Origin of the sequence: Micromonospora sp. NPDC085948, assembly GCF_040686315.1 — a bacterium.
Classification (GTDB): domain Bacteria; phylum Actinomycetota; class Actinomycetes; order Mycobacteriales; family Micromonosporaceae; genus Micromonospora.
The window spans coordinates 1-54,725 of the sequence record NZ_JBFBJW010000018.1 but is presented as its reverse complement, the minus strand read 5'-3'; the positions used below and the strand labels follow the sequence as shown (position 1 = coordinate 54,725).

Genomic DNA, 54,725 nt, shown 5'->3' with positions numbered 1-54,725 from the left:
GCCGACGCCGATCCGGCCCACGGTAACCCGTCGGCCCTGGACACCGCGGCGTTCTTCGACCTGCCGCAGATGACGCAGCTACTGCGCGCCGGCTGACAGCGACGCCGAACGGCCGGTATACAGGGTCGGTGGAAGATCCTCTAGCCGAGCAGATGCGCGCGGCCGGCACCGCGCTGCTGGCCGCGCTCGACCCCGCCGCCCAGGACAGCGCCGTGCACCCGTTCGACGACGAGTCGGCCCGACGGTGGCTGGAATACCGGCCCCGACCCCGACCCGGCGTCTGCCTCGCCGCGCTCGACGTCGCCGGTCGCAAGGCCGCGCACCGGCTGCTGGCCACCGCGCTCAGCCCCTCGGCGTACGCGCAGGCGATGGCGATCTTCGCGCTGGAGGAGGTGCTGGACCGGGCCGAGGACTGGCGGCGCGGGCGGCACAGCGCTGACTACTGGGTGGCCGTCTTCGGCGATCCGGCGCGCGACGACCGGTGGGCGTGGCGGCTGGAAGGCCACCACCTGTCGGTCACCATGACAGTGGTGGACGACCAGGTCTCCCCCGCGCCGATCTTTTTCGGCGCCAACCCGGCCACGGTCCGGTACGCCGGCCGCCCGGTCTCCCGGCCCCTGGGCGTCGAGGAGGACCTGGCCCGCGCCCTGCTCGACGCCCTGGGGCCGGCCGAGCGGGGCGCCGCGACCATCGCCGACGAGGCGCCGGCCGACATCATCAGCGCCACCCGCGGACGCGTCGACGGACCCCTCGAACCGCTCGGCGTGCCGGCGGACCGGCTGAGGCCGACCGGCCGCGCGTTGCTCGACCAGATCGTCGCGCTCTACCTGGATCGGCTGCCACCCGAGCTGGCCGTCCGAGAGGCGGCGCGCGTACACGGCGGTCAACTGCACTTCGCCTGGGCCGGCCCGACGAGGCCCGGCCAGCGGCACTACTACCGGGTGCAGGGCGACGACCTGCTGATCGAGTACGACAACACCAGCGCCGACGGCAACCACGCGCACACCGTGCTCCGCCGCCCCGCCAGCGACTTCGGCGCCGACATCCTGGCCACCCACCACCAGTCCCAACCCCACTAACACCCCCAGCTGGCGTCGATCATGGAGTTGTGGTGGGTGGCTTGCCCCGGTGCGCGACTTCTGTTCGGCACCACAACTCCATGATCGGCGGCGCTTGGGGGTCAGGGGCGGGTCGCTTCGACGAGGAAGCGCTGGGCGTGAGCCACGAAAGGGCCCTCGCGGGCGATGCGGTCGTGCAGGGCGCGCAGTTGGTCGCGGTAGCGGTCGACGGTAAACCCGGGCACCGTCCAGATCACCTTGCGCAGAAACCACACCACCGCCCCGATGTCGGAGAACGTCGCGCGCAGCGTGGCCCGACGCAGGTCGACGACCCGCAGGCCGGCGGCCTCGGCCGCGGCGATCGCCTGCTCGGGATGCCGCTGGCTCGGCGGCGGCAGTGGACCGAGGATCGCCTCGCTCAACTCCCGCATGGTGCCCGCCCCGATCTGCTGCGACAGGTACGTCCCACCCGGGCGCAACACCCGGGCCGTCTCTGCCCAGTCGGTGCGTACCGGGTGGCGACTGACCACCAGGTCGAAGGCATTGTCGCGGAACGGCAACGCCGAGTCGGGGGCGACCGCCACCACCGTCGCGCCAAGCGGGCGCAGGGTCCGCCTGGCGACCTCGACGTTCGGCGGCCAGCCCTCGGTGGCCGTCAGCACCTTCGGCGGGTGCGGGACCTCGGCGAGCACCTCGCCGCCCCCGGTGTCCACGTCCAGCGCCGCGTCGGCGCGCGCCATCCGGTCTGCGACCAGCTTGGCGTACCCCCAGGGTGGGCGTTCCTCGGTGGCCCGGCCGGCCAACCAATCGAAGCCCCAGCCGTCGACCGGCGCGGCGGCCGCCTCCGCGATCAGTTCCTCGACGTCACGTTCGGCGCTCATGACGGCCAGCCTTGCCGTCCAGCCGCGAGGCCGGCAACCCATTTGCCGCGGGGTCCGCAGGCCGCGTCGCCCGCCGCCGTCGACGGGCACTGTTGGAATCGTCGGACACCGCTTCGCCGGCGCTCGCCAGGCATGCGGCGTGGCGCTGGCCAGTGCGCCGTCCCTCCCGGGTGGCAGGATGCGAGGCATGGCTGAGGAAGATGCCGCGATACGGCGGCTTTACGAGGACTTGCTGAGCGCGTGGAACGACCGCGACGCGCGGCGGTACGCCTCCTTGTTCACTGACGACGCCTCGCTCATCGGTTTCGACGGCAGCCAAGTCGACGCGTCGGAGCTGGAGAAACACCTGGTCCCGATCTTCACGGACCACCCGACCGCCTCCTACGTGTGGAGAGTGCAGGAGGTACGTCCACTCGGTCCGGCGGTCGCGCTGCTGCGAGCGCGGGTCGGGATGGTCCCGCCGGGCCACACAGACGTGAACCCGGCGGTGAACGCGGTGCAGTCGCTGGTCGCGGTGCAGCACAACGGCACGTGGCGTGTCGCGTTGTTCCACAACACCCCGGCGCAGTACCACGGCCGGTCGGACCTCGCTGAGGAACACACGGCCGACATGCGTGCCGCCATTGTCGAGGCCAGCAGTCGCTCCTGACCCGCAACCACACCGACGACGGCAGCTGTCCGCCTGTCCGGCCGGACACCGGCGAGCGCATCCGCTCCCACGTCGGCAATCCCAGGACGGCCGCAGGGAGGCAGGAGCAAGCGCCGGTCGGTCGTCGAGTGCGGGCGGTGGCGGCTGGCAGCGACCGGCCTCAGCCGAGCCCCAGGTTGTGCTCTTCGAGGGCGGCCTGGAGGATGCCGAGCGCCTTCGGCCCCATGCCGTGCAGCTTGGCCAGGTCCGACCGGGGGACGCCGGCGAGTTGGCGCAGGGTGGTGTAGCCGGCGCCGTGCAGGGCACGCGTCGCGGGCGCACCGATCTTCGGAAGTGTGTCCAGCGGCGAGGTCATGCGCGGATGATAGAGAGCCGCTCCGACACCGGCCGGTCCGGCGCGGCCGATCAGGGGCGCGGGCGGGACATCTCCACCGGGGAGCCGGCGAGCGTCTCCAGGCCGCCGGCCTCCGCGCGGCCGGTGTCGAACTGGCGCATCAGCCGGGCGCCCAGGTGCACGCCGATCCCGCCGACAGCCAACGCGACAAGTTCGGTGACCAGGATCGCGGCGGACGCGCCACGCTCCGGGGACTGCGACCGGACCAGGCAGGTGAGGAGGAACATGGCGGCCATCGCGGTGTTCACCAGGTTGAAGGCGACCGCGGTGCGGCGGGTGCGGTCACCCGGCACGTCCCACAGGTCGACCATGCCGGCCACCGCGGTCAGCGCGGCGGCGACGAGGGCGGCGACGGTCGTCCAGTAGCCGACCTCACCCAGGAACGCCGGCCCGCCGAGGAGGTCGGTGAGGTCGAAGACGGCGACGCTCACGAAGAGCCCGAGCGGGAACGTCACGAGCATCGGTTGGATCGGGTGGCCCTGCACCCGCAGCCGGCTCTGCATGGATCCTCCCCCGGGTCGGCGCAGCGCACCTGACCCAGAGTGCTACCCGAGACCACTCGCCGTGAAACGATGCCGCCCGACTCCCCGCCAGCAGGGAGAACGGGCACCCGAGGGCGCCAGGCCGCGTGATCGCCTCGGGTTTCCGGGAAACCGGGCCGTCGGCAGGCCCCGGACACCCCGACGTCAGAAAACCCGAGTCGATCAGCCGAAAGCGGGCGGCGGTCGGCCGGTGGTCAGGTGTCGCGCTGGCGGGAGACCGTCCGGACCAGTCGCTCGGCCACCTCGCGGAGCGGGATGTCCAACGACGACGCGGCGGTACGCAGCACCTCCAGGGCCTCGACCGGTGGGCACCCGCGCTGGGTCATGATCACGCCGATGGCCTGGCCCACGACCCCGTCCTGCAGCAGCGCGGCGTCCCGTTCCCCGGCGAGAGCGGTTTGTCGGCCGCGGTCGCGGACGGCGGCCAGCAGCAGGCCGGCATGTTCGGCGAGCAGCATCGCGGTCAACTGGTGTTGGGGAGTGAGCACGTCGGGTGAGCCGGCGTACAGGTTGATCGCCCCGATCACCTGGTCGTCGATGTCGACCGGGGCCGAGATCACCCCGTGTACGCCGAGGTCGCGGGCACGCGCCGTCCAGACCGGCCAGCGCGGCTCACCGGCCAGGTCGGCGGCGAGGATCATCTCCCGGCGGCGGATCGCGCTCATCGCCGGCGAGTCCGGGCCGTGCCGCAGGTCGTCCAGGCCGGCCAGCCGCTCGTCGGAGGCAGCCACGCCTGCCGGTTCGCCGGCGCGCAGGGCGGTGAACCCGCACCAGCGCACCCCGGCCACCGCGTCGCGGGTGACCCGGACCAGCGCCAGCAACGCCTCATCGAAATCGGTCAGCGCGATCAGGCCGGCGGTCAGTTCCCGCAACAGTGCGGCTGTTTCCAGGACGCCGAGACTCTGCACCACCGGTTCCCGCGTGTCGAGGTTCACCGGTTCGCAGCCTCCGTACACCCTCGCGCCTGCCCGGCGGGCATCGTCACCTGTGTCATCGTCTGCTCTCTCCCGACTCAACCGAACAGTGCTACTACCCGCGATACCAGGGCCGAAACGGCGCAAATCGGAGCCCCTGCCACCCGGACGCGCGGTGACAGGGGCCCGACTGCGTGTATCAGCGCGAGGCTCCGCTGAGTCGTCGACCGATGGAGGCGATGAGCCGGTCGAGTTCCGAACCGAACGGGTTGTCGTGCACCAGGTACGTCCAGGTGGCGGTGGGCCGGACCAGGGTGCCGTCGTCGGGCTGCCAGTCCTCATCGAATTCGGTCTCGTTGAAGGTGGCGATGGTGCGGGCCTCGATCTCCGGGACGAGGTCGTTGAACGCCGGCACGGCGGCCCGGTGGAACTCGTCCAGCGGGTCGAGCCGGCCCAGTGCGCGCAGGTGCACGCCCTCACGGACCTCCGACAGCTCGGCCAGGTGCTCCGCCCAGAGCCGGTCCAGGTGGAAGAGCGCGACCGACCGGGCCACCCGGGCGAGCAGGTCCTCGTCCATCTCGCTGGCCTTCTCCGGTGCCTTCTCCAGCAGCATCACCGCGGCCACGTCGCTGGTCAACAGCCGCTCCCGGCGCGCGGCGAGGGCCTTGCGCTGCTGCTCGATCACCACGCTGTAGCGCCAGGTGTTGCGGTGGATCTCGTGGTTGACGCCCTCGGCGACCCGCTGGGCGTGCTCCACCGCGTAGTCCACCTGCTCGTCGGTGACCAGGCCGTCGGCGTTCATCCGGGGCGACGGCGGCACCGCGTCGGCGGCGTGCCGGACGACCAGGTCGTCCTCCAGGCTGACCAGGAAGACGGAACCTCCCGGGTCGCCCTGCCGGCCCGCCCGACCGCGCAGCTGGTCGTCCACCCGGCGGCTGTCGTGCCGGCCGCTGCCGATCACGTAGAGCCCGCCCAGCTCGGTGACCCGCTCCTGGTCGCTCTGGTCGCTGCCGCCGAGCCGGATGTCGACGCCCCGGCCGGCCATCTGGGTGGACACGGTCACCGCGCCGTACGCGCCGGCCTCGGCGATGATCGCCGCTTCCTCGTCGTCGTTCTTGGCGTTCAGCACCACGCAGGGCACCCCGGCCGCGTTGAGCCCGGCGGCCAGGCTCTCGGACTCCTTGACGTCGAGGGTGCCGACCAGCATCGGCCGTCCCTTGGCGTGCCAGCGCTGGATCTCGTCGATCAGCGCCTCGTCCCGCTCGGCCCGGGTGGCGTAGATGCGGTCCGGCTCGTCCTCGCGGATGCACGGGGTGTTCGGCGGGATCACCGCGACCTCGAGGTCGAAGAACTCCCGCAACTGGTCGCCGACCAGCACCGCCGTGGCGGTCATCCCGCAGACCTTCGGGTAGAGCGCGATGTACGCCTGCACGGCGATGGTGCCGAGCACCTCGCCCTCGGCGGTGGCGTCCAGGCCCTCCTTGGCCTCGACCGCCGCCTGGAGCCCGTCCGGCCAGCGGCGGCGCTGGGCCACCCGGCCGCGCATCTCGTCGACCAGCTCGACCGAACCGTCCCGGACGATGTAATCCACGTCACGGTTGAGCAGGGCGTGCGCGTGCAGCGCCACGTGGACCGCGGAGAGCTGGGTGACGTGCTCCTCGTCGTACAGGTCGATGCCGAGCTTGGCCTCGACGGCGGCCAGGCCGGCGGCGGTGAACGCCACGCTGCGCCCGTCCTCGGCGACGGTGTAGTGCTTGCCCTTGCGCAGCCCGCGGACCAGCGCCGCGGCGGCGTGCACCGGGTCCTGCTCGCCCGGCACCGCCCCGGCGAGGACCATCGGCACCCGAGCCTCGTCGATCATGATCGAGTCGGCCTCGTCGACGATCGCGGTGCTCAGCGGCGGCTGCACCCGGTCGTCGACGTCGGTGACGAGCTGGTCGCGCAGGTAGTCGAAGCCGGCCTCGCTGACCGAGACGTAGGTGACGTCGCAGGCGTACGCCTCGCGCCGCTCCTGCGGGGTGGAGGCCTCGTTGACCCAGCCCACGGTGAGGCCGAGCAGGGTGTAGACGGGCTCCATCCACTGGGCGTCGCGGCGGGCCAGGTAGTCGTTGATGGTGAGCACGTGCACCGGCCCGTTGCCGAGCCGGACATGCCCGTACGCGGCGATCGTGGCGGTCAGCGTCTTGCCCTCACCGGTGGCCATCTCGGCGACCTTGCCGGAGAGCAGCGACATCGCGCCGAGCAGCTGCACGTCGTACGGCCGCTGGTCGAGGCCCCGGCGGGCGGCCTCGCGGCCGACGGCGCAGATCTCCTCGTAGCCGACGGCGGCACCCGCGGCCTCGGTCAACTCGGCGTCGTCGAGCGCGGCCAGCTCGTCCGCACGCGCCTCGATCGCCGGCAGCAGCTTCTCCAGCGGAGCGAGATCCACGGTCGAGCCGGGCCGCTGGAGGAACCGCCGGAACTTGCTCTTGAACCGTTGCGACACACCCATGAGCGGCAACGGTACGCGATTCGAAGCGGCTTGCGCGGCCCGGCCGCCGGCAAGTTGAACCGGATCCGTCGGTGTCAGCCGACCAGCAGCTGATGGGCGGCGAGTTCCCGGTAGAGCGGGTCGGTGGCGGTCAGCTCGGCGTGGGTGCCGACGGCCACCACCCGACCGCCGTCGAGGACGACGATCTGGTCGGCGTCGACCACGGTGGCGAGCCGGTGGGCCACGATCAACAGGGTGCGGCGGACGGCCACCGCGTCGATGGCACGGCGCAGCGCGACCTCGTTGCGTGAGTCGAGGTTGCTCGTCGGCTCGTCCAGCAGCAGGACCGGCGGGCTGGCGAGCAACGCGCGGGCGATGGCCAGCCGCTGCCGCTCACCCCCGGAGAGCAGCACCCCGCCCTCGCCCACCTGGACGTCCAGCCCCTGGGCGGTGCGCTCGGCCAGGTGGCTCAGGTTGACCTCGTCGAGGACGCCGCGCAACCGGTCGTCGGTGGCATCGGGGGTGGTGATCAGGAGGTTCTCCCGCAGCGTGCCGGCCAGCACGGGGGCCTCCTGTTCCACGTAGCCGAGCCGGGCGCGCAGCGCGTCGCGGGGCAGGTCCCGCACGTCGCTGCCGTCGATCCGGACCGCCCCGGCGCTCACCTCGTAGAAGCGCTCGACCAGCGCGAGCAGCGTCGACTTCCCGGCGCCCGAGGGCCCGACCAACGCGGTACGGGTGCCGGCGGGCACCGCGAAGCTGACCTCGCGCAGCACCGGCTCGCCGCCCGGGTAGCCGAACCCCACCCGGTCGAACTCGATCATGGGGGCGGGCTCGCGCGGGGTCGCCGTCGCGCCGGCCGGCGCCGGCCGGTCCGCCGCGCCCTCCGCCGGCACGGCCAGGATCTCCTCGATCCGTTGCAGGGCGCCCAGGCCGGACTGCAACTGGGTGTACGCCCGCAGCACCTGGGCCAGCGGCAGGGCCAGGAAGAACAGGTACATGACGAACGCGACGAGGTCACCCACGGTGATCGCGCCGGCGGCCACCCGGGCCCCACCGATGGCGAGGACCAGCAGGAAGGCGCCCTGCACGGTCAGCGAGCCGATCGGCCCGACCACCGCCTGCACCCGGGCCACCCGCAGCCCCGCCGCGTACGCCTCCCGGGCGCTGCCGGTGACGGTCTCCGTCTCCCGGGTCTCGGCCCGGCTGGCCCGGATGGTGCGGGCCGCCGAGATGGCCCGCTCCACCGCCGAGGTCATCTCGCCGATCCGCTCCTGGGCGGTGCGGGCCAACGCCCGGACCCGCCGGGCGAAGGTGGCCGCGAACCCCAGCCCCAGCGCCACCCCGAGCAGGGTGACGCCGAACAGCAGTGGGTCGAGAAGCACCATGGCGGTGCCGGCGCCGACCACCATCACCGTCCCGGTGACCGTCTCGAAGAGCCCGGCGGTGACGACCGCGCGCAACAGGGTGGTGTCCGAGCCGACCCGGGAGAGCAGGTCACCGGTGCGCCGCCGGTCGTACTCGGCGATCGGCAACCGCAGCAGGTGCCCGGCCAGCCGCCGCCGGGTGCCCAGCACCAACCCCTCGGCGGTGCGTTGCAGGAGGTAGTCGCGCAGCCCGCCGATCGCCGCGGCGAGCACCACGAGGGCCACCAGCACCGCCACCAGGTCCGAGACCTGCTGGTCGGCGCTGATCCGGTCGAGCACCGACCGGGTGAGCAGCGGTTGGGCCAGCGACGCCGCCGCGCCGACAAGCGACAACACGCCCACCACGACCAGGGTGCCGCGGTGCTCCCGCAGATACGGCAGCAGTGCGCTCAGACCGACCGGCCGGCCGTGCGACGTGTCGCCGTCCGGCCGGCCTCGCGAGGTGCTCATTCCGCGAACGGTAGCCGGCCCGGTCACCCGGCGGGTCCGCTCCGGCACCTCAGGCGGACAGCACCACCTGTAGCTCCTGGCGGCGACGGTCGGCCAGGTCGGTGAGCAGGGTCGGCGCCTGGTCGAACGGCACCACGGCGGAGACGAGGTGCTTGCGGACCACGTCGCCATAGGTCCGGAGCAGGTCGACGGTCTCGGCGGAGAGCCGCTCCCGGTCCCAGGTGGGGGCGAGTCCGCGCGGCACCCGGCCGATCTGCGCGCAGCGCAGCGACAGGCCGTTGTGGTGGAACTCCTCGCCGAGCCGGACCGCGTCCGCCCCGCCCTGGTAGAAGGCGAGGTCGATGACGGTGCCCTGGGGCCGCAGCAGCCGCAGGGCGAGCTGCAACGCCCACGCCTGCCCCCGGCACTGGAACACCACGTCGGCGCCGCGGTCACCGGCGGTGTGCGCCCACCGGGTCTTGAGCACGACCGCCGGGTCGTCCGCGTCCGGGTCGAGGGTTTCCAGACCGAGCGCCTCGGCGACCTGCCGGCGGTGCGGGGTGGGATCGAGCACCACCACCGAGGCGGCGCCGTTTCGTCGGGCGAACAGCGCCGTCAGCAGCGCCACCACGCCCGCGCCGACCACGGCGACCCGTCGGCCGCGTACCCCGTCGCCGAGCGAGCGGACGTCGGCGCCGTGCAGGTCGGCGGCGGCGTGCAGCAGACCGTTGGCGCAGATCGGACCCATGTGCGCGACGTAGACACCGAGCAGCGGGTCCAGGTCGTCGGGCAGCGCCACGAACCGCTCGGCGACCGGGTCGGCGAGCCAGCCGGTGCGGTGCCCGTAGGTCATCGCGCCGACCGTGCCCACCGCGACGGCGGGGGTCTCGCTCTCCACCACCCGGCCGACCTGCATGTACCCCAGCCGGGTCACCGGGTACGGCGTGCTCGCCGCTCCCGGTTGGAACAGCCCCAGGTCGGCGTTCCAGGTGACGTTCAGGTAGGGGTTGGTGCCCTTGACGTAGCTCAGCTCGGTGCCGGCCGAGACGCCGCTAAACAGCGTCTCGACCCGGAACGTGCCGGGGCGCAGCGGGGCGGCGTCCTGCTCCACCAGCTCCACGCGGCCCGGACCGGTGACCACCACGACCGTGTCACGCATCGACGGTCACCCCCGTGTCGAGGACCGCCGGCAGGCTCGGGGTGGTCAGCCGCACGGTCGCGCCGGTGCGGGCCGAGTCGGCCACCGCGAGGGCCAGCCGTTGGGTCGCGAGGGCCTCGGCGTACGGGACGCGCACGTCGTCGCCGATGCCCCGTACGGCGTCGACGAAGGCGCGGTCCACCGCCACCCGGGCGGCGTCCGGGTCGGCCGGGACGTGTCGTTCCCCGTCGGCGTCGCGGATCGTCAGGCCGTCCTCGCTCAGCGCGAGTGCCAGCCCGTCGGCGAGGATCTCCAACCCGGCGCGGTGCTTCCAGCCCAGCACGCAGGCGGCGCTGAGCGTGCCGACCGCGCCGTCGGCGAAGCGCAGGGCGGCGGTGGTCACCGAGTCGATGTCGGCGCCGTCGACAGGTGGCGGCGTGCCGTTGCCGTACGCGGTGACCTCGGTCACCTCGCCGGCCAGCACGCGGATCAGGTCGAGCACGTGTGCGGCCTGCTCGACCACCGGGCCACCGGAGCGGTCCCGCCGCGACCACCACGCCACCGGGGGCACCTTGTCCAGCCAGGCGCCACTGACCATCCGCACCGGACGGTCGGCGAGCAACGCGCGGGCCTCGTCGAGCACCGTCAGGTAACGCCAGTGGTGGCCGACCGCGGTGCGCAGCCCGCTGCGGGCCACCAGGTCGGCGATCCGCTCGGCGGTACCCAGGTCGACCGATACGGGTTTCTCCACGAACATCGGCACGCCGGCCTCGATCACGGCTTCCTCCGCCGGACCGTGCGCGAACGGCGGCACACAGATGTAGACCGCGTCCGGGCCGGTGGCCAGCAGTTCGGCGACGTCGGCGCAGGCCCGCCCGCCGTGCTGCGCGACCAGCGCGGACGCCGCCTCCGGTGTGACGTCGGTGACCGCGACCAACTCCACGTCGTCGAATCCGGTCAGCACCCGCGCGTGGCGTTGTGCCACTCCACCGGCTCCGACCAGACCCACCCGGCTTACACGCATTCGACACCCCTTCGAAGACCTTTCATGTGCGGTGGGAGCAGTCCCCTGGGGTGTGCGCAATCAAACGTTCATCCCCTGGGAACGCGGTCATGTCACCGTTGTGATCAAGCTGTTGCCGGAAAAGCGGTTAGAGCGTGCTGGCGATTGGGAACAACCAATTTTGGTTTTTCCACGCACGAACGGAGGGGTGCCCGTGCGGGATACGACAACAAGCGTGTCACCGGTGGTGGAGGCGTGGGCCACGTACCGGACGACGTCGGCGGCCGACTGGCCGGCACGTCGGCTGCTGCGTGCCAAGGGAACGACGCGGGTCAGTGTGGTGCTGCCGGCCCGCAACGAGGAGGCCACCGTCGGCGCGATCGTGTCGACCATCCGGGAGCACCTGATGGATCGGGTCGCCCTGGTCGACGAGCTGATCGTGGTGGATTCCCGGTCCACCGACCGGACCGCGCAGGTGGCCCGCGCCGCCGGCGCCGAGGTGGTCAGCCAGGACGCGATGACCCGAGGGCTGCCCCGACTCACCGGCAAGGGCGACGCGCTCTGGGCCGGGTTGGCCGCCGCCGAAGGTGACGTGGTCGCATTCATCGACGCCGACCTGCGGGAGTTTCGCCCGCACTTCGTCAGCGGACTGCTCGGCCCGCTGCTGACCGACCCGTCGGTCGATTTCGTGAAGGGCTTCTATCACCGCCCACTGGTGGGCGCCGCAAACGTGGAGCAGGACGGCGGCGGCCGGGTGACCGAGCTGATGGCCCGGCCGCTGCTCAACCTGTTCTGGCCCGAGTTGGCCGGCTTCGTGCAGCCGCTCGCCGGCGAGTACGCGGGCCGCCGGGACGTGCTGTCCCAGGTGCCGTTCGTCTCCGGGTACGGGGTGGAGACGGCCATGATGATCGACCTGCTCGACCTGGTGGGCCTGGACGCGATGGCGCAGGTCGACCTCGGTGAGCGTAAGCACCGGCACCAGGACACGGCGGCCCTCGGCCGGATGTCCGCCCAGATCATGTTGACCGCCTGGTCCCGGTTGCAGCGGCGCGGCTGGGCGACTCCCGGGCTGGTGCCGGAGTCGTTGCTGACCCAGTTCCGTCGCGGCGGCTCCGACACGCTGCCCAACCTCGACCGCGAGATCGTGGTCAGCGACGTGTCCATCGAGGAGCGCCCCCCACTGGCCGAGCTACGCCACCGGGTGCCCCGCCGCCGGGTGGCCGCCGCGTGAGCGCGAGGAGTGAGCCGGTCCTGCGAACCCCGCAGTCGCGAACCGGGGGCACCGTGAGCGCGAGGAGTGAGCCGGTCCTGCGAGCCCCGCAGTCGCGAACCGGAGGCACCGTGAGCGCGAGGAGTGAGCCGGTCCTGCGAGCCCCGCAGTCGCGAACCGGGGGCACCGTGAGCGGCAGGAAGGGACGGGCGCGATGAGCCTGACCGTGTTGATGAACGCCGGCCCGTGGCTGTCCGTGCCACCACCCGGTTACGGCGGCATCGAGAACGTGATCGCCACGCTGGTGCCGGAGCTGCGGCGACTCGGCGTACGGGTGGTGCTCGCCTCGGTGGGCAGCAGCACCCTGCCGGTGGACGAACAGGTGTCGGTCTTCGCCGACGGGCAGTTCGCCGCGTTGCAGCGGCCGTACAACCAGGTCTGCGGGATCGCCCAGGCGCACCTGGCCGGGGTGGTGCGGGAGTTGCACTCCCGCGACGACATCGACCTGGTGCACGACCACGTCGAGGCGGTCGGGCTGGCCACTCTCGCCGCGATGGGACCGGCTGGCCCGCCGACCCTGCACACCCTGCACTGGGACCTGGCCAAGCATCCGGCGCTCTACGGCGGTCTGGACGGCGGCGACCGGGTCCGGGTCAACGGCGTCTCCGCGTCGCAGTTGGCCCGCGCTCCGCTGGCGTTGCGGGAGCACTCGGTGGGGCACGTGCACCTGTCCACCCCGCTCGCCGTCGACGCCGATCGGCGGCCCCGACCGGAGAAGGGCGAGCACCTGCTCATCCTGGGCCGGATAAACCCGGGCAAGGGGCAGGACGTGGGTGCCCGGCTCGCGCACCGGATCGGCGTTCCGCTGGTGCTGGCTGGTCCCGTCGGCCCGTACCATCGGCCGGCCGACCTGGCCGCGGCCGGCGACGAGGCCCGGCAGAACCCGGACGTGCGGTTCTTCCTCGACGAGGTGGCGCCCCACGTCGACGGCGACCTGGTCCGCTGGGTCGGCACCGTGGCCGGTCAGGAGCGCGACGACCTGCTCGCCAGCGCCCGCGCGTCGCTGTTCCCGCTGCGCTGGGAGGAGCCGGGCGGCACGGCGGTCGTCGAGTCCCTCGCCCTGGGCACGCCGGTGGTGGCCACCTCCCGGGGCTGCCTGCCGGAGCTGATCGAGCACGGCCGCACCGGTCTGCTCACCACCGACGAGGAGGAGCTGGACGACCTCGTACTCTCCGCCGAACTGCTCGAGCCCGACGAGTGCCGGCGGGTCGCCGCGCAGCGGTTCACCCCCGCGGTCATGGCGCAGCGCTACGTCGAGCTGTACGAGCGGGTCCGCCAGCTGGCCAGCGCGCCGAGGCTGCTCCCCGCCTGACGGCGGCGACTCGGCCGGACCGGTGGCGCGGCCGGACCGGCGACACGGCCGCAACGGTGGCGCGGGTTTGGCGGTGGCGGCAGCGGGTAGCCCGGCAGCCTCATGCCCGCGGCGCAGCGAGGAGCCGGTGATGGTCGGATCGATGGCGCACTCCCGGGCGCGCCCCAACCCGGCTGACGGCAAGCCGCCGGTACGTCGCGCGGCGGCATCGGTGGGGGTGCTGTTCCTGCTGGTCGGCGCGCTCGGTTTCGTGCCGGGGATCACCAGCGGCATGGACGCCCTGCGCTTCGCCGGCCACGACTCGGGCGCGTACCTGTTCGGTGTCTTCCAGGTGTCGGTGCTGCACAACCTGGTGCACGTGGCGTTCGGGGTGGCGGGTCTGGTGCTGGCCCGGACGGTCACCGGCGCCCGGGCGTTCCTGATCGGGGGCGGCGCCGTCTACCTGGTGTTGTGGCTGTACGGGCTGGCGGTGGACCACGACACCGGGGCGAACGTCCTGCCGGTCAACAACGCCGACGGCTGGCTGCACCTGGGACTCGGCGCCGGCATGATCGCGCTGGGTGTCGGCACCAGCCGGCACCGGCCGTGACCATGCCGGCGCCGGCACCGCCCGTGACCTGCCGCTTCGGTGCGTGACCTGGCTCGCCTCGCCGCCCATCCCGTTTGACGCGGCGGGGCGTCGGGTAGTTGGCAGATCCCGACCCAGCAGCGAATGGAGGGCGCCGATGTCCAGCCGGATCACCTGCGACGTGCGCACCACGGCACCGGTGGCGGTCGTCCGGCTCAGCGGCGCACTGGACCTGGGCACCATGCGGTCGGTGCACCAGGCGCTCAACGGAGCCCTCGTCGAGGAGACGGAGGCGCTGGTGGTCGACATGGCCGAGGTCGACGTTCGCGACCGGCTGGCGCTGTCGGTCTTCGTCGCGACCGCCCGCCGGGCTCAGGAGTGGCCGTCGGTGCCGGTCGTGCTCTGCTCCCCGACGCCGGTGGCCGCGCGGTGGCTGGCCGAGTCGACCACCTGCCGGGTGGTCCCGACGTCGCCGGACTGCGCCGAGGCGACCCGGGTGGCCGGCACGACGTCCACGTTGCGGATGCGGGCCCGGCTGGAGCCGGTGGCCGGGGCCTGCCGGCGGGCTCGGGACCTGGTCACCGACGCGTGCGCGCGGTGGAACCTGCCGGACGCGGCCGGCCCGGCCTCGCTGGTGCTCAGCGAACTGGTCGGTAACGTGGTCCGGCACGCCGGCACGCCGATGCAGGTGACGGTGACCCTGCGCCGGCCGTACCTGCACCTCGCCGTGGTGGACGGCAGCAGCGCCCAGGCTCGGGCGGGCGGGACGGATCTGCACGCCGAGGGTGGGCGGGGCCTGCTGCTGGTACGGGAGCTGACCCAGCGCTGGGGCAGCGTGCCGGCCGGTGCGGGCAAGGCCGTCTGGGCGATGCTTCCGGCGACCTGAGCGTTCGAGGTGCTCGCGCCGGTACTGGCGATCTGACCGAAATTACCGCTTCGGGCTGGTTACATGGTGCAAGGGTCGGGTAGGCACGCCCGTCCTTTCTGCCGTCACGACGGGGTGAGCAGCCATGCCCAAGCGGGTAACCACGGAACCCGGTCGCGATCGGGGCCCGGCGATCCTGGCACCGGCCCGCTTCGGGGGGTTCCCCGGAGCGGTACGAGCACCGGTCCCCGGCGGCTCGTTGATCAAATTTCTCGCGACCACCGACCACAAACAGATCGGTCTGCTGTATCTGCTGACGTCCTTCGGGTTCTTCCTGCTGGCCGGGCTCCAGGCGATGCTGATGCGCGCCGAACTGGCCCGCCCGGGGATGCAGTTCCTCTCCTCCGAGCAGTACAACCAGCTCTTCACCTCGCACGGCGCGGTGATGCTGCTGCTGTTCGCCACGCCCGCGGCGTTCGGGTTCGCCAACTTCATCGTGCCGATCCAGATCGGCGCGCCGGACGTGTCGTTCCCCCGCCTCAACGCGCTGGCCTACTGGCTGTACCTGTTCGGTGGGCTGATGGTGGTCGGCGGGTTCCTCGCGCCGGGCGGCTCGGCGGACTTCGGGTGGACCGCGTACAACCCCCTGAGCAGCGTCGAGAACAGCCCCGGGGTGGGCGCGAACATGTGGGTGCTCGGCCTGGTCGTCTCCGGGCTCGGCACCATCCTCGGCGCGGTCAACCTGATCACCACGATCCTCACCCTGCGCGCACCCGGGATGACCATGTTCCGGATGCCGATCTTCACCTGGAACATGCTGTTCACCAGCGTGCTGGTGATCCTCGTCTTCCCGCTGCTGGCCGCCGCGCTGCTGGCGCTGTCCGCCGACCGGCTGCTCAACGCGCACGTGTACGACGCGGCCACCGGCGGCCCGATGCTCTGGCAGCACCTGTTCTGGTTCTTCGGCCACCCCGAGGTCTACATCATCGCGCTGCCGTTCTTCGGCATCATCACCGAGATCATTCCGGTCTTCTCCCGCAAGCCGCTCTTCGGCTACACCGGGATCGTGCTGGCCACCATCGCGATCACCGTGCTGTCCATGACGGTGTGGGCGCACCACATGTTCGCCACCGGCCAGGTGCTGCTGCCGTTCTTCAGCATCCTGAGTTACCTGATCGCCGTGCCCACCGGTGTGAAGTTCTTCAACTGGATCGGCACCATGTGGAAGGGGCAGCTCACCTTCGAGACGCCGATGCTGTTCGCCATCGGCTTCCTGGTCACGTTCCTGCTCGGCGGCCTCACCGGGGTGCTGCTGGCCAGCCCGCCGGTGGACTGGCACACCCACGACAGCTACTTCGTGGTGGCGCACTTCCACTACGTGGTCTTCGGCACCGTGGTCTTCGCCCTCTTCGGCGGCTACTACTTCTGGTGGCCGAAGATGACCGGGCGGCTGCTCGACGAGCGGCTCGGCAAGGCGCACTTCTGGACCATGTTCATCGGCTTCCACGGCACCTTCCTGGTGCACCACTGGCTGGGCAGTGAGGGCATGCCCCGCCGGTACGCCGACTACCTGCCCAGCGACGGCTTCACCACGCTGAACACGATCTCCAGCATCTTCGCGTTCATCCTCGGCCTGTCCACGTTGTTCTTCATCTACAACGCGTGGAAGTCCTGGCGGTACGGGGCGGTGGTGACCGTCGACGACCCGTGGGGCTTCGGCAACTCCCTCGAGTGGGCCACCAGCTGCCCGCCGCCGCTGCGCAACTTCGACCGGATGCCCCGGATCCGCTCCGAGCGCCCCGCGTTCGACCTGAAGTACGGCCCGCTCGTCGCCGATCTGGGCCGGGACCTGCCGCAGCGCACCACGAAGCCGCCGCAGCACTTCGCCGAGGAACTGCGGATGGAGCACCACACGCCGGAGTCACCGGCCGCCGAGGGCGCGCACGGCGCCCGGGAGGCGACCGACTTCCAGCCGGCATCGCGATCCGGTGCGAGGCCGGTGGACGTGCCGGAGCCCGAAGGCGTCCGTCGGCCGAGCTTCGAGGACAGCGACGCGCCCAAGGACGCCGACGACGCGCCGAAGCCGCACGAACGCTGGCGGCACCCGCACAGCGACGGCAACCCCGAGCAGGACTGACCGACGTACGACGCAGGGCCGGCACCTGGTGGTGTCGGCCCTCGTCGCGTCGGTCGGTGCGTGCGTGCGTGCCGCCCGCATCTCGCGGGACGGAGGGAGCCAGCGCGGTGGCTCAGTCCCGCACGGGTGCCAGGCCGGCGGCGGTGAGCGAGCGGCGTACCGCGGGTTGGACCCGGGTCAGCCGCAGCGGTACGCCGGTCCGCTCCGCCGCCTCGTGCCCGGCCATCAGCGCGGCGATCCCCCCGGCGTCGAACCCACCCGCGCCGACCAGGTCGACGACCACCTCGCTGGGCTGGCCGGTGACCGCCTCCAACATGGCCCGGCGCAACTGGTCCGCGCCGTCGCGGTCGATCTCGCCGCCGACCTCGACCACCACACGGTCACCGTTCTGCTTCACCGAGATCCGGGTCTTGCCCGGGTCGGGTTCGGCGGCACCGTTCTGCCACGGCGGCGGCGCGTCGGCGAGCATCGCCTGACGCAGCCAGGTCAGCGCCCGCGACAGCAGCCGGGACACGTGCATCTGCGAGATGCCGAACCGGGCGGCGATCTCAGCCTGGGTCTGGTTGCCGTAGAAGCGCATCGCCAGGATGCGCCGCTCGCGCCAGGGCAGTCGGTGCAGCAGTCCGCTCACCGTGACCCGGTCGTCGACGGACTCCAGGGCGTTGTCCGACTCGCCGACCAGGTCGCCGAACTCCGCGGAGCTCTCACCACCGACCGGGGCGTTGAGCGAGGCCGGACTGTAGCCGGCCGCCGACTCCAACGCGGCGAGGATCTCCTCCTGCGGGGTCTCCAGTCGGGCCGACAGTTCGGCCACCGACGGCGCCCGGGACAGTTCACTGGTCAGTGCGGCGGTGGCCTGTCCGACCTCGAGGATCAGGTCACGCAGTCGGCGGGGCACGTGGACGCCCCAGGTGCGGTCCCGGAAATGCCGTTTGATCTCGCCCACGATGGTGATCGCGGCGTACGCCGTGAACGAGCCCCGTTCCGGGTCATACCGGTCGACGGCGTTGACCAGCCCCAGCCGGGCGACCTGCTCCAGGTCCTCGAGTGGCTCCCCACGCCCCCGGTACCGGCGGGCCAGCCGCCCGGCGAACGGCAGCGCGAAGCGCACCAGGTCGTCGCGGGCCTCCCCCCGCCGCTCTGGCGGAAGCCCGGCGATCCGGGCCGCGTACGCCATTGCCGCCGCGTCGAGATCCTCCAGACCCCGCTCGGTGGGTGGTGGTGTGGTCGTGGTCGTGCTCGTCTGTCCGAACATCCGCGCCTCCCTCAGGAAGGTCCCCCGCCCGGATCGGGAAACCGGTCGTGCGCGTGGCCGAGCCACGCACCGGGCCGGAAAAGTGGGTCAGTGACTGGGATGCCAGCGGGCGACACCGCCTCTACGCAGCGCAATCAGGCCGTCGCAGCCAGCGATGTTCCCGCTCCGTAGGTACTCAATCACGGGACCCCGGGTTCGCGAGGAAGTTTCGGCGTGTCCGCCTCAGGAGACGAGTAACCCCTGGTGGCCGCCACTGTCGCGGAGCACGGCCAGCGCCTCTGCGACCCCCAGCGAGGGCGGCAGGGGCAGGTCGTACGGCTGCGCCCGCAGCACCTCGGTGGCCCGACGGGTCGGCACCGAGGTGACCGGGTAGCCCCGGGCGGTGGTCCGGTCCAACGCCCGACGGCGGCGTCCGAAACCGGCCACCGCCAGCCACTGGGGCAGCCCGGCCAGCGCCGGTGAGCGCATCCCGGGCGGCTCGGGCAGCACGTCCACCGAGCTGAAGGCCTCGCTGCCGGCCAGCCACCACTCGGCCTCGTCGACGCTGCGCCGGGTGGCGTTCTCACACCAGTACGGCACCAGCCCCGCCCGCACCACCTGCCACGGGTCGAGCAGCCGGCCGCACTCCACCACCAACCGGTCGCCGGTCTTGCCGGCGCCGCGCAACCACCGCCGGTACAGGTCGGCCACGCCCGCGCTCAGGGCCGCCGGGCGGGGCACCAGCATCCGGTGCAGCGGGTGCTGGTGCGAGGCGGACCAGTCCCGCACGGCCGGTTCGAAGCCCGGGTCGACGTCCTGCTCGGCGTAACCGGACGGGACGGAGACCTCCGGTGGGTCCCAGCGGGCCGCGTCGCCGCCGACGGAGCGCAGCACCTGCCGCAGCGCGTGGCTGTCCGGGTGGAAGTCGACCGGGTCCAGTCCGCTGGCCGGGCAGCCGACCTGGAAGCTGTGGCCGGAACCGCGCTCCAGCACCGGCCAGGTGCGCGCGTCACGGACCAGCAGCACCGGGGCGCCCGGGAGCAGCCGGTCGGTCAGAAACTGCGCGTACGCGGCCGGCAGGGCCCGCCACGAGGCGGTCAGTGACACCGTGGCCCCGGTCAGCGGGCCTCGACTGGCCGGGCAGTGCACCTGGCGCAGGTGCAGGTCGGCGTTGCCGGCGAGCAACCGGGCGGCGAGTGCCGCGCCGTGCTCCAGCGCGTCCGCGGGACGGTCCACCGCGCCGTCGGACCAGTGCACGGTCATCTCGAAACCGGCCGGCAGCCACGGCACGCCGAGGGCCACCGCGAGGTGTGCCGCCGCGCCGTGCGGCGAGCCGATCAGCACGCCGGGATAGCGCCGACGGGGATACTGGTCGACGAACCAGCGGGCCACCCGAGCGCCGTCCACCTCGTCGACCTGGGCCACGGTGAGCGCGACCCGACCGGCGGCGCGGGTGACCGCGGCGCGGCGTACCGGCTCCGGGGCGCCCGGGAAGCGCGACGTCGGCCCGGTGTGCCCGAGGTCGGCGCAGTCCTCCCCGCGCAGCGCCCGGGCGGTGGCGGCGACCAACACCCGGGCGGCGCTGCCCGCGGCCACGACCCGGTCGCCGGCGAGACCGGCACCATCGGCCGTGAGCCCCTTGTGCACCTTGTGCACCGGCCCCACCTTGCCTCGTTCGCTCACCACGCGGCCCGGCTTCCCGTACCGATGGGGTTCAAACGGGTCATCACCCACCCGGCAGCACATTCCGCTGGTCAGCGGGGTGCGCCGGTCATCACCGCCGTTCGGCGACGATCCGCCGGAGTCGCCTCTTCGACGGCGGTCGGCACGGGTTTCGCCTGGGTCAGGGCGGGCACTTCCGGGGCCATGCGCACCGACGACACCAGCGAGCCAGCCGCCGCCACCATCACCCCGTACGAGGACGGACCGCTACTGGTCCGCGGCGACTTCGCACTTGTCACGCCGGACGGCGAGCACATCGACGCGCGCCGGGGCACGGTGGCGTTGTGCCGGTGCGGCAAGTCGGCGCTCAAGCCGTTCTGCGACGGCACCCACAAGGCGATCAACTTCCGCGCCGGCGCCGACCGGCAGTCCTGACGCGCCGGCCGTTCAGACGACGACGGGCCGGGCCGGCGGGACCACTACGGCCGACGCCGTCGCGGTGAGCGAGACGGTCGGCGGCACGGTGGGCGGCGCCGGCGACCGCAGTGAGCTGCGGCCGGCGGCCCAGTTGTCCAGCAGGTGCCCGGCGAACAGCCGGTCCACCGCGAGCCCGGCCGCCGCGCCGAACAGCACGTCGGGGGCGAGAGCCGGCTCGACCCGGACCAGGCCACCGCACATGTCGTGGGCGGCGATCTGCTCGTGCACCGCGTCGGCCTCGACGTGCTCGTCGTAGAAGCGGGTGGCCACCTCGTCGAGGCCGAGCCGGCGCAGCCCGTTGCCGTAGCGGCGGTTCGGCAGCGAGGAGGTCATCTCGAACGCGGCCAGGTGCCCGAGCAGCGCGCCGCGCCAGCGCCGGTGCAGCCCGAACAGCGACATCAGGTTGTTGGTCGCCAGGGTCACCGCGGGTGCCGCGTCCAGGTGTGCGCCGTACGCGGTGTCCAACCCCAGCCGTTCGAGGGTGCGCCGGAACAGCTCGGCGTGCATCCGATCCAGCCGGCCGTTGCCGTACTCGTCGGTCTGGATCTCCACGAGGGCGGCCTTGGCCGGCCCGCCGAGGCGGGGCAGCGCCCAGCTGTGCGGGTCCGCCTCGCGCAGGTGGTAGACGGAGCGGTGGGTGGCGAACTCGCGGAACTGGGTGAGGTCGGCACGGCGTTGCAGCGTCGCGGCCAGCGGCGGGCCGTTGTCGGCCGCGACCAGTTCGGCCAGGCCGGCCGCCACCCCGGCGGCCGGCACCGACGGTGCGCCGACCAGCCGGCGCAGGGCCGCCTCGAAGGGCCGTTCGGCTTCGGCGCGCAGCGCGAGCAGCGTCGGCTGCCACTCCCACGCCTCGTCCACCCCGCACCAACCCCGGTAGTGCAGCTCGTAGCAGAGGAACAGGGTGAGCTGAAGGTCCTCGTCCGTGATCGGGTCGGTGGGGTCGAGGTCGGCGCCGAGCCCCGCCGGCAGGTCGTGCGGCGGGCATCGGAGGGCGTCGAGCACCGCGGCGGAGACCGGGCCGCGTGACTGCGGCAGGGCCGCCGGACCATAGCGGCGGTCAGCGGGCTCGGACATGGGACCTCCAGCGTCGTCGGGCCGCTTCTGATGCCCTGGCCGAGAGCGGCTAAACGAGGTCTTCGGCGTTCGCGGTGACCTCCACCTGCTCCCGGACCTTCCGGGCCGGGGCGCCGTCGGCGTACAGGCCGCGCAGGTCGGCGAACGCCGGCTCCGGCGGCGCCAGCGACACCGCCGGGTCGACAACCGCCTCCAGTACGCAGGGACGGTCCGCGGCGAGGGCTTCGTCCCAGGCCGCGCCGACCAGCTCCGGGCGGTCCACCCGCACACCGTGCAGCCCCAGCAGGCGGGCCCAACCGGCGTACGGCACGTCGGGGCGGCGGTTGGCCGGGTCGGAGGACGGCTGCCGTCCGCCACCCATGCCGTTCTGGTCCCGGTTGTTGAGCACCAGCACCACCAACCGTGGGTCACGCCAGCTCTGCCAGTGGTGGGACACGGTGATCAGCTCGGCGAGGCCGTTGAGCTGCATCGCCCCGTCGCCGACCAGCGCGATCACCGGCCGGTCGGGGGCGGCGAGCTTGGCGGCCACCGCGTACGGCAGCGCGCAGCCCATCGAGCCCAGGGTGCCGCAGAGCTGCGCGTTCACCCCGGGTGGCAGGGTGAGGTGCCGGGCGTACCAGTAGAGGACCGAGCCGACGTCGACCGCGACCGCTCCGGTGCTCGGCAGACGGGCCGACAACTCCTGGAGTACGAGTTGCGGGTTGACCGGGTCGGCGGGCGCGGCCACCCGCTCGGCGGCCACCTCCCGCCACCGGTCCACCGAACTCTCCACGGTGGCGCGCCACTGCTGCTCGGGTCGACCACGCAGTCGGGTCAGCAACGCCCGCAACGTCTCGGCGGCGTCGCCGACCAGCGGCACGTCGGCCGGGTAGCGGGTGCCGATCCGGCGGCCGTCGATGTCGATCTGCACCGTGCGGGCCTGCTCGGGTATCGGGAAGTAGTCGGTCCACGGGTCGTTGGTGCCGACCATCAGCAGGGTGTCGCAGCCACCCATCAGCTCGGCGGCGGCCGGGGTGCCGACCTCGCCGAGCACCCCGGTGTGGAACGGCAGCCGCTCGTCGAGCACCGGCTTGCCCAGCAGTGAACTGGCCACCCCGGCGCCGAGCCGGTCGGCCACCTCGATGATCTCCGCGGCCGCGTCCCGCCCGCCCTGGCCCACCAGGATCGCGACGCGCTGGCCGCCACCGAGCAGTTGCGCGGCGGCGTCGAGGTCCGCCTCGTGCGGCAGCACCCGGGCCAACGGCTCACCGGGGGTGGCCGAGACCACCCCGACGGCGGACGTCTGCACGTCGGGCACCAGGGTTTCCTGCAACTCCCGGGGCAGCACGACACAGGTCGGGCTGCGGGTCGCCGCCGCCGTCCGGAACGCCTGGTCCAGCAGCGCGGCCACGTCCTCGGGGTTGCGGCCGTAGCGGACGAACTGGTTGCACACGTCGCCGAAGAGCCGACTCAACCCGATTTCCTGGTGCGCGCCGCCGAGCGGCCCGGAGATGTCCTCCCCCACGATCGCCACCACCGGCTTGCTGTCCAGCTTGGCGTCGTAGAGGCCGTTGAGCAGTTGCACGGCGCTGGGTCCCTGGGTGGCGAGGCAGACCCCGATGCCGCCGGTGAACTTGGCGTGCCCGGTGGCCATGAACGAGGCGGTCTCCTCGTGCCGGGCCGGGACGAACGCCGGTTCGCCGCCGGTGCGGTCCAACGCCTCGACCAGCGGGGCGATCGCCTCGCCCGGGTAGCCGAAGGCGCGGGGCACCCGCCAGGCCAGGAGTCGCTCCACCACGAGGTCCGCCACCCGGCGCTCAGCCATTGCCGCGCCCCGGTGTGCTGGGGTCGACGTAGCGCAGCACCGCGCCGACGCCGTCGGTGAGCTCGGGAGCCTCGTCCGGACCCAGCACGGTCAGCGCCGCGTCGGTGCCGACCAACGCGCGGACCAGCGCGGCGTCCGCGCGTACCCGCTGCGGTTCGGCCACCGACATCGCGGCCAACTGCCCCGCGTCGACGGCGATCTCGGTGGGCTCCGAGCCGATCCACAGCTCGCCGTCGGCCGACGGATCGTCCACGATGATCATCGTGTCGACCTGGTTGCGTTGCAGGGCCGAGACGACCGCGTCGAGGCCGGCGCCCACGTCCTCCTGCACCCCGAACCGGTCCAGCGCGGCGCTGATCCGCTGGTCGGCGACCTCCGCGATGGTCTGCACGGTGAGGTCGTCGAGCATCGTCTGGTCGGCGCCACCGGCCCGCGACCCGGCATCGGTACGGACCACCAGGTCCTGCCAGCGCTCCGGCATCTGGGCGGCGATCATCCCGGTGGCCCGGACGTCGCCGGCGACCACCACCACGTCCGCACCGACCCGGTCCGCCAGCTCCACCGTGGCGGCGGTGACGTCACCGGCGTTCTGGTGCCAGGCCTCCATGGCGGCCCTCTGGTAGCGCGACTGGGACCAGCCGCCGGGCTTGGTCCGCCGCAGCGGGTACGCGTCGCGCCCGGCGACGTGCGCCCGCCGGGGCACCCCGCCGGCGCTGACCGCCATCGCGTCGGCGCCCAGCCGGTCGGCGATCACCCGTACCCAGGCCACCTGTTCGCCGCGTTGGGCGAGCAGCGGCATCACGTGGGGCAGCGGCGCGAAACTGGCCAGGTCACGCAGTGGTGGCGCGGACAGGTACTCGGAGAGCACCACCCGCCCGTGACTGGCGAAGACCGCGAGGCCGTAGTCCCCGACCATCGGGTCGTGGCCACGGATCACCCGGTCCAACGCGGCGATGCTCGCCTCGTCGGCGCCCTGTTCGGTCAGGCGACGTTGCAGGGCACGCCAGCGCAGGTCCAGCGCGGGATGGGCGTCCTCCGTGTCGGCGGAGGCGTCCAGATACACCGAGCACCACGGCCCGGGACGGTCGTAGAGCGGGCGCAGGAAGGACAGCTGCATGCTCGACCCCTTTCCAGCTCGGCCCCCCGCTTACCCGGGTCGCCCGGGATGTCACCTCGCAGCCGTGAGCCCGTGACCAGGTTTCATTCACGTCGTTCAACCCAGGACGTCGATACGATCTGTGCACACAAGCGGACTCTCGGTGGTGGGAATGGACAGCGGACTCGAAAGCCGACGGATCGTGCACCCGACGGAAAAGATCGTCACCGGGCGGTTGGTCCGCCTGCTCGACGGTTACACCCGCGAGGTCCGCATCGGTCAGCCGGTGCTGGTGGCGGTGCTCGCCGCGGCGGCGATCGCCCGGCTGCCCGCCCTGCTGCTGCGCTCGCTGTTCTCCTTCGGCGGTGGCGGCACCCGCCGACGGTGGAAGGAACTCAAGCAGGGTCCGGAATACCTGGTCGTCCCGGTGCGCCTGCGCAACACCGCCGGCCAGCTCTGCGAGGTGGAGCTGCACGGGCACCTGCCGCAGAGCGCCCTGCACCCGGCGGACCAGGTGCAGCTCACCCTGCGCCCGCAACGCGACCCGGAGCTGCCGCCGCGCATCGAGCGGATCGTCAACCTCACCACCGGGCAGTTGCTCACCCCGCGCACCGCGACGCTCTGGTCGCACCTCGGGCCGCCGCTGCTGTTGCAGGCGTTCCTGGGCGCGCTGCTGGTCGCCGGCATCACGGCCTGCTCCGCGCTGACCTGAGCCGCCTCCGTGTTTCGGGCCCGCTCGGGAGGGCATCGGCACGTCCATGTTTCCCGGATTCACCCTCGACGAGATCGATGTCGGCCCGGTCCGTCTGCGGGTGCGCCGCGGCGGCGCCGGCTCGCCCGTGGTGCTGCTGCACGGCCATCCCCGTACCCACGCGACCTGGCACCGGGTCGCGCCGCTACTCGCCGAGCGCCACACGGTGATCTGCCCGGACCTGCGGGGGTACGGCGGTTCGACGAAGCCGGCGGAGACGCCCGACCACAGCGCGTACGCCAAGCGTGCGATGGCCCGCGACGTCATCGCGCTGCTCGACGTGCTCGGTCACGAGCGTGCCGCCGTGGTCGGTCACGACCGCGGGTCGTACGTGGCGATGCGTACCGCCCTGGACCACCCGGAGCGGGTCAGTCGCCTCGGCGTGCTCGACGGGGTGCCGATCGGCGCGGCGCTGGCCACCTGCGACGCCCGGTTCGCCGCCCGCTGGTGGCACTGGTTCTTCCTGGGCCAGACCGACAAGCCGGCGGAACCGCTGATCAACGCCGACCCGGACGCCTGGTACGGCGGCTCCCCCGCCCAGATGGGCGAGGAGGCCTACGCGGACTACCACCGGGCCATCCACGACCCGGCGACGGTGCACGCGATGTGCGAGGACTACCGGGCGGGTCTGGGGCCGGACCGCGCCGCCGACGACGCCGACCGGGCGGCCGGGCGGAAGATCTCCTGCCCGGTGCTGTTCGTCTGGGCCGAACGCGACGACATGGTGGAGTTGCACGGCGACCCGGCGTCGATCTGGCGGGAGTGGGCCGACGACGTGCGCACTGCGTCGGTCGACTCGGGTCACCACATGGCCGAGGAGGCGCCGGAGGCCCTGGCGGCAGTGCTGAGTGCCTTCCTGATCGACTGAGTGGTCAGCCGATCCGCACGGTCTCGCGGACGGGTCGCCGTTCCACGCCGAGCATGCCCCGGCGGCGGGCCCAGCGTTCGAAGATCAGGGTGGCGAACGGCGGCACGGCACCGACCAGAGCGACCGCCGTGGCCAGCAGGCTCCACCGGTGCAGCCGGGCCACGGCCAGCGTCAACACGACGTACGCGACGAACAGGCCGCCGTGGATCGGCCCGAAGATCTTGACACCCAGCTCGTTCTCCGGCGGGCCGTACTTGACCAGCATGCCGACCAGCAGGGCCAGCCAGGAGCAGGCCTCCGCGATCGCCGCCGCAACGAACAGTCGGGTCACCTTGTCGCGCATCGCCACGCCACCACCTCTCGGGCGGCAATGGTAGCGGTGTCGGTGCGCCGCCACCTGACGGACCTCGTGAACGGCGACAGGGGTCACCGGGTCCGTCACTGGGTAGGAAAGAAGCCTCAGATATTCCCCTGCCGGACGAGGACGTGCGAGGTTAGGGGAACCAGCGGTGACAGGGTGGTGACGATGGGCGAGGACGTCGGCGTACGAACCTTCAGTCGAGAGGATCGGGCCCGCTACCGCGACAAGGTCCGCCGCTGCCTGGACGTCTTCGCCGAGATGCTGCGCGAGTCGCGCTTCGACGTGGACCGTCCGATGACCGGCGTGGAGATCGAGCTGAACCTGGTCGACGAGGCGTCGAACCCGGCGATGCGCAACGCCGACGTGCTGGCGGCCATTTCCGACCCGAGCTTCCAGACCGAGTTGGGCCAGTTCAACGTCGAGATCAACGTGCCGCCGCGGCGGCTGACCGGCACCGGCACCGCGGACTTCGAGGAGTACGTCCGGGCCAGCCTGAACGCCGCCGAGGTGAAGGCGCGGGCGATCGGCGCGCACATGGTCATGATCGGGATCCTGCCGACGCTGCGCCCCGAGCACCTGACCGCCGAGACGCTCTCCGCCAACCCCCGCTACAAGCTGCTCAACGAGCAGATCTTCGCCGCGCGCGGTGAGGATCTGCCGATCGCCATCAGCGGCGTGGAGCGCCTGGCGGTCACCGCCGACACGATCACCCCGGAGGCGGCCTGCACCAGCACCCAGTTCCACCTACAGGTCAGCCCTCCCCAGTTCGCCGACTACTGGAACGCTGCCCAGGCGGTCGCCGGCGTCCAGGTGGCCGTCGGTGCGAACTCGCCGCTGTTCTTCGGCCGGGAGCTGTGGCGCGAGACCCGCATTCCGCTGTTCCAGCAGGCCACCGACACCCGGTCGGAAGAGATCAAGGCCCAGGGGGTACGCCCCCGGGTCTGGTTCGGCGAACGCTGGATCACCAGCGTGTTCGACCTGTTCGAGGAGAACGTGCGCTACTTTCCGGCGTTGCTGCCGGTCTGCGACCCGGAGGACCCGGCGCAGGCCCTCGCGGCCGGCGAGGTGCCCAATCTCGCCGAGCTGCGCCTGCACAACGGCACCATCTACCGGTGGAACCGCCCGGTGTACGACGTGTCCCGCGGCCGACCGCATCTCCGGGTGGAGAACCGGGTGCTGCCCGCCGGTCCGACCGTGCTGGACACCATCGCCAACGGCGCCTTCTACTTCGGGCTGGTCCGTGCCCTGGCCGAATCCGACCGGCCACTGTGGTCACAGATGTCGTTCAGCGCCGCCGAGGAGAACTTCACCAACTGCGCCCGGCACGGCATCGACGCGCAGGTCTTCTGGCCCGGCCTGGGTTATCTGCCCGTCACCGAGTTGGTGCTGCGCCGGTTGCTGCCGTTGGCACACCACGGCCTGGACCGCTGGGGGCTCGACCCCGGTGAGCGCGACCGGCTGCTCGGCATCATCGAGCAGCGCTGCCTGACCAGCCGCAACGGTGCGACCTGGCAGGTGGAGACGCTGCACCGGTTGGAGTCCGCCGACCACCTGGACCGGCCGGAGGCGCTCCGGGAGGTGGTCCGCCACTACATCGACCTGATGCACAGCAACCGACCGGTGCACGAGTGGCCGATCCCGTAGGCGTCCGTGGGGCTCAGCCTCGTCGGGCTCAGCCTCGTGGGGTCGGCACACCGAAGAGATCGGTGATGCCGCCGGGAAGCTGGGCGAGCAGGTCGTGTCGCTGGTCGTCATCGAGCGCCTCGGCGACGGTCCGCAACACCGCCTGGGCATGCTGACGCACGTGGTCCGCGTTCGCGACCTGCTCGCGGTCCCCGACGGCCTTCAGGAACTCGCCGACATCCCACCGGCGGCCCTGCGGATTGCGCGTGACGGACCCGTTCAACCGCTCCGGTAGCTGTGCCGCCAGGTGGTCGGCCTCCTGCCCGGCGAGCCGTTCGCCGAGCACCGACAGGACGGCCTCTACGGACCGCACGGCCTCGTTCTCGCCGAGGCCAGCGCGCTGTCGTACCGTGGCGATCATCTGCTCGTACTCCATGCTCCGCTCCTTCGTTTCCCTCGACATGCCGTCCGGCCTGCCGGCGGACGAACGGGGCGAGTTCCCCGGCTCCCCGGCCACAAACGGGTCGCACGCGGACCCGGACATCCCGCCAACGCCGGGCGAGGCCGGACAAACCCGACAGTCACGTCACTCGGGATGCCGCCTGAACCAGGTCTGGCCGTGGGCAGCGTCCGTCCACTGGAGATGCTGTCCCTTCTGGACCCCGTGCGACACGAACAATTGTCGTAGGCTGCGGTGGCTCGTACATCGTCTGATCACGATGAGGGGACGCCGGTGGCCACTTCTGGAACAGACCCAGCTTCGACCCGGGGGGCCGCGCGGGTCCCCCTGTCCCGTCGACACATGCTGCGGATGGGAGCGGCGGCGGCCGGTGGCGCGGTACTCGCCGGCGGGGTGCAGAACGGGACCGCGCAGGCCGCGCCGGGTGGTGCGAAGCGCGTGCTGCGGGCACCGGCGCTGGCGCCCGGCGATCGGGTCCGGGTCGTGTCGCCCGGCAGCACTCCCGACCCCACGAACATGGCTCGCGGCATCGAGATCCTGCGCAGTTGGGGTCTGGTGGTCGAGTTGGGCCAGCACGTCTTCGCCAAGTACGGCTATCTGGCCGGCACCGACGCGCAGCGGCTCGCCGACCTCAACGCCGCGCTCAACGACCCGGGGATCCGTGCGGTCTTCGCCGCCCGTGGCGGTTACGGCACCCAGCGGATCGTCGACGAACTCGACGTTTCCGGTTTGCGCCGGGATCCACGGGTGGTCGTCGGTTTCAGCGACATCACCAGCATCCACGGCAAGCTCTGGCGCGACCTAGGCCTGGTCACCTTCTACGGCCCCATGGTCAACTGGAGCGACAGCCGCACCGGCCCCGAGTCGGCCGAGGCCCTGCGCCAGGCGGTGATGACCACCGCCCCGGTCACGATCGTCCGGGATCCGGCCGAGACGGCCGCTCCCGTGCTGGTGCCCGGGCGGGCTTCGGGGCCGCTGCTCGGCGGCTGCCTCACCCTGCTCTCCACCTCGCTCGGCGCCAGTGACGCGCCGAAGTTCAACGACGCGATCCTGTTCTTCGAGGACGTGGACGAGGCCCCGTACAGCATCGACATGATGCTGACCGAACTTCGCCGGGTGGGCGTCCTGTCCCGGGTCGCCGGGGTGGTCATCGGCCAGATCACCAACAGTGTCGGCGAACCCGGCGAGTGGGACGCGGCGGCGGTCCTCAAGGACCGCCTGTACGACCTCGGCGTGCCGGTCCTGGGTGGACTGCGGCTGGGGCACGGCAACGGGCAGCTCACCGTGCCGCTCGGCGCGCGGGCCACGATCGACGCCGAGGCGGGGACCCTGACGGTGGAGTCCGGGGTCCGGCCGCGTTAGCCGGTGGTACCCGCGTGTCGATCAGGCCGTGAGCAGCACCTTCGTACAGTCGTCCTGTTTCTTTTGGAAGATCTTGTAGCCCTTCGGGGCGTCGCGCAGCGGCAGCCGGTGGCTGACGATGAAGCTCGGATCGATCTCGCCACGCTGGATCCGTTCCAGCAGCGGCCTCGTGTAGCGCTGAACGTGGCACTGACCGGTCCGCATGACCAGCGACCGGTTCATGAACGCGCCCATGGGGAACTTGTCGACGAACCCGCCGTACGCGCCGACCACCGAGACCACCCCTCCCGAGCGGCAGGCGAGGATCGCCTGGCGCAGCGCGAACGGCCGCTCCGTCTCGACCCGGGCGGCCTGCTTCACCCGGTCGTACGCGTACATGGCGGCATTGCCGTGGTGGCCCTCCAGGCCGACCGCGTCGATGCACGCGTCGGGTCCCCGGCCGGCGGTCAGCTCGTTGAGGGTGTCCAGCACATCCAGCTCTTCGTAGTTGATCGTCTCGGCGCCGATGTGCTCCTCGGCGAGCCGCAGCCGGTACGGGTACCGGTCGATGACGATCACCCGTTCCGCGCCGAGCAGCCGGGCGCTGGCCGCGGCGAACAGGCCGACCGGCCCGGCGCCCCAGACGGCGATCACCTGCCCGGGTTTGATGTCGCACATCTCGGCGCCCATGTAGCCGGTGGGGAACACGTCGGCGAGCATGACCGCCTGGTCGTCGCGGACGTCGTCGGGCACCTTGAGCGGGCCGACGTCGGCGAACGGCACCCGGGCGTACTCGGCCTGACCGCCGGCGTACCCGCCGAGCAGGTGGGAGTAGCCGAAGATGCCGGCCGGCGAGTGGCCCATGATCTTCTCGGCGATCCCCGCGTTCGGGTTGGAGTTCTCGCAGACCGAGTAGAGGCCGCGTTGGCAGGACGAGCAGTGCCCGCAGGCGATCGGGAAGGGCACCACCACCCGGTCGCCGGGTTTGAGGTTGCGCACCTGCGGGCCGACCTCGACCACCTCACCCATGAACTCGTGGCCGAGGATGTCGCCCTTGCGCATGGCGGGGATGTAGCCGTGGTAGAGGTGCAGGTCGGAGCCGCAGATCGCGGTGGTGCTGATCCGGACGATCGCGTCCCGGGCGTTCATGATCTTCGGGTCGGGTACGTCGATGACCTTGACCTTGTCGGTGCCCATCCAGGCGTTGGCCTTCATCCTCGGTCCCTTTCGGAGCGGGCGGTCACCGGCGCGACGGCGGCAGTGGCTGGGCGGGTCGTTGCAGGGCCTGTTGGCGTACGGAGATGCCGTTGGGGCTGCCCTCCGAGCGGACCACCTCGCCGGTCTCCAGCACCTGCTTGAACCGGCGCAGGTCGTCACGGACCTGCTGCTCGGGTTCCTCGCCGAAGAGTTTCGCCGCCGCCCGGCCGAGCGCGCCGGCCGGCGGCGCGTAGCGCAACTCCACCCGGACCTCGGTGCCCCGGTCGCCGGGTGCCGGCACGAAGCGGACCCGGCCGGCGTTGGGTACCCCGGTCCCCGCCATCGAACGCCAGGTGATGGACGTGTTCGGCTGGTCGTGGATGATCTCGGCGTCCCACTCGACGCGGTGACCGGCCGGGCCGCGGGCGACCCAGTGCGAGCGGCGCAGGTCGTCGGCGCGTACCGACTCCAGGTGCGACATGAACCGGGGCAGGTTCTCCAGGTCGCGCCAGAACCGGTACGCCTCGGCGGGTGACCGGTTGACGGTCACCGCGATCTCCATCCGGATCATCCGCGCCCGCGCCCGTCGGGCTCGGCTGATCCGCACGGCGGAGAGCACGTCGACGGCCGCGATGCCGGCGATCGCGAGGGTGGTCAGCGCGACCCGGCGGCGTCGTTCACCGCTGCGGTCGGCGAGGGCGCGGCCGAGCAGGGTCAGGTCCATGGCGTCGCCGGCCACCCGGCTCCAGGCCCAGCCCGCCGGGCGACGACCGCCGAGCAGGCCGGCGGCGCTGCCCAACTCCCGTACCCCGACGGCCGGGAGCACCGCCCGCGCGGCCGGGGAGTCGTCCACCCCGGTCAGTCGCGCGAGGGGTCCGGGAGCTGCCAGGGCGCCGACGCCCAGGGCCAGGCTCAGCAGGCCGAGCGCGCTCGGCAGCGTCGCGGGCACGGGTCCGTCCAGTTCCGGCAGGAGCACACTGTCGACGTGGTCCATCTTCGGTCCCCCTCCGGTCGGCGTAGCCGGCGGCGACCGGCGCAGCGGCGCGGCCGCCGCCCTGACGCTATGTCCTGAACGTGGCTCCCGTGCCTGGTTCGCGGCAGAAGGTCCATTCCGGGCGGGTGCGCGTTCCGCAACAGTCAGCATGGCGACATTGACCGATTTGGATCACTGACGGGCGGATACCGTCAGTCCAATCCGTCGCGCCGCCGAGAGGACGATCCCCCATGCGCCACTCGCTCCCGCGCCACCTGACCGCCGCCGCCGTCGCACTGCTCGTCGTCGGGGCCGCCGAACCGGCCGGCGCGCGCACCCCCGGGTCTCCCTCGACCGCGCCCGGCGGTGTTCGCACCGTGGTCCGCGACGCCGCCACCGACGCTCCGGTGCCTCGGGCCTGCGCGTCGCTCGTGCCGGTGGACGCCGCGGCGCTGGCGTCGGTCACGCTCGGCGGGGACCAACTGGGCCGGCACGGGGGCTGCGCCGACGAGCAGGGCACGCTGATCGCCGAAGGCGTGGCCCCCGGGGAGTACCGGCTGCTCGTGCGCCCCTACGACACGAGCACCCACGGCTGGCAGTGGGTGGGCCGGCACGGCGGCACGGGTGAGCGCGAACGCGCCCGGGTGGTCCGGGTGCGGGCCGGCGCGGTGACCGGTGTGCCGGACATCCGGCTCGATCCGCCGGGCAGCATCGCCGGCGTGCTGACCGACGCGGCGACGGGCGCTCCGATCTATCGTGCGCTGGCGATGGTGGTGCCGTACGTGCCGGATCCGAAGTACGGCGACCACGGCCCGACCACCGACGAGGACGGCCGCTACACGATCACCGGCCTCGGGCCGTACCACTGGCCGGTGCAGTTCGCCGCGGACGGGCTGGCGACCGTGTGGTCCGGTGGGGTCGGCACTCGGGAGCAGGCACGGTCGGTGCGGGTGCGCGCCCACCGGACGGTGACCCTGGACCAGGCGCTGCCCGCCGGCACGCTGGTCAGCGGCGCGGTACGCGTCGACGAGCTGGGCACCTACGCCCAGGTGATCGCCTTCGACGCGACCAGCGGGGATCTGGCCGGCGTCGCGGACGTGGGCAGCGGTTACGCCCTGCGCCTGCTCCCCGGGAAGCGGGTGAAGCTGCGCTGCGACTGCGCGTACGCCCCGCCGGTCTGGCACCGCGACGCGGCCAGCTTCGATGCCGCGACCCCGGTGCGGGTCCGGAGGGCGCCGGTGGTGGTGGACTTCGACCTGGGATGACCCGAACGAGGCAGGCCGTCGGGAGTTAACGGCGAGCCGCACCGGGTAGCCGGCATCCGCTTCTACCAGCGCCCGGGGAGGTGGGATGACGGCGACCAGTGCCTTCTTCGAGCGGTTGACCGTCGCCGGCCAGGATCCGCGGTTCAGCAAGGTGTGCGGGAGCGTGCGGTTCGACATTCGCGACGGCGACGACCTGGAGCAGTGGCTGCTGGAGATCGATCACGGCCGGATGCGGGTGACCCGCAGCGCCGACCCCGCCACCACCGTGATCATGGTGTCCGCGCCGGTCGCGGAGGCGATGGCGCGCGGTGAGGTGAACGGCCTGGCGGCGATCACCCGCGGTGAGATCATGGTCGACGGCGACCTCGGCCTGGCGCTGCGGCTCGGGCGGCTGTTTCCGCGGACACCGGGGCCGTTGCAGAGCAGTGGCCCGGACAGTGGGACGTGACCGATGAGGGACATCGCGGACACCGTGTCATGTATCGACGGCAACACGTTCATGGTGTCCGACGCCAGTGGGGACGTGGAGTCGTCCCCGGCAACGCCGGTCGGGCTGTTCGCCGCCGACACCCGCTTCCTGTCCCGCTGGATGCTCTTCGTCAACGGTGAGTGCATGACCGCGCTGTCGGTGGACGACAGCCAGTACTACGAGGTCACGTTCTTCGTGGTGCCGGGCGAGGCGGTCGACTACGTGCAGGCCGACGTGTCGGCCATCCGGCGCAGGCGCATCGGCCCGGACCTGACCGAATCGCTGACGATCTTCAACTACGGCGACCAGGACAGGGATCTCGACATCCGGCTGGAGGTGGCCGCCGACTTCGCCGACATCTTCGAGATCAAGTTCGACGTCGGCGCGAAGACCGGCACGCACTACACCCACGTGGGTCCGGACGAGTTGCGCCTGGGCTACCGGCGCGGCACGTACCGACGTGAGGTCGTCGTGTCGGCGAGCGAACCCGCCGAGTTCGACCCGGAGGGCATCCGCTTCACGGTCCGACTGCGCCCCGGGGAACAGTGGTCGACGCGGTTGCAGGTGGCCATGCTGGCGCTGCGTCCGGACGGCGTCGACCTGCGCTCCGCGCTGCGGGCTCAGCGGCCCGACGACTCCACCCTGCCCACCAGCCTGCGGGCCTGGGTCGCGGCGGCCCCCACCCTGGACACCGAGAGCGCCGCGCTGCAACAGGTGTACCACCGCAGCCTGGTGGACCTGGCGGCGCTGCGCTTCGCGCCGCTCTCGCTCAGCGGCGCGGCCGTCCCCGCCGCCGGGCTGCCCTGGTTCATGACCCTGTTCGGCCGCGACAGCCTGCTGACCTGCCTGCAGACCCTGCCCGTCACCCCGTCGCTGACCCCGCCGACGCTACGGATCCTCGCCTCGTTGCAGGGCGTCCGCACCGACGACGTGCTGGAGGAGGATCCCGGCCGGATCCTGCACGAGCTGCGCTACGGGGAGTCGGCCGCGTTCGAGGAACAGCCGCACTCCCCCTACTACGGCACCGTGGACGCCTCACCGCTGTTCGTGGTGCTGCTCGACGAGTACGAACGGTGGAGTGGCGACGCCGCGCTGGTGCGGGAGTTGGAGCAGGAGGCTCGCGCGGCCCTGGCGTGGATCGACGACTACGCGGACCTGACGTCCACCGGTTACATCTGGTACGAGCGACGCAACCGCGCCACCGGCCTCGAGAACCAGTGCTGGAAGGACTCCTGGGACAGCATCTCCTACGCCGACGGGCGGCTGCCGGGCTTCCCAAGGGCCACCTGCGAAACCCAGGGGTACGCCTACGACGCGAAGATCCGCGGGGCTCGGCTGGCCCGTACCGTCTGGGGTGACCCTGCCTACGCCGAGCGGCTGGAGCGCGAAGCGGCGGCGCTGTACGACCGGTTCAACCGGGACTTCTGGCTTCCCGAGCGCGGCTACTACGCCCTCGCGCTGGACCACGACGGCACTCCCGTCGACAGCCTGTCGTCGAACATCGGGCATCTGCTGTGGAGCGGCATCGTGCCGCCGGAGCGCGCCCCGCAGGTCGTCGAACACCTGATGGGTCGGGCGCTCTTCTCCGGTTGGGGGGTGCGAACCCTCGCCGAGGGGCAGCGCCGCTACAACCCTCTCGGCTACCACAACGGCACGGTCTGGCCGTTCGACAACTCGTTCATCGCGTGGGGTCTGCGCCGTTACGGGTTCGCCAGCGAGGCGGCCCGCATCGCGGAGAGCATCCTGTCCGCCGCCACCTTCTTCGAGGGTCGGCTACCCGAGGCCTTCGGCGGGTTCGACCGCAACACCACCCGCTACCCGGTCCGGTATCCCACCGCCGGCAGCCCGCAGGCGTGGTCCAGCGGAGCGTCCGTGCTGCTCCTGCGCACCATGCTCGGTCTCAACCCGCACGAGGACCACCTGGCCGTGGACCCCGCGCTGCCGTCGGTCTTCGGGCGGGTCGCGCTGCTGGACATCCCCGGCCGCTGGGGCAAGGCCGACGCCTTCGCCCGGCACCGCCCCGACCAACGCTAGGGCCACGTTCAGCTGACGCTGCAGGGCAGGAGTCGGGCATTCTGCCCGACCCCGACGAGTATCGCCCTGCGCGTTCCCGGTCAGGGCTCAGTCGGTGGCCCGGAAGGTGCGACGGTACGCGTCCGGGGGCACGCCGACGGTGCGGTGGAAGTGCCGACGCAGCGTGGTGGCGGTGCCCAGGCCGGCCGCCGCGGCGATGACGTCGACGCTGTCGTCGGTGTTCTCCAACAGCTCCTGCGCCCGGCGGATGCGCTGCGTCGACAGCCACAGCAGCGGGGTGGTGCCGGTGGCCGACCGGAAGTGCCGAGCCAGGGTGCGCGAGCTCACATTCGCCTGCCGGGCCAGGTCCTCGACGGTCAGCGGTCGGTCCAGTCGTCGCAGCACCCAGGGCAACAGGGCGGCGAGCGGGTGGTCGTCGCGGGCGGGCACCGGTGTGGCGACGTACTGGGCCTGGCCGCCGGCCCGGTGTGGCGGCACCACCAGGCGGCGGGCGACGGCGTTGGCGACCGTGGAGCCGTGGTCGCGGCGGATCAGGTGCAGACACAGGTCGATGGCGGCGGCCTTGCCGGCGGAGGCGAGCACGGTGCCGTTGTCGACGTAGAGCACGTCCGGGTCGACCCGTACCCGGGGATGGCGGGCGGCCAGCGCCTCGGTGTGCGCCCAGTGCGTGGTGGCGCGCAGCCCGTCGAGCACCCCGGCGGCGGCCAGCACGAACGCGCCGGTGCACAGCGAGACCATTCGGGCGCCCGCCAGGTGGGCGGCGCGCACGGCGTCGAGCAGCTCGGGCGGTACGTCCGCGTCGACGTCCTGCACCGCCGGGATGATCACGGTGTCGGCGCGAGCGAGTCGCTCCAGCCCGTCGTCGGGCTCCAGCTGGAACCGGCCGACGCGGACCGGCCCGGCGCCGCAGACCACCACCTCGTACCACGGGTCCGCCTGGCCGGTCGGGTCGCGGGCGAAGACCTCGCAGGCCATCCCCAGCTCGAAGTGCAGCATCCCGTCGGTGGCGGCGATCGCGACAGAGGTCATGTCCGAAACTGTACGGGTCATGGCGTTCCCGACACTGGCCGGTCGTCCGCCGCTGCTGGAGGCTGTACCCAGTCGATCTTTTCAAGGGGGCAACAATGAGTCAGCGTGTGGCGGTGTTCGGGGCGTACGGGCACACCGGACGGTTCGTGGTGACGGAGTTGCGCGAGCGCGGGTTCGTGCCGCTGCTGCTCGGCCGCGACGAGAGCAGGCTGGCGGCGTCGGGTCTCCCCTACCGCGTGGCGTCGGTGGACGATCCGGTCTCCCTCGACCAGGCGCTGACCGGCGTGGACGCGGTCGTCAACTGCGCCGGTCCGTTCGCCTCGACGGCCGCCCCGGTGATCGAGGCCGCGCTGCGCGCCGGGATCCCGTACGTGGACGTGGCGGCCGAGATCGAGGCCAACGTCGACACGTTCGCGCACTTCAGCGAGCCCGCCCGTGCGGCCGGCGTCGCGGTGGTCCCGGCGATGGCGTTCTTCGGCGGGCTCGGCGACCTGCTGGTCACCACGGCGATGGGCGACTGGACGTCGGCCGACGAGGCGCACGTCGCGTACGGACTGAGCAGTTGGCACCCGACGGCCGGGACGGTCGCCGCCGGGGTCGTCTCCCGCGAGCGCCGTGACGGCCGCCGGGTCCGCTACACCGGTGGACGGTTGGAGTACCACGTCGGCGAGCACGACCTGCCGAGCCTGGCGTGGGACTTTCCCCCGCCGCTGGGCCGGCGCCGGGTGCTCGGTGAGTTCACCATGGCCGATGTCGTGACCGTCCCGAGCCACCTGGCCATCCCCGAGGTCCGCACCTACATGGCCGCCGACGCCGCCACCGACCTGGCCGGCGCGCGGGCACCGGTCGCGGTCGACGAGTCGGGCCGCTCGGCGCAGACGTTCACCGTCGACGTCGTGGTGCGGCGCGGCGACACGCGACGGCGCGTCGTCGCCACCGGCCGGGACATCTACGCGGTCAGCGCGCCCCTGGCCGTCGAGGCGGTCCGCCGTATCCTCGCCGGTCAGACGAGGACGAGCGGGGTCGCCTCCGCCGGGGAGATCTTCGACGCGCCCGACTTCCTCCGCGCGCTGTCACCGTCGGTTTCCGTCGACCGGCACCCCGACGAAAATCGGCCCGAACTCGTTACCCGGAATGCGTAATATTCCAATAGCCCGGCGCACCGGAGACTTAAAAGAAACTTAAGACCGCACGTGTGAAAAATTGTTATCCCGAGCGCCGGAGCCGGCCACCAGCGCCTTCGCGGAGCGGTCTCCTTAATTCTTTCCCCGCGAGTTGATGCGGGCTCCTGACGTGCACATACTTCTGTCGACCGGAGCGTTATCACCGACTCAAAGGACAACACTGGTAATGCGGACTCCCCCCGCGCACGTCGCACCGGCGGACCGGGCGCGACAGCGTCGCCGCCGCACTCGTATCTCGCTCGCCGCCGCCGTCGTGGCCGCACTGGGCGCCAGCGGCATCTACATCGCCGGCGCCCAGGCCGAAGAGGTCGCCGTGCCCGGCCGGGTTCAGGCCGAGGCCTTCGCGGCACAATCCGGGGCGCAGACCGAGGGCACCGGCGACGCCGACGGCGGCCGGAACGTCGGCTGGCTGGCCAGCGGCGACTGGCTGCGCTACGACGGCGTGTCGATCACCGGCGCCAACCTCACGGCCCGGGTCTCCTCGCACAACACCACCGGCGGCACGGTCGAGCTGCGCCTCGGCGCGCCGGACGGGCAGGCGCTGGCCACCTTCCCGATCGCGCAGACCGGCGGCTGGCAGAAGTGGACGACGGTCACGGCGAAGGCGTCCGGCGTGCCGGCCGGCCCGCAGACCGTCTTCGCGGTCATGAAGAGCACCTCGACGTCGGACTTCGTGAACCTGAACTGGTTCACGTTCGGTCCCGCGGCGGGCTCGTCGCCGAGCGTGCCGGCGAGCGCCTCGGCGACGCCCCCCGCCTCGTCCGCGCCGAGTCCCACCCCGTCGGCGTCCGCCTCCACGTCCGTCCCGCCGAGCGCTCCGGCCGGCGGCTGGGTCCCGGTCGACCAGGCCCGGTGGAGCAGGGAACTGGCCGCCTTCGACGCCCTCACCCCGAAGGCGGTGACGCCGGGAACCACCCGGGTCCCCGAGTTCCACACCGACTGCGAGGTCGCCAACTCGGCGCCGGACGACCCGATCGTCGTGCCGGCCCTGCCGGGCGCCTCGCACATGCACACGTTCTTCGGTCCGAAGGTCGACGCGTTCAGCACGACCGACAAGCTGCTCTCCGCGACGACCAACTGCAACGCCCCGGGTGACAACAGCGCCTACTGGACCCCGGAGTTGCGCAAGGACGGTCAGCCGGTCCCGATCAAGAGCATGCGCGTCTACTACGGCTCGCGGGTCAAGGACCCGTCGACCGTGAAGCCCTTCCCGCCGGGCCTGCGAGTCGTCGAGGGTGACGCCAAGCGGCAGGTGGACACCCCGAAGAACGCCGGCAGCAACCAGTTCTGGTGCGCCGGCAGCGCCGAGATCGGCCGCAGCGCCGACGGCAACTGGCCGGTCTGCGCCCCCGGCGGCAACCTGATCTTCCAGCTGGTGTTCAGGGACTGCTGGGACGGCAAGAACATCGACTCACCCGACCACAAGTCGCACATGGGCGACCCGGTGAACGGTGTCTGCACCGGCAAGTACCCGGTGGCCGTGCCGGACCTGTCCTTCATGGTCAACTACCAGTCGCTGGGCGGTGACGGTCTCACGCTCTCCTCCGGCAAGCCGTCGTCCATGCACGGCGACTTCATGAACGCCTGGGAGCCGGCACGCCTCGGCGCCCTGGTGAAGTCCTGCCTCAACCAGAACGCCAAGTGCGGCACCGAGGTCACGTTCGCCGGCGGCTGACCGACGCGCCCACACCGTTGCCACCGGCCGACCCCCTCGCTCAGGCGAGGGGGTCGTCCGGCGTCGTGCCCGGCCCGGGATCGTCGCTAATCTCTCCGACCCCGGTGCGGCGCCTGCCGCTCCCCGTGCGGAGGGTGCGGATGGAGGTCGCCGTCACCGCGACGGCGCGGTCGTCGTCCCGGGACAGGTCCACCAGGGCACGCTCCGCGGTGTCGCCGGGGATGTCCGCCAGCGCCTCGGTCAGCCGCCGACGCGCGGACGGTGCCAGGGTCCCCCGGGCGAGGCAGTCGACGAGCCCGGTCGCGATCCGCTCCGCCACCGCGGGTTCGCTCGCCAGCACGGCCAACACGTCGGCCGCCTCGGCGTCCTTCGTCTCCTCGACGACCATGTCGACAAGCGTCGGGACCGCGTCCACCACCCGCCGCGCCCCGAGCGCCAGCGCCGCGTACCTGCGGACGACGACGTCGGAGTTCGTGAGGGCGTCCCGCAGCACGTCGGTCGCCGCATCGTGCGGGATCTCGGCGACGGTCTGGACGGCCCGCTCGCGCACCTCGGCCTGTGGTGCGCGCAGGCCGTCCGCGAGCAGCGCCAGGCCGCCGTCCCCCGACTGCGCCAGCGCCCATCGCAGGGCTCCGGCGACGTTCGGGTCGGTCTCGTTCAGCGCCGCCTCGACGAGTGCCTCCACGGGCACCGGCACTCCGTCGACCGAGGACAGGGCCGCGCGCTGACGCCGGCCCGCGCTCGAAGAGCCCAGTGCCTGTAGGAGCGCGACGACCTGGAGGACGTCCTCCCAGTCGGCGGGCTCGGCGGCACCGATCCGACGCAGTCGGGTGAGCAGGTCCAGCTCGTCCGCGATGCGCTGTCGGGTCCGCTGGATCAGGTCGTCGACGAGGTCGGCGGGGGTGAAGTCGGGATCGTCGAGCGCCCGCCGGACGTCACGCAGCGACAGGCCCAGCGACCGGAGGCTCTCGACCTGGAAGATCAGCCGGATGTCCTCGTCGGAGTACTCCCGGTAGCCAGCGCCGCTCCGGCCGGTCGGTCGGACCAGGCCGAGCGAGTCGTAGTGCCGGAGCATGCGGGCGCTGACCCCGGACCGGCGCGCCACGTCACCGATCAACACCTGCGCATCATCCCCTCTCGCCGATCACGCCGAGGGCCACCACACGCTTCGCCTCCTCGATCGAGAACCCGACGTGGGCATCCGGGTCCCGCGCCAGCCGTTGCGTGGCGATCGCGTGCGCGCGTACCCGCGGGTCCGGATCTGTCGTCGCGACGCGCAGGATCGGCGTCGTCACCGCACCGAGCGCGACCAACGCCCGGCTGAGACTCAACCGCGTATCCCGCGTGCCGCGTCCGAGCTGCGTCGCCAACACGTCGGCCAACTCGGGCTCGTCGGCCGGGGGCACGAGGACGACCGCCGCCCGCCAGGCGCTTCGCGCCACCTCGTCGTCCGGGTCGGTCAGAAGCGCCCGTGTCATCGCCGGCCAGGCCCGCCGATCGCCGATCTTGGACAACGTGTGCAACGCCTGGCTCCGGGCCTGCGCCCGCTCCGAGCGGAGTTGGTCGGTGAGCTTCGGAACGGTCAGTGCGGGTGGGTGGCGGATCAGTGCCCAGGTGAGCATCTCGCGTACGGAGAACTCGGGCTCGACCGCGCATCGCGCGACGAGGGTGTCGACGAACCGCGGGTCGGGGGCTGTGCCGACCGCCAGCGCCGCGCGCAGCCGCACCGACGGGTCGCCGTGCTCCAGCGCCCGGAGCGCCCGCCCGGTGTTCGTGTCCTTCTCCGGTCCGGTCATCGAGACCACCTCCTCGATGTCACTGAAGACCTTGTCACCGTGTCAAGGTCAAGGCCTCCGACGACGGGCGCCCCGGGCAACTTTTGTCGATCACGGTAGATCCATTGGTCGGTATCAACTGATAGGAAGGAGGCAACACCTAGCTTCCCGGGAGATCGCCTTGGCACGTGCACACCTGTCCCGTCGTTCGCTGCTGACTGCCGGTGGCGCCGCCGCCGTCGCAATCGGTGCGGCAGCGAGCCCGTCCGCTGCCGCCGCCGCACCGCTCGACAACCCGGTCGAGACGCCGGCCGAGGCGCTGCGTCGGCTACAGGCCGGCAACCGGCGGTTCACCTCCGGCCACGGCCGGCACCCGCACCAGGGCCTCGCCGACCTGCACCGACTCTCCGCCGGCCAGCACCCGTTCGCCATCACCGTCGGCTGCGCGGACTCCCGGGTGGCGCCGGAGGTGCTCTTCGACCAGGGGCTCGGCGACCTGTTCGACAACCGGGTGGCCGGCAACATCGTCGACGACCTGCTGCTGGGCAGCGTCGAGTTCGCCGTGGAGGAGTTCGGCAGCCTGCTGATCGTGGTCCTCGGCCACGAGCGCTGCGGCGCGATCACCGCCACCATCGACGCCATCCACAGCGGCGGTACGGCACCCGGACACATCGGCGTCATCGTGGACGCTCTGCGTCCGATCGTCGAGCCGGTGCTGGACCAGCCCGGCGACCCGGTGGAGAACGGGGTCCGCGCCAACATCGCCGCGCAGGTGGCGGCGCTCTCCGCTCGCAGCACGATCATCGCCGAGAAGGTGCACCAGGGTGCGCTGCGCGTCGTGGGCGCCCGCTACGACCTGGACAACGGCCGCGCATCGCTGGTGGCCTGACGACCCCGCCGGATGGGCGCTGCGCGCCTGGGCCGAGCCGCCGCAACTAGGGTGCAGGGATGGTCGATCGACAGCAGGTGCTGAACTTCCGGGTCCGGGCCCAGCAGCTCGACCGGACTGAGGGCGCGCTCACCGATGCCGCCGTCCTGGACATCGGGGTGCAGAACACCGGTCCGGACGGCGCCCGGTGGGCGCTCGCGGTGCGCGGCGTCGACGTGACCGCGCTGTCCGGCGCGGAGGTGGTTCTGTTGTGGACGGTACGCGGCGCCCCGCACCTCTACCGGCGGGCCGACGTCGGGCACGTGCTGGCCGCGGTCGAGCCCTTCTCCGACGCCGACGCGGGCAAGCGCATCTACGACGCGTCCAAGCCGTTGAAGGCGGCCGGCATCGCCAACCTCGCGGCCCTCGACGAGGTGGCCGCCCGCATGCGGGCCATCGTCACCACGCCGACGGTCAAGGGAGAGGTCTCCGGTCGCCTGACCTCGGCGCTGCCCGAGCCGTACCTGCGGTTCTGCCGGCCGTGCGACGCCACGCACGTCTACGAGATGCCGTTCCGGCTCGCCGCCGCGCGGGCCGGGCTGGAGCTGCAACTCGACACCTCGCCACCGATCTTGCGGCGCATCGCCGGGCTCCGGAAGGCGGCCGCCCCGGGCGATCGCTTCGACCTCGTCCGCGCCTACCTTCGGCTGCTCGGCCCGGCCACTCCGAAACAGGTGGCCGACTATCTCGACGCACCGCTGAAGGACGTGAAGGCGCGCTGGCCCGACGACGTGATCGAGGTGACGGTCGCCGGCGAGGTGCGCTCGCTGCTGGCCGCCGACGAGGAGGCGCTGGCATCGGCCGACACCCGGGTCACCCGTCTCCTCGGCCCGTTCGACCTGTTCCTCCAGGCCAAGGACCGGGCGACGCTGGTGCCGGACACCGCCCGCGCGAAGGAGCTGTGGCCGGTGCTGGGTCGCCCCGGTGGTGTCCTGGTCGACGGCGACCTGGTCGGCACCTGGCGTCCCCGCAAGTCCGGTCGCACGTTCACGGTCGCGGTCCAGCCCTGGCACCCGCTGTCGGACGCCGCGCGTAAGGCCGTCACCGCACAGGCCGAGCGTCTCGCCGCGTACCGGTCCGTCTCCCTCGGCGGCGTCGACTTCGCGGCCTGACGGCGGCGGCCAGCCGGGTCACTCCACCGTCCATTCGATGGCGGGTGGGTGGACCCGGGCGCAGATCGGGCCGCCCGTCGCATCGGTCAGGCCGACCCGGCCGACCAGGACCCCGCTGCCCTCGTGTGCGGCGCGCAGCACCTCGGTCGGGATGTCGGTGAACATCAGCTTCGCTCGGCGGAACATCGCGAAGCCGTCCTCGGTCACCGCACCCCAGCTCAGATACAGGAAGCGTGCTCCGGGGCGGCCGTGCACCCAGGGGCCGCCGACGTCCAGCATCCCGTCGACCTCCCGGCTGGACACCTCGAACGCCCAGGCGGCCCGCTCGGCGTCGGCCGGCACCTGATCGACAACCTCGGCCGTGCGTTGGACCCCGACGTGCACGTTGCCGAGCCGCAGCGCGTCGGCCTCCGCACCGGGGCGCCGCCCGGGCAGGTCGGTGCCGTCGATCCGGATCCGCATGCCGGCGACTCTAGTTTCTCGACGAGGCGTCAGTGGTCGCGATCCGCGGAGCCCGACGCTTGCAGATTCGCCCGGTCGTAGGCCTCCTGCGCCGCCGACACGTCCCCGAGGTGGGTGATCGACCATTCCTCCAGCGCGCGCAGCGGCCCACGCAGGGTACGTCCGGCCTCGGTGAGCGCGTACTCGACGCGGACCGGCACCTCCGGGTAGACGGTGCGGCGCACGAGACCGTCGCGTTCGAGCCCGCGAAGGGTCTGGGTGAGCATCTTCTGCGAGACGCCCTCGACGCGTCGGCGCAACTCGGAGAAGCGGGCGCTGCCGTCCCAGAGGGCGCCTACGATGAGCACCGTCCACCGGTCGCCGATGCGGTCCAGGATGTGACGAGTCGGGCAGTCCGCGCGGTAGGGGCTGCCCCGCAGCACCGGCTCGGCCCCGGGGGTGGTTACCACAAAGTGCCTACTTCCCGTTGGAGAGTTGCACTCGTACGGTAATCGCAGCGCGTCGCCCGACGCCAACCCTCTCCTGGAAAGGCACCTCGTGTCTCGCATCACCGTCATCGGCGGCACCGGCTACGCCGGTTCGGCCATCGTCGCGGAGGCCGCGGCTCGCGGTCACCAGGTCACCGCACTGAGCCGCTCGGTTCCCTCGGCGCCGGTCCCGAACGTGACCTACCGCCAGGGCGACGCCAGAGACGAGGCGACCGTCTCGGCGTCCATCGACGGTGCGGACGTCGTCGTGGCCGCACTCGCCCCACGCGGCCCCCTGGCCGGCGTCTTCCGCGACGTCTACCGCGCCGTCGCACGTCTGGCCGACGCCGCCGGCGTTCCCCTGTTCGTCGTCGGCGGCTACTCGTCGCTGCGCCCCGCGCCCGGGGCGGAACGCTTCGTCGCCGACCTCAGCCACGTGCCAGCGGAACTCCACGACGAGATCCGCGCCGGGGCGGCGCTCATCATCGAGGACCTCCCGGCCGCGCCCGCGACACTCGACTGGGTCTTCGTGAGCCCGGCGCTCAGGTTCGGCGCATACATGCCCAGCGAGCAACTCGGCCGTTACCGGCTCGGCGACGACGTCGCGGTCGCCCCCGAGGACGGCGGAGCGATCTCCGCCGCGGACTACGCGCTCGGGTTCGTCGACCTCATCGAGAAGGGCGATCACCACCGGACGCAGGTCAACCTCGGCAACTGACGACGAGGTCAGCGGCAACCATCGGTCCGCGGTCGGCGGGAACACCCGATCTCCCGCTGCCGGCGGATGCGGCATGGAACACTGCGAAGTGCCCTCGGTCGGTGCCGCCGGCCTGTGAGCCCCCTCCGGATGCGGCAGCGGGAGGCGCGTCGTCGCCCCGCGTGCGGAAGGGGCGCGGATGCAACCCACCTGGCTCCTGGCGCTGTCCTGGGTCTCGCTCGCGTTCGGGGTCGTCAGCTGCGCGATCGTCGTCGCCGACACCTATCTTCGCGGGCACCGTCAGCCGGTCCGGGTCATGGAGATCGTCTGGCTGGTGACCGTCCTCTACGTCGGCCCGGCAGCCGTGCGCCTCTACTGGAACTGGGGCAGACCGGAGGCGTTCAGCCAGAGGCGGCAGGAGGGGCAGCCCCGAAGGCCCCGCCGTGGCATCGTCGTCACCCAGGTGTCCCGCTGCGGCGCCCACTGCGCCCTCGGTTTCGTCGTCGCCGAGGTCGCCCTGTACGTCGTCAGGTCCGATCCGGCGCAGGAGAGCCTGTGGGTCGACTACGCCGGGGACTACCTGGCGGCGGTGGCGATCGCGGTGCTCTTCCGGTACGTGGGCGCACCCGGCCGCAGTGTCCGGAGGATCTGGCACGCCCTGTCCACGGTCGCCCGGGTCGAGCTGCTGACCATCACCGCGTTCGAGGTGACGCTGTTCGTGTGGCTGACGCTCGCGCATCGCGTGGTCTTTCCCGAGCCACCGCTGCGGCCCGACAGCCCGATCTTCTGGTTCGCGGGCCAGGTGGGGCTGATCGCCGGCTTCATCGCGGCGTGGCCCACCGCCTCCTGGCAGCTCGGCCGAGGGTGGAGACTCGAACCGCGCCGACTCCCCTACGACTGAACGCGGTGGGCCGCTCCGCTCGCGGGCCACCGCCCGCGGCGCAGACGAACCGCTGGCTGACGAGGAGGAACGATGATGACTGCCGCTGTCCGACGCCTGACGGCCGCGGTGGCCGCGACGGCGGCCCTGGTGGCGTCGCCCGCGTGCGGCACCAGCGACGTACCCGAGGCGCGCACCACACCGAGCCCGGAGGTCACCCTGTCCCCGTCGCCGGCCGCCGAGCAGGAGTTCCAGCGGCTGGAGCAGACCTTCGGCGCGCGGTTGGGGATCTACGCCGTCGACACGGGCACCGGCCGCACCGTGCACCGCCGACCTGACGAGCGGTTCGCGTACGCCTCGACGTGGAAGGCGTTGGCCGCCGCCGAGGTGCTCGACGGCACCACGGACACCGAGCTGGACCGGGTGGTGCGCTATTCGGCGCAGGACCTGGTGGCCCACTCCCCCGTCACCGGCAAGCACGTCGCCGAGGGCATGAGCCTGCGCGCGGTCGCCGACGCCGCCGTGCGCTACAGCGACAACACCGCCGGCAACCTGCTGCTGCGTCACCTCGGCGGACCGCAGGGTTTCGAGGCGAAGCTGCGTGCCCTCGGCGACACGGTCACCGACCCGGCCCGCTACGAGACGGCTCTCAACGAGGCGACACCCGGCGACCGCCGCGACACCAGCACCGCACGAGCGCTGGCGGGCGACCTGCGGGCGTACACCGTGGGGGACGCCCTGACGCCCGCGGACCGCGACGTCCTGCGCGGCTGGCTGCGCGGCAACACCACGGGCGCGGCGTTGATCCGCGCCGGGGTGCCCACCGGCTGGGTGGTCGGCGACAAGACCGGGACCGGAGGGTACGGCACCCGCAACGACATCGCCGTGCTCTGGCCGCCCGACCGCGCCCCGATCGTGCTCGCCGTGCTCTCCAGCCGCGACACGAAGGACGCCACCCCCGACGACGGCCTCATCGCGCAGGCCACCAGGGTCGTCGTCGCCCACCTCTGACCGGGGTGGTCGCCGAGGGTGTGCGCGTCAAGCGGTCCGGCCGCGCCGTCAGCGGGCCTGTTCGGCGCCGTCGGCCGGCAGGCGCTCGGGCAGCCCGAGCCGCGGGAACTGGTCGTCGTGGAACGTGACGATCTCGGTGATCACGCCGCCGGTGACGCGCAGGACGTCGATCGTCAGCGGCAGGTACGCGCCCTCCTGCGCGTGCCACAGGTAGAAGGCGACCGCCGGCTGCCGGTTCACCGAGGTGGGGACCCCGCGCAGGCCCCGCAGGTCGGCGAACCCGTCCTGCACCCAGTTGGTGACCACCGCGTCGCGGCCGACGGACAGGCCGGGCGTGGGCGGCATCGAGCAGCGGACGTCGTCGCGCAACATGGCGGCGAGCACATCGATGTCGGTGGCCACACTGGCGTCGGTGAAGCGGCGCACCAGCTCGCGGGTGCCGGCGTCCTCCTCGCCGCCGGTCCAGTCCTGCCGCTCAGCGGGCAGGTGCTCCCGCATGCCGGCGCGGGCCCGTTGCAGCGCGCTGTTCACCGAGTTGACGGAGTCCCCGAGGAGGTCCGCGACGTCCTTCGCCGGCCACCCGAGCACGTCGCGCAGGATCAGCACGGCCCGTGGGCGCGGCGCGAGGTGTTGGACCGCGACCACGTACGCCAGCTCGATCGTCTCGCGGGCGACGGCGAGCGCCTCCGGCTCGTCCGCGCCACCCGCGGGCAGTTCGTCGAGCAGCCGATCCGGGTACGGCTGGAGCCACCGCACCTCACCGCCGCTGGCGGGTTCCGGACGGCGTTTGGCCAGCAGGTCGAGGCAGGAGTTCGTGGCGATCCGGTACAGCCAGGCCCGGAACGTGGACCGCCCCTCGTAGGTCTCCCGCCCTCGCCAGGCACGCAGCAACGTCTCCTGTACGGCGTCCTCGGCGTCCTCGAACGACCCGAGCATCCGGTAACAGTGCACGTGCAACTCCCGCCGGTGCCGAGCCGCCAGCCCCGAGAACGTCAGCTCGTCGACCTCGCCCAACCCGTCCAACCGTGTGTCCGCACTCATCACGTCATCCTTCCGCCTCGTCAGGTCCTGTCGTGGGTGTGACCGGTGCGGGCGCGAAAACTCATCACCGGCGTCGGTCGCGGCGGTCTTCCGGCCCGACTCCGGAGGTTGCCCGGTGGTGGCACCATCGTTGCGATGAACGTTCGTCGCCTGGCGGCAATCGACATGTACGGCAGCCGGGGCACCACCCGTCGACGCTGGATCATCCTGGCCGAGTTCCTCGTCGGCGTGGTCGTCATGGTGACGTGGGGTGTCTGGGTGCTGACGTCGGCGCACGGCCTCGGCACCCGGGTACTGGGGATGTGGCTGACCGGCGCGGGTCTCAACTACGCCCCGCTGTCCGCGTACGCGATCGCGCTGATGCGCCCCGGCGCCCTCGACGCCGAGCTGGCCGGCGCGTCCATCGACGGGGAACTACGTCGGTACACCGTGCTCCAGCTGTGGGTGTTCATCCCGCTCTCGCTCGTCGTGCTCGCCATCCGCGACGTGCTCACCCGACGCAGGGCGCGCGGCTGACCGCTCCGACCAATCGGGCCGCCGCCGACGGGTAGGACGCACCCCCCGTGGACCGGTGTCGTGCGATACGGTCAGTTCGTGGTTCCGGTGGAGGCGGTCGCGGCTTCGTACGCCCGGTGGAGCACGCCCGCTCTGCCGTTGTACGGCAACGACCACGACCGGTCCGACTTCGCTCCCTGACCCGCGCCGGCAGTTGCCAGCGGGTCCTTTCGATTCCTTCCATCGCGCCGGGAGCGATGTCTCATGTCTTCATCCGGTATCCGGGTGGTCCTGCGTGCACCGCAGGTGCTCTGGGTCCTGCTCGCCGCCCAGGTGGGCCGGCTGCCCTCGGCCTCCGGGCCGCTCGCCCTCCTGCTGTTCGCGCGGGAGTCGTTCAGCCTGGCCGCGGCCGGGTTGCTCGTCGCCGCGTACACCGCCGGGGTGGCGGTGGGTACGCCGCTGCTCGCCCGAGCGGTGGACCGCTGGCGTCAGCCACCGGTGCTGTGCCTCGCGGTGGTGGTCTCCGGTGCCGGGTTCGGCTTCGTGGCCACCGGCGCCTTCGGCGCGACGGGTGCGGCTGTCGGTGCCGTGGTCGCCGGGCTCGGCGCTCCCCCGTTGGAGGCGTGCCTGCGCTCGTTGTGGCCGGATCTGCTGCCGCCGGCGGCAGTGCCGGCCGCGTACGCGCTGGATGTCGCCGTACAGGAAGTGATCTTCGTGGTGGGACCGCTCACGACGCTCCTCGCGGTGGCGCTCGGCGGGCCGGTCGCCGGGTTGGTGGTGGCGGCGCTGCTGCAGCTCGTCGGCACCGCCGCGTTCGTCCGCGCTCCCGCCGTGCGGGCCTGGCGGGGAGTCCCGGCGGCACGACACTGGGCCGGTCCGCTGCGGGTACCCCGGTTCGCGGCCCTGCTGGCGGGGGTGATCGGCACGGGGATGGCGGTCGGCGGCATCGCGGTGGCGGTCACCGCCTACGCGGAGGAAGCCGGCAACCGGCACCTGGCCGGCTGGTTGCTCGCCGCGCAGGCAACCGGCGCCCTGATCGGCGGCCTGCTCTACACCCGGGCCGGGCCGGCGGGAGCGCGGCGGCTGCCGCTGCTCACCGCCGGGCTGACCCTCGGCTTCGTGCCGCTGCTGCTGACACCGCGCCCCACGCTGATGGCGGTGTTGCTGGCGATCAGCGGTCTGGCCCTACCGCCGGCGTTGACCGCCATCTTCCTCCTGGTGGATCAGCTCGCGGCGCCGGGCACCGTGGCCGAGGCGTTCGCGTGGGTCGCCACCGCGTTCACCATCGGCAGCGCCGCCGGCTCGGCGGTCACCGGTCTGGTGGCGGCGAACGGCGTCCGCTACGGCCTGGGCCTGGCCCCCGTCGCCGCGCTGCTCAGCACCCTCATCATGGTGGCCGTCGCCAGGGACACGACCCGCCCGGTCGTCGCCAACGACGGCCACCACGACCCCCGTCGCACGCAACAGGGTTAGATCATCGTGCTCAGAAGTTGACGTTGGCTCCGGCAGCCTTGCACGCGGCGGTGAGCTCCGTGCCGGCCTTCTCGAAGGCCCCGTTGTCGGCAGCGGACTCCGGGTCGGCGGCCGCCGCGGCCTTGCCCGCCTCGGCGCCGAACGACTTGAGGGCAGCGGCCACCTTGCTGTCTCCGCCGGCCGAGGCCAACGCGACCGTCTTCTTCTCCAGATCGGCAAGGATCTTCTTGAAGTCCGCCGCCGTCGGCTCACCTGCCGTGGCGATCTTCAGCAGCTCCGCCTTCATCTCGTCGGCGGCCTTACTGAACGACGTGCAGAGTTCTTTGTCGGCCGTGGAGCCCGTGGCGGCCGACGACGCCGGCGCGGCGGAAGGGGAGGCGGCGGCCGTGGTCGCCGCGGCTGACGTGCTGGCGGACGGGGTCGAGCCGGCGGTCGTCGCCGCGTCCCCGTCACCGCAGGCGGTCAGCGCGGTGGCAGCGGCAAGGATCAACAGTGCGGAAGCAATTCGAGAGTGATTCACGGACGCGCACACTAACCGATGAACGAGAGATGATCCATCCGCACGGGACAATTCCGGCCAGCACGGCGCTTTTGGGAGTGGCGCGCCACGGTCACGGCGCGCCGGAGGTTTGAGCGAGGACAACTTCGAGCACAACCAGGAAGGTCGATCCCCGTTGCCAGACAGGAGTGACGCCCGTGAAACGACCTACTCTCGGCATCCTCCTCATCGCCCTGGGCACCATCATCGGGTATCTGCTCGCCGGCACCGTCGGTGAGCGCTATCCGGACGCGTTCGTGGCCGTGTCGGCCGGCATCATCATCCTGGTCCTGGCCGCCGTGCTGGTCCACCTGCTACGCCAGCGGCGGCAGCGAGACTGACCGCGCCACGAAGGACACCGGAACCAGGGGTACGCGATGCGGCGTCGGCAGGCGATTGGCGCACTTGTCATGCTCACGTTCTTCGTCCTGCTCATCGCGGCACTGTTCGCCTGGCCGGAGGTGTCATCAACGCTCCGGTACGTGAGCGGCGGAATGATCGCCCTTGGACTGCTCCTCCTGGCCGCGCACGTCGTGCAGTGGGCACGACGGCGACGGTCGTGAGGCCACCTTCAGCGCGCGCGGCGGTAGTGCATGGCCACCGCACCGTTGCGGAGCGGCTCCGCCGAGAGCAACTCGAGCTGGCGCGTGGCGGGCAGTCCGCCCTGGTACAGCGTCGGGCCGTGGCCGGCGATCCTGGGATGGACGAGCAGCCTGTACTCGTCGATCAGGTCCAGCCGGTCGAGTTCGGTCGCGAGCGTGCCGCTGCCGAGGAGGACCCCCGCCGGGGTCGCGTCCTTGAGCTTCTGCACGCCCTCGCGCAGATCGCCGACGAGGTGGTGGCTGTTGGCCCACGGGAAGTCCTCGCGCGTCGACGACACCACGTACTTGGGCTTGGCCTCCAGCGTGACCGCCCACTCGCGGAGGGCCGGCGGCGCCTCCACGTCGCCGCGGGCGACGGCCGGCCAGTAGCTCTCCATCATCTCGTAGGTGACGCGTCCCCACAGCATCGCTCCGCTCTCGTCCAGGAGACGGGTGAACAAGGCGTGCGTCTCGTCGTCGGCGATCCCCTCCTGGTGGTCGACGCAACCGTCCAGGGTGACGTTGAGGCTGAAGGTCAGGAGTCCCATGGCCGGCGAGTCTAACGCCGCTACGCGCGGGCGGGCGCCTGTCGGCGGCGGCGTCGCTTCAGCAACTCGCGGATGACGACGCGGAGCGCGCCCAGAGTGAGCGCCAGCCCGCCGGCCGCCGGCAGAAACTCCAGGCCGCTTCGGCTCACCCACAACCGGCCCTCCAGCGGGGCATCCGGCGAATAGATCACCTTGACCCTGTCACCGTCGCGGTCGAGGGAGCCGCTGGGGGTGACCCGGAAGCTGGTGGCGACCTGCCGTCCGTCGGCGATCACGTACTGGAACTCGTACCACGTCCCCTTGCGCTTCTCGTGCCGGGCCGATGGGTGGGAGCCGGTCAGCGTGCCCGTCGTGGTCACCTCCCGCGGGGAGCCCCGGTCGTCCCAGATGAAGGTGACGCCGATACCGCTCGCCAGGATTCCGACGATGACCAGCGTCAGCGCCGTCCGGAGCGTCGAGACGCCCGAGGTGTCCCCGCGAAAGTCAGACATGGCCGAGAGGATAGCCACGGGCCACAAACCACTGGTGGGTCGGCACGACCACCCAGCCGCCACGAAATTCGATGGCCGTGAGGTCGTTCACGGTCTACCGTGGCCCGCCGTGCTCTCCAACGAAAAGATAGTCGGACAGGCCCTGGACCGGATCGAGGCAGGGTACGTCTTTCCCGCGCAGGTCGCGGACATCGACGCCGCGATCCGGCGTCGTCTCGCGGCAGGCGAGTACGCCGACCTGGACGGGCCGGCGCTCTGCGAAACGGTGACCGCGCACCTTCAGCAGGTGTGCCCGGACAAGCATCTGCGGCTGCTGTGGACGGACCAGCCGCAGTCGCTCGATCCGGCGGACGAGGACGGCGGGCAGGCCGCGTTCCGCGCGCTGCTCAGGTCGGAGAACCAGGGCATCCGCCGGGTCGAGCACCTGGACGGCAACGTCGGGCTCATCGACGTACGACGCATCGCGTACGCCGACGAGGGTGCCGCCGCGATCGGCGCGGCCATGCAACTGGTCGCCCTCAGCTCCGCGCTCATCCTCGACCTGCGCGCCTGCTCCGGCGGAACACCCGAGGGCGCCGCGATGTGGTGCAGCTACTTCTTCCGCGACGACCAGGTGCACCTCAACGACTTCTACGAACGGTCCACCGGCGCCACCCGCCAGTTCTGGACGACCGCGCACCTTCCCGCGCCGCGCTACGCGGACCGTCCGGTCCACGTGCTCACCAGCGCGATGACGTTCTCCGGGGGCGAGGACGTGGCGTACACCCTGCAGGCGCACGACCGGGCCGTCGTCGTCGGTGAGACGACACGTGGCGGCGCGCATCCGACGGCCCGCCACCCGGTCACCGCACACATCCTCGTGACCGTGCCGACCGCCCGGACCATCAACAGCGTCACCGGCACCAACTGGGAAGGCGTCGGAGTGCTCCCCGACGTGCCCGTCCCGGCAGACCGGGCACTCGACACGGCGCTGAAGGCCATTCGGGACGCATAGGCGCGACCTCGTCGGCGGCCCGCCAGCAGCCGCAGCCGATCCTCCTGCCGCTCAACGGTCGGGCGGCGCGAGCATCAGCTGGGCGGTGGCGGACACTCCAGGACCGCTATCGAGTTTCCGGCGAACAACCCCAGGTGCGGGTGCTCGGAGAAGATCCGGACCGCCTCGTCGTGCGAGTCCGCCTCCACGATGGCGTAGGCGGTCAGGGCGTCGGTGAAGTCCTCGACACCCCGCGCCGTGACCCGCTTCTTCGCGTTCAGCGGAGCGCCGGGGTCGACAATGGCCTTCTCGTTGGCCTGCGCCCAGGACGCCCACGCGTTGAGGAACTCGGCCTGCTGCTGGTCGGTGAGTTCGACCTTGTCGGCCTCATCAGCCGCGCCGTTGAAGAGCGCAAGGAACCTACCCATCGCCGAATCGTACCGGTGATCTGCTCCTGCCCCTTAGTACTCCAACGTCACTCGTCTAGGGCTCGAGTGTGGCGGGCATGCTGAAGGCGGCGACGTGACGGGCACCGATGAAGGCGTTGCTCTCTACGATCTTTCCGTTCTCGATCCGGAGGACGTCGACGACCAGCGCCTCATAGTGCGGGCTGCCGGGCCGGCGGAGATAGTTGATCAGTGCCGGGCGCCCGTTGGCCGAGGTGGGGAAGGTACGCCAGTCGAGCGGTCGGCCGAGGAACTCCGCGGCCGCGTCGATCCCGACGACCGGCGGCTCGGGCGGCATCGTGATCCGTACGTCCTCGGCGAGCAGTGCCCGGACCGTCTCCGGGTCCTTCGCGTTGGCGTAGCGGCGCAGGATCTCTTCGTCCTCGCTGGTGAGCTGCGGGCGGCGCCAGTCCTGTGGGTCCGACGGAGCGTGCCCCCGGAGGGTGTGGCGGGCCCGCTGGAGGAGGCTGTTGACGGCCGCTACGGCGGTGTCGAGCGCGCCGGCGATCTCCTGCGGCGTCCAGCCGTAGACGTCGCGCAGCACGAAGGCCGCCCGCTGCCGCGGCGGCAGGTACATGAGCGCTGCGATCAGGGCCAGCTCGACGGTCTCCCGGGCGGCGAGACCGGTCTGCGGATCGTCGGCCAACAGGGCGTCTGGATAGGGACCGAGCTCGGTGGACCACTCCAGCGGGTCACCATACGGAACCGTCCGGTGACCGGCCGCCTTGCGGCTGTCGAGGAAGACGTTCGTGGCGATCCGGTAGAACCAGGTGCGCGCCGACGCCCGACCCTCGAAGCGGTCGCGAGCCCGCCAGGCACGCAGGAAGGCCTCCTGCACCAGGTCGTCCGCGTCGGTGACGTTCCCTGCGAGGCGGTAGCAGTGCACGTGTAGCTCGCGCCGGTGCTCGTCGAAGGCGCGCTGTAGCCAGACCGCCCGCTCGTCAGGCGAGTCGGACATGTGATCTCCCCGGGGCTGAGTGGTCCTCACAACCGTACTGACGACCGCGGACCCCATCCGTCATCGGTCACCGATGACGATCGCCGACTCGGTCGTCTGTACCTGTGACCAATCACCACGCCACGAAGGAGTTTCAATGACCAAGTCAAGCCGTAGACGCGGTCAGCGGTGGTGTGGGTTGGAACTCGCGGCCGTCGCGCAGCAGTGCCCAGACGACG

56 protein-coding genes (1 of these 56 running past the window's edge) are annotated in these 54,725 nt (G+C 72.2%); 28 read left to right on the top strand and 28 right to left on the bottom strand.

The window, feature by feature from the left end:
• Positions 1-96: the 3' end of an ankyrin repeat domain-containing protein gene (locus tag AB0O48_RS31055; protein WP_365069482.1), read on the top strand. It extends 297 nt beyond the left edge of the window; 96 of the gene's 393 nt are visible here — the last part of the coding sequence; the start codon falls outside the window, past its left edge; it ends in the stop codon at positions 94-96.
• 32 nt (positions 97-128) lie between these two features.
• Positions 129-1,079 (top strand): DUF3500 domain-containing protein, encoded by a 951-nt coding sequence (locus AB0O48_RS31050; protein ID WP_365069481.1) that lies wholly within the window; start codon positions 129-131, stop codon positions 1,077-1,079.
• Positions 1,080-1,180: 101 nt separating this feature from the next.
• On the opposite strand, the gene AB0O48_RS31045 is transcribed toward AB0O48_RS31050, so the two are convergent.
• Entirely contained in the window at positions 1,181-1,939 is a 759-nt protein-coding gene (locus AB0O48_RS31045; protein ID WP_357254089.1) for a class I SAM-dependent methyltransferase, read from the bottom strand.
• A 187-nt stretch (positions 1,940-2,126) separates the two neighbouring features.
• Between AB0O48_RS31045 and AB0O48_RS31040 the strand changes: the two genes are divergently transcribed.
• Entirely contained in the window at positions 2,127-2,588 is a 462-nt protein-coding gene (locus AB0O48_RS31040; protein WP_357572578.1) for an SgcJ/EcaC family oxidoreductase, read from the top strand.
• A 160-nt stretch (positions 2,589-2,748) separates the two neighbouring features.
• On the opposite strand, the gene AB0O48_RS31035 is transcribed toward AB0O48_RS31040, so the two are convergent.
• The 7 genes from AB0O48_RS31035 to AB0O48_RS31005 form a co-directional block, all read right to left on the bottom strand.
• Positions 2,749-2,943 (bottom strand): helix-hairpin-helix domain-containing protein, encoded by a 195-nt coding sequence (locus tag AB0O48_RS31035; RefSeq protein WP_357254085.1) that lies wholly within the window; start codon positions 2,941-2,943, stop codon positions 2,749-2,751.
• Positions 2,944-2,993: 50 nt separating this feature from the next.
• Positions 2,994-3,485 (bottom strand): DUF2231 domain-containing protein, encoded by a 492-nt coding sequence (locus AB0O48_RS31030; protein WP_357572577.1) that lies wholly within the window; start codon positions 3,483-3,485, stop codon positions 2,994-2,996.
• A gap of 233 nt (positions 3,486-3,718) precedes the next feature.
• Positions 3,719-4,459, bottom strand: a complete 741-nt coding sequence (locus AB0O48_RS31025) for a GAF and ANTAR domain-containing protein (RefSeq protein WP_365069480.1) — start codon at positions 4,457-4,459, stop codon at positions 3,719-3,721.
• Positions 4,460-4,637: 178 nt separating this feature from the next.
• Positions 4,638-6,929 (bottom strand): accessory Sec system translocase SecA2, encoded by a 2,292-nt coding sequence (gene secA2, locus AB0O48_RS31020; RefSeq protein ID WP_365069479.1) that lies wholly within the window; start codon positions 6,927-6,929, stop codon positions 4,638-4,640.
• A 74-nt stretch (positions 6,930-7,003) separates the two neighbouring features.
• Positions 7,004-8,782, bottom strand: a complete 1,779-nt coding sequence (locus AB0O48_RS31015; RefSeq protein ID WP_357254077.1) for an ABC transporter ATP-binding protein — start codon at positions 8,780-8,782, stop codon at positions 7,004-7,006.
• Positions 8,783-8,831: 49 nt separating this feature from the next.
• Positions 8,832-9,920 carry a zinc-binding alcohol dehydrogenase gene (locus tag AB0O48_RS31010; RefSeq protein ID WP_357254075.1) on the bottom strand — a complete coding sequence of 363 codons (1,089 nt, stop codon included), beginning with the start codon at positions 9,918-9,920 and terminating at the stop codon, positions 8,832-8,834.
• Positions 9,913-10,923, bottom strand: a complete 1,011-nt coding sequence (locus tag AB0O48_RS31005; protein WP_357254073.1) for a Gfo/Idh/MocA family oxidoreductase — start codon at positions 10,921-10,923, stop codon at positions 9,913-9,915. The genes AB0O48_RS31010 and AB0O48_RS31005 overlap by 8 nt, the downstream gene beginning before the upstream one ends.
• Before the next feature lie 226 nt (positions 10,924-11,149).
• Between AB0O48_RS31005 and AB0O48_RS31000 the strand changes: the two genes are divergently transcribed.
• The 5 genes from AB0O48_RS31000 (at position 11,150) to ctaD (ending at position 17,054) form a co-directional block, all read left to right on the top strand.
• Positions 11,150-12,133 (top strand): glucosyl-3-phosphoglycerate synthase, encoded by a 984-nt coding sequence (locus AB0O48_RS31000; RefSeq protein WP_357254272.1) that lies wholly within the window; start codon positions 11,150-11,152, stop codon positions 12,131-12,133.
• Between the two features lie 193 nt (positions 12,134-12,326).
• Positions 12,327-13,484 (top strand): glycosyltransferase, encoded by a 1,158-nt coding sequence (locus AB0O48_RS30995; protein WP_357254071.1) that lies wholly within the window; start codon positions 12,327-12,329, stop codon positions 13,482-13,484.
• A 130-nt stretch (positions 13,485-13,614) separates the two neighbouring features.
• Positions 13,615-14,073: a DUF4383 domain-containing protein gene (locus AB0O48_RS30990; protein WP_357572574.1), complete on the top strand. Its 459-nt coding sequence runs from the start codon at positions 13,615-13,617 to the stop codon at positions 14,071-14,073.
• A gap of 136 nt (positions 14,074-14,209) precedes the next feature.
• Complete coding sequence (locus tag AB0O48_RS30985) at positions 14,210-14,938, top strand: STAS domain-containing protein (RefSeq protein ID WP_357254067.1); 729 nt, start codon at positions 14,210-14,212, stop codon at positions 14,936-14,938.
• A gap of 124 nt (positions 14,939-15,062) precedes the next feature.
• Positions 15,063-17,054, top strand: coding sequence for a cytochrome c oxidase subunit I (ctaD, locus tag AB0O48_RS30980; RefSeq protein ID WP_357254065.1), 1,992 nt, complete (start codon positions 15,063-15,065; stop codon positions 17,052-17,054).
• Positions 17,055-17,166: 112 nt separating this feature from the next.
• On the opposite strand, the gene AB0O48_RS30975 is transcribed toward ctaD, so the two are convergent.
• Together AB0O48_RS30975 and AB0O48_RS30970 are read right to left on the bottom strand one after the other, a co-directional pair.
• On the bottom strand, positions 17,167-18,309 hold the full coding sequence (locus AB0O48_RS30975; RefSeq protein WP_357254063.1) for a SigB/SigF/SigG family RNA polymerase sigma factor: 1,143 nt from the start codon (positions 18,307-18,309) through the stop codon (positions 17,167-17,169).
• Positions 18,310-18,531: 222 nt separating this feature from the next.
• Positions 18,532-19,974, bottom strand: a complete 1,443-nt coding sequence (locus AB0O48_RS30970; RefSeq protein WP_365069478.1) for a hypothetical protein — start codon at positions 19,972-19,974, stop codon at positions 18,532-18,534.
• Positions 19,975-20,154: 180 nt separating this feature from the next.
• On the opposite strand from AB0O48_RS30970, the gene AB0O48_RS30965 reads away from it, so the two are divergent.
• Complete coding sequence (locus tag AB0O48_RS30965; RefSeq protein WP_357254059.1) at positions 20,155-20,385, top strand: CDGSH iron-sulfur domain-containing protein; 231 nt, start codon at positions 20,155-20,157, stop codon at positions 20,383-20,385.
• A gap of 12 nt (positions 20,386-20,397) precedes the next feature.
• Here the strand turns inward: AB0O48_RS30965 and AB0O48_RS30960 are convergent, their stop codons facing one another.
• From AB0O48_RS30960 to AB0O48_RS30950, 3 genes are read right to left on the bottom strand one after another with little or no spacing between them, the layout of a single operon-like run.
• Positions 20,398-21,501 carry an iron-containing redox enzyme family protein gene (locus AB0O48_RS30960; RefSeq protein ID WP_357254057.1) on the bottom strand — a complete coding sequence of 368 codons (1,104 nt, stop codon included), beginning with the start codon at positions 21,499-21,501 and terminating at the stop codon, positions 20,398-20,400.
• A 49-nt stretch (positions 21,502-21,550) separates the two neighbouring features.
• The gene (locus AB0O48_RS30955) at positions 21,551-23,305 is read right to left on the bottom strand and encodes a thiamine pyrophosphate-binding protein (protein WP_357254055.1); all 1,755 of its coding nucleotides are present in this window, start codon (positions 23,303-23,305) and stop codon (positions 21,551-21,553) included.
• Positions 23,298-24,422 carry a Vms1/Ankzf1 family peptidyl-tRNA hydrolase gene (locus AB0O48_RS30950; protein ID WP_357254053.1) on the bottom strand — a complete coding sequence of 375 codons (1,125 nt, stop codon included), beginning with the start codon at positions 24,420-24,422 and terminating at the stop codon, positions 23,298-23,300. Before AB0O48_RS30950 ends, AB0O48_RS30955 begins: the two co-directional genes overlap by 8 nt.
• A gap of 142 nt (positions 24,423-24,564) precedes the next feature.
• On the opposite strand from AB0O48_RS30950, the gene AB0O48_RS30945 reads away from it, so the two are divergent.
• On the top strand, positions 24,565-25,113 hold the full coding sequence (locus tag AB0O48_RS30945; protein ID WP_357572612.1) for a hypothetical protein: 549 nt from the start codon (positions 24,565-24,567) through the stop codon (positions 25,111-25,113).
• Between the two features lie 46 nt (positions 25,114-25,159).
• A complete protein-coding gene (locus AB0O48_RS30940) occupies positions 25,160-26,020 on the top strand; it encodes an alpha/beta hydrolase (protein ID WP_357254048.1) in 861 nt (286 codons plus the stop codon).
• Between the two features lie 4 nt (positions 26,021-26,024).
• Here AB0O48_RS30940 and AB0O48_RS30935 read toward each other — a convergent pair whose 3' ends face one another.
• Positions 26,025-26,363 carry a DUF3817 domain-containing protein gene (locus AB0O48_RS30935; protein WP_357572611.1) on the bottom strand — a complete coding sequence of 113 codons (339 nt, stop codon included), beginning with the start codon at positions 26,361-26,363 and terminating at the stop codon, positions 26,025-26,027.
• 183 nt (positions 26,364-26,546) lie between these two features.
• Here AB0O48_RS30935 and AB0O48_RS30930 point away from each other — a divergent pair, with 183 nt between their 5' ends.
• Positions 26,547-28,025, top strand: a complete 1,479-nt coding sequence (locus tag AB0O48_RS30930) for a glutamate--cysteine ligase (protein ID WP_357254046.1) — start codon at positions 26,547-26,549, stop codon at positions 28,023-28,025.
• Between the two features lie 28 nt (positions 28,026-28,053).
• On the opposite strand, the gene AB0O48_RS30925 is transcribed toward AB0O48_RS30930, so the two are convergent.
• The gene (locus AB0O48_RS30925) at positions 28,054-28,440 is read right to left on the bottom strand and encodes a DUF2267 domain-containing protein (protein WP_357254044.1); all 387 of its coding nucleotides are present in this window, start codon (positions 28,438-28,440) and stop codon (positions 28,054-28,056) included.
• A 366-nt stretch (positions 28,441-28,806) separates the two neighbouring features.
• On the opposite strand from AB0O48_RS30925, the gene AB0O48_RS30920 reads away from it, so the two are divergent.
• The gene (locus AB0O48_RS30920) at positions 28,807-29,826 is read left to right on the top strand and encodes an LD-carboxypeptidase (protein WP_357254042.1); all 1,020 of its coding nucleotides are present in this window, start codon (positions 28,807-28,809) and stop codon (positions 29,824-29,826) included.
• A 21-nt stretch (positions 29,827-29,847) separates the two neighbouring features.
• Here the strand turns inward: AB0O48_RS30920 and AB0O48_RS30915 are convergent, their stop codons facing one another.
• Positions 29,848-31,020: a zinc-dependent alcohol dehydrogenase gene (locus AB0O48_RS30915; RefSeq protein ID WP_357254040.1), complete on the bottom strand. Its 1,173-nt coding sequence runs from the start codon at positions 31,018-31,020 to the stop codon at positions 29,848-29,850.
• A 25-nt stretch (positions 31,021-31,045) separates the two neighbouring features.
• On the bottom strand, positions 31,046-31,996 hold the full coding sequence (locus AB0O48_RS30910) for an SRPBCC family protein (protein ID WP_357254038.1): 951 nt from the start codon (positions 31,994-31,996) through the stop codon (positions 31,046-31,048).
• A 230-nt stretch (positions 31,997-32,226) separates the two neighbouring features.
• Here AB0O48_RS30910 and AB0O48_RS30905 point away from each other — a divergent pair, with 230 nt between their 5' ends.
• The 3 genes from AB0O48_RS30905 (at position 32,227) to AB0O48_RS30895 (ending at position 35,743) form a co-directional block, all read left to right on the top strand.
• The gene (locus tag AB0O48_RS30905) at positions 32,227-33,240 is read left to right on the top strand and encodes a carboxypeptidase-like regulatory domain-containing protein (RefSeq protein WP_357572573.1); all 1,014 of its coding nucleotides are present in this window, start codon (positions 32,227-32,229) and stop codon (positions 33,238-33,240) included.
• Positions 33,241-33,325: 85 nt separating this feature from the next.
• Entirely contained in the window at positions 33,326-33,688 is a 363-nt protein-coding gene (locus tag AB0O48_RS30900; RefSeq protein WP_357254034.1) for an SCP2 sterol-binding domain-containing protein, read from the top strand.
• A 3-nt stretch (positions 33,689-33,691) separates the two neighbouring features.
• On the top strand, positions 33,692-35,743 hold the full coding sequence (locus tag AB0O48_RS30895; protein WP_365069477.1) for a glycogen debranching N-terminal domain-containing protein: 2,052 nt from the start codon (positions 33,692-33,694) through the stop codon (positions 35,741-35,743).
• An 87-nt stretch (positions 35,744-35,830) separates the two neighbouring features.
• Here the strand turns inward: AB0O48_RS30895 and AB0O48_RS30890 are convergent, their stop codons facing one another.
• The gene (locus AB0O48_RS30890; protein WP_365069476.1) at positions 35,831-36,772 is read right to left on the bottom strand and encodes a helix-turn-helix domain-containing protein; all 942 of its coding nucleotides are present in this window, start codon (positions 36,770-36,772) and stop codon (positions 35,831-35,833) included.
• A gap of 95 nt (positions 36,773-36,867) precedes the next feature.
• Here AB0O48_RS30890 and AB0O48_RS30885 point away from each other — a divergent pair, with 95 nt between their 5' ends.
• Positions 36,868-37,914 carry a saccharopine dehydrogenase NADP-binding domain-containing protein gene (locus AB0O48_RS30885; protein ID WP_365069475.1) on the top strand — a complete coding sequence of 349 codons (1,047 nt, stop codon included), beginning with the start codon at positions 36,868-36,870 and terminating at the stop codon, positions 37,912-37,914.
• 208 nt (positions 37,915-38,122) lie between these two features.
• The gene (locus tag AB0O48_RS30880; protein ID WP_365069474.1) at positions 38,123-39,631 is read left to right on the top strand and encodes a DUF1996 domain-containing protein; all 1,509 of its coding nucleotides are present in this window, start codon (positions 38,123-38,125) and stop codon (positions 39,629-39,631) included.
• 40 nt (positions 39,632-39,671) lie between these two features.
• Here AB0O48_RS30880 and AB0O48_RS30875 read toward each other — a convergent pair whose 3' ends face one another.
• The gene (locus AB0O48_RS30875) at positions 39,672-40,751 is read right to left on the bottom strand and encodes a MerR family transcriptional regulator (protein ID WP_365069473.1); all 1,080 of its coding nucleotides are present in this window, start codon (positions 40,749-40,751) and stop codon (positions 39,672-39,674) included.
• Positions 40,752-40,758: 7 nt separating this feature from the next.
• Complete coding sequence (locus tag AB0O48_RS30870; RefSeq protein ID WP_357254022.1) at positions 40,759-41,427, bottom strand: HEAT repeat domain-containing protein; 669 nt, start codon at positions 41,425-41,427, stop codon at positions 40,759-40,761.
• Between the two features lie 160 nt (positions 41,428-41,587).
• Between AB0O48_RS30870 and AB0O48_RS30865 the strand changes: the two genes are divergently transcribed.
• Both AB0O48_RS30865 and AB0O48_RS30860 read left to right on the top strand, forming a co-directional pair.
• A complete protein-coding gene (locus AB0O48_RS30865) occupies positions 41,588-42,295 on the top strand; it encodes a carbonic anhydrase (protein ID WP_357254020.1) in 708 nt (235 codons plus the stop codon).
• 59 nt (positions 42,296-42,354) lie between these two features.
• A complete protein-coding gene (locus AB0O48_RS30860) occupies positions 42,355-43,446 on the top strand; it encodes a winged helix DNA-binding domain-containing protein (protein ID WP_357254018.1) in 1,092 nt (363 codons plus the stop codon).
• A gap of 18 nt (positions 43,447-43,464) precedes the next feature.
• Here AB0O48_RS30860 and AB0O48_RS30855 read toward each other — a convergent pair whose 3' ends face one another.
• Positions 43,465-43,908 carry a DUF5990 family protein gene (locus tag AB0O48_RS30855; protein WP_357254016.1) on the bottom strand — a complete coding sequence of 148 codons (444 nt, stop codon included), beginning with the start codon at positions 43,906-43,908 and terminating at the stop codon, positions 43,465-43,467.
• A 29-nt stretch (positions 43,909-43,937) separates the two neighbouring features.
• The gene (locus AB0O48_RS30850) at positions 43,938-44,357 is read right to left on the bottom strand and encodes a helix-turn-helix domain-containing protein (protein WP_357254014.1); all 420 of its coding nucleotides are present in this window, start codon (positions 44,355-44,357) and stop codon (positions 43,938-43,940) included.
• An 88-nt stretch (positions 44,358-44,445) separates the two neighbouring features.
• Here AB0O48_RS30850 and AB0O48_RS30845 point away from each other — a divergent pair, with 88 nt between their 5' ends.
• The 3 genes from AB0O48_RS30845 (at position 44,446) to bla (ending at position 46,963) form a co-directional block, all read left to right on the top strand.
• Entirely contained in the window at positions 44,446-45,093 is a 648-nt protein-coding gene (locus AB0O48_RS30845; RefSeq protein WP_365069472.1) for an NAD(P)H-binding protein, read from the top strand.
• Between the two features lie 178 nt (positions 45,094-45,271).
• A complete protein-coding gene (locus tag AB0O48_RS30840; RefSeq protein WP_365069471.1) occupies positions 45,272-45,973 on the top strand; it encodes a DUF4396 domain-containing protein in 702 nt (233 codons plus the stop codon).
• A 75-nt stretch (positions 45,974-46,048) separates the two neighbouring features.
• Positions 46,049-46,963: a class A beta-lactamase gene (gene bla, locus AB0O48_RS30835; protein ID WP_365069538.1), complete on the top strand. Its 915-nt coding sequence runs from the start codon at positions 46,049-46,051 to the stop codon at positions 46,961-46,963.
• A gap of 48 nt (positions 46,964-47,011) precedes the next feature.
• Here the strand turns inward: bla and AB0O48_RS30830 are convergent, their stop codons facing one another.
• Positions 47,012-48,004 (bottom strand): RNA polymerase subunit sigma-70, encoded by a 993-nt coding sequence (locus tag AB0O48_RS30830; protein WP_365069470.1) that lies wholly within the window; start codon positions 48,002-48,004, stop codon positions 47,012-47,014.
• Between the two features lie 135 nt (positions 48,005-48,139).
• Here AB0O48_RS30830 and AB0O48_RS30825 point away from each other — a divergent pair, with 135 nt between their 5' ends.
• Positions 48,140-48,520, top strand: a complete 381-nt coding sequence (locus tag AB0O48_RS30825) for a hypothetical protein (RefSeq protein ID WP_365069469.1) — start codon at positions 48,140-48,142, stop codon at positions 48,518-48,520.
• 243 nt (positions 48,521-48,763) lie between these two features.
• Entirely contained in the window at positions 48,764-49,972 is a 1,209-nt protein-coding gene (locus AB0O48_RS30820) for an MFS transporter (protein WP_365069468.1), read from the top strand.
• Positions 49,973-49,982: 10 nt separating this feature from the next.
• On the opposite strand, the gene AB0O48_RS30815 is transcribed toward AB0O48_RS30820, so the two are convergent.
• Positions 49,983-50,492, bottom strand: coding sequence for a hypothetical protein (locus AB0O48_RS30815; RefSeq protein ID WP_357254002.1), 510 nt, complete (start codon positions 50,490-50,492; stop codon positions 49,983-49,985).
• 176 nt (positions 50,493-50,668) lie between these two features.
• Here AB0O48_RS30815 and AB0O48_RS30810 point away from each other — a divergent pair, with 176 nt between their 5' ends.
• Complete coding sequence (locus AB0O48_RS30810) at positions 50,669-50,851, top strand: hypothetical protein (RefSeq protein ID WP_365069467.1); 183 nt, start codon at positions 50,669-50,671, stop codon at positions 50,849-50,851.
• A gap of 36 nt (positions 50,852-50,887) precedes the next feature.
• The gene (locus tag AB0O48_RS30805; RefSeq protein ID WP_357253999.1) at positions 50,888-51,073 is read left to right on the top strand and encodes a hypothetical protein; all 186 of its coding nucleotides are present in this window, start codon (positions 50,888-50,890) and stop codon (positions 51,071-51,073) included.
• An 8-nt stretch (positions 51,074-51,081) separates the two neighbouring features.
• Here AB0O48_RS30805 and AB0O48_RS30800 read toward each other — a convergent pair whose 3' ends face one another.
• Both AB0O48_RS30800 and AB0O48_RS30795 read right to left on the bottom strand, forming a co-directional pair.
• Positions 51,082-51,639, bottom strand: coding sequence for a dihydrofolate reductase family protein (locus tag AB0O48_RS30800; RefSeq protein WP_365069466.1), 558 nt, complete (start codon positions 51,637-51,639; stop codon positions 51,082-51,084).
• A gap of 20 nt (positions 51,640-51,659) precedes the next feature.
• Complete coding sequence (locus AB0O48_RS30795) at positions 51,660-52,130, bottom strand: DUF3592 domain-containing protein (protein WP_357572561.1); 471 nt, start codon at positions 52,128-52,130, stop codon at positions 51,660-51,662.
• 109 nt (positions 52,131-52,239) lie between these two features.
• Between AB0O48_RS30795 and AB0O48_RS30790 the strand changes: the two genes are divergently transcribed.
• Positions 52,240-53,124 (top strand): S41 family peptidase, encoded by an 885-nt coding sequence (locus AB0O48_RS30790; protein ID WP_365069465.1) that lies wholly within the window; start codon positions 52,240-52,242, stop codon positions 53,122-53,124.
• A 74-nt stretch (positions 53,125-53,198) separates the two neighbouring features.
• On the opposite strand, the gene AB0O48_RS30785 is transcribed toward AB0O48_RS30790, so the two are convergent.
• A complete protein-coding gene (locus AB0O48_RS30785) occupies positions 53,199-53,531 on the bottom strand; it encodes a hypothetical protein (RefSeq protein WP_357253991.1) in 333 nt (110 codons plus the stop codon).
• A 55-nt stretch (positions 53,532-53,586) separates the two neighbouring features.
• Positions 53,587-54,507, bottom strand: a complete 921-nt coding sequence (locus AB0O48_RS30780) for an RNA polymerase subunit sigma-70 (protein ID WP_357572559.1) — start codon at positions 54,505-54,507, stop codon at positions 53,587-53,589.
• Positions 54,508-54,725: the final 218 nt, after the last annotated feature.

Coding starts and splice junctions, on each gene's coding strand:
- AB0O48_RS30985 (WP_357254067.1), top strand. CDS start 14,210: ATGTCCAGCCGGATCACCTGCGACGTGCGCACCACGGCACCGGTGGCG.
- AB0O48_RS30950 (WP_357254053.1), bottom strand. CDS start 24,422: ATGCAGCTGTCCTTCCTGCGCCCGCTCTACGACCGTCCCGGGCCGTGG.
- AB0O48_RS30935 (WP_357572611.1), bottom strand. CDS start 26,363: ATGCGCGACAAGGTGACCCGACTGTTCGTTGCGGCGGCGATCGCGGAG.
- AB0O48_RS30955 (WP_357254055.1), bottom strand. CDS start 23,305: ATGGCTGAGCGCCGGGTGGCGGACCTCGTGGTGGAGCGACTCCTGGCC.
- AB0O48_RS30805 (WP_357253999.1), top strand. CDS start 50,888: ATGCGGCGTCGGCAGGCGATTGGCGCACTTGTCATGCTCACGTTCTTC.
- AB0O48_RS30870 (WP_357254022.1), bottom strand. CDS start 41,427: ATGACCGGACCGGAGAAGGACACGAACACCGGGCGGGCGCTCCGGGCG.
- AB0O48_RS30900 (WP_357254034.1), top strand. CDS start 33,326: ATGACGGCGACCAGTGCCTTCTTCGAGCGGTTGACCGTCGCCGGCCAG.
- AB0O48_RS30800 (WP_365069466.1), bottom strand. CDS start 51,639: ATGGGACTCCTGACCTTCAGCCTCAACGTCACCCTGGACGGTTGCGTC.
- AB0O48_RS30910 (WP_357254038.1), bottom strand. CDS start 31,996: ATGGACCACGTCGACAGTGTGCTCCTGCCGGAACTGGACGGACCCGTG.
- AB0O48_RS30905 (WP_357572573.1), top strand. CDS start 32,227: ATGCGCCACTCGCTCCCGCGCCACCTGACCGCCGCCGCCGTCGCACTG.
- AB0O48_RS30830 (WP_365069470.1), bottom strand. CDS start 48,004: ATGAGTGCGGACACACGGTTGGACGGGTTGGGCGAGGTCGACGAGCTG.
- AB0O48_RS31015 (WP_357254077.1), bottom strand. CDS start 8,782: ATGAGCACCTCGCGAGGCCGGCCGGACGGCGACACGTCGCACGGCCGG.
- AB0O48_RS31030 (WP_357572577.1), bottom strand. CDS start 3,485: ATGCAGAGCCGGCTGCGGGTGCAGGGCCACCCGATCCAACCGATGCTC.
- AB0O48_RS31010 (WP_357254075.1), bottom strand. CDS start 9,920: ATGCGTGACACGGTCGTGGTGGTCACCGGTCCGGGCCGCGTGGAGCTG.
- AB0O48_RS30925 (WP_357254044.1), bottom strand. CDS start 28,440: ATGGAGTACGAGCAGATGATCGCCACGGTACGACAGCGCGCTGGCCTC.
- AB0O48_RS30995 (WP_357254071.1), top strand. CDS start 12,327: ATGAGCCTGACCGTGTTGATGAACGCCGGCCCGTGGCTGTCCGTGCCA.
- secA2 (WP_365069479.1), bottom strand. CDS start 6,929: ATGGGTGTGTCGCAACGGTTCAAGAGCAAGTTCCGGCGGTTCCTCCAG.
- AB0O48_RS30855 (WP_357254016.1), bottom strand. CDS start 43,908: ATGCGGATCCGGATCGACGGCACCGACCTGCCCGGGCGGCGCCCCGGT.
- AB0O48_RS30890 (WP_365069476.1), bottom strand. CDS start 36,772: ATGACCTCTGTCGCGATCGCCGCCACCGACGGGATGCTGCACTTCGAG.
- AB0O48_RS30990 (WP_357572574.1), top strand. CDS start 13,615: ATGGTCGGATCGATGGCGCACTCCCGGGCGCGCCCCAACCCGGCTGAC.
- AB0O48_RS30795 (WP_357572561.1), bottom strand. CDS start 52,130: ATGTCTGACTTTCGCGGGGACACCTCGGGCGTCTCGACGCTCCGGACG.
- AB0O48_RS30820 (WP_365069468.1), top strand. CDS start 48,764: ATGTCTTCATCCGGTATCCGGGTGGTCCTGCGTGCACCGCAGGTGCTC.
- AB0O48_RS31040 (WP_357572578.1), top strand. CDS start 2,127: ATGGCTGAGGAAGATGCCGCGATACGGCGGCTTTACGAGGACTTGCTG.
- AB0O48_RS31005 (WP_357254073.1), bottom strand. CDS start 10,923: ATGCGTGTAAGCCGGGTGGGTCTGGTCGGAGCCGGTGGAGTGGCACAA.
- AB0O48_RS30930 (WP_357254046.1), top strand. CDS start 26,547: ATGGGCGAGGACGTCGGCGTACGAACCTTCAGTCGAGAGGATCGGGCC.
- AB0O48_RS30840 (WP_365069471.1), top strand. CDS start 45,272: ATGCAACCCACCTGGCTCCTGGCGCTGTCCTGGGTCTCGCTCGCGTTC.
- AB0O48_RS30785 (WP_357253991.1), bottom strand. CDS start 53,531: ATGGGTAGGTTCCTTGCGCTCTTCAACGGCGCGGCTGATGAGGCCGAC.
- AB0O48_RS30915 (WP_357254040.1), bottom strand. CDS start 31,020: ATGAAGGCCAACGCCTGGATGGGCACCGACAAGGTCAAGGTCATCGAC.
- AB0O48_RS30975 (WP_357254063.1), bottom strand. CDS start 18,309: ATGTTCGGACAGACGAGCACGACCACGACCACACCACCACCCACCGAG.
- AB0O48_RS30880 (WP_365069474.1), top strand. CDS start 38,123: ATGCGGACTCCCCCCGCGCACGTCGCACCGGCGGACCGGGCGCGACAG.
- AB0O48_RS30965 (WP_357254059.1), top strand. CDS start 20,155: ATGCGCACCGACGACACCAGCGAGCCAGCCGCCGCCACCATCACCCCG.
- AB0O48_RS30885 (WP_365069475.1), top strand. CDS start 36,868: ATGAGTCAGCGTGTGGCGGTGTTCGGGGCGTACGGGCACACCGGACGG.
- AB0O48_RS31045 (WP_357254089.1), bottom strand. CDS start 1,939: ATGAGCGCCGAACGTGACGTCGAGGAACTGATCGCGGAGGCGGCCGCC.
- AB0O48_RS30780 (WP_357572559.1), bottom strand. CDS start 54,507: ATGTCCGACTCGCCTGACGAGCGGGCGGTCTGGCTACAGCGCGCCTTC.
- AB0O48_RS31035 (WP_357254085.1), bottom strand. CDS start 2,943: ATGACCTCGCCGCTGGACACACTTCCGAAGATCGGTGCGCCCGCGACG.
- AB0O48_RS30960 (WP_357254057.1), bottom strand. CDS start 21,501: ATGTCCGAGCCCGCTGACCGCCGCTATGGTCCGGCGGCCCTGCCGCAG.
- AB0O48_RS30920 (WP_357254042.1), top strand. CDS start 28,807: ATGCTGCGGATGGGAGCGGCGGCGGCCGGTGGCGCGGTACTCGCCGGC.
- bla (WP_365069538.1), top strand. CDS start 46,049: ATGACTGCCGCTGTCCGACGCCTGACGGCCGCGGTGGCCGCGACGGCG.
- AB0O48_RS30825 (WP_365069469.1), top strand. CDS start 48,140: ATGAACGTTCGTCGCCTGGCGGCAATCGACATGTACGGCAGCCGGGGC.
- ctaD (WP_357254065.1), top strand. CDS start 15,063: ATGCCCAAGCGGGTAACCACGGAACCCGGTCGCGATCGGGGCCCGGCG.
- AB0O48_RS30895 (WP_365069477.1), top strand. CDS start 33,692: ATGAGGGACATCGCGGACACCGTGTCATGTATCGACGGCAACACGTTC.
- AB0O48_RS30860 (WP_357254018.1), top strand. CDS start 42,355: ATGGTCGATCGACAGCAGGTGCTGAACTTCCGGGTCCGGGCCCAGCAG.
- AB0O48_RS30940 (WP_357254048.1), top strand. CDS start 25,160: ATGTTTCCCGGATTCACCCTCGACGAGATCGATGTCGGCCCGGTCCGT.